Origin of the sequence: Streptomyces sp. NPDC006872 (assembly GCF_040635845.1) — a bacterium.
GTDB lineage: Bacteria > Actinomycetota > Actinomycetes > Streptomycetales > Streptomycetaceae > Streptomyces.
In genome coordinates this window covers 1-57,671 of record NZ_JBEYIL010000021.1, presented here as the reverse complement: position 1 = coordinate 57,671, position 57,671 = coordinate 1, and the positions used below count along the sequence as shown (strand labels likewise).

General features: G+C 69.8%; 42 protein-coding genes and 4 pseudogenes. 25 read left to right on the top strand and 21 right to left on the bottom strand.

Going from position 1 to position 57,671, the window contains the following annotated elements; genetic code table 11:
• Positions 1 to 394 precede the first annotated feature (394 nt).
• Positions 395 to 1,171 carry a hypothetical protein gene (locus ABZ725_RS42845; protein ID WP_358807786.1) on the top strand — a complete coding sequence of 259 codons (777 nt, stop codon included), beginning with the start codon at positions 395 to 397 and terminating at the stop codon, positions 1,169 to 1,171.
• Positions 1,172 to 2,482: 1,311 nt separating this feature from the next.
• On the opposite strand, the gene ABZ725_RS42840 is transcribed toward ABZ725_RS42845, so the two are convergent.
• The 3 genes from ABZ725_RS42840 to ABZ725_RS42830 all read right to left on the bottom strand — a co-directional run bounded on the left by ABZ725_RS42840 (position 2,483) and on the right by ABZ725_RS42830 (position 5,380).
• Complete coding sequence (locus ABZ725_RS42840) at positions 2,483 to 3,712, bottom strand: GNAT family N-acetyltransferase (RefSeq protein WP_358807785.1); 1,230 nt, start codon at positions 3,710 to 3,712, stop codon at positions 2,483 to 2,485.
• Positions 3,713 to 4,256: 544 nt separating this feature from the next.
• On the bottom strand, positions 4,257 to 4,853 hold the full coding sequence (locus tag ABZ725_RS42835; RefSeq protein WP_358807784.1) for a hypothetical protein: 597 nt from the start codon (positions 4,851 to 4,853) through the stop codon (positions 4,257 to 4,259).
• A gap of 374 nt (positions 4,854 to 5,227) precedes the next feature.
• A complete protein-coding gene (locus ABZ725_RS42830; protein ID WP_358807783.1) occupies positions 5,228 to 5,380 on the bottom strand; it encodes a hypothetical protein in 153 nt (50 codons plus the stop codon).
• A gap of 561 nt (positions 5,381 to 5,941) precedes the next feature.
• Here ABZ725_RS42830 and ABZ725_RS42825 point away from each other — a divergent pair.
• From ABZ725_RS42825 to ABZ725_RS42800, 6 genes are all read left to right on the top strand, one after another.
• Positions 5,942 to 7,204: a sensor histidine kinase gene (locus ABZ725_RS42825; RefSeq protein ID WP_358807782.1), complete on the top strand. Its 1,263-nt coding sequence runs from the start codon at positions 5,942 to 5,944 to the stop codon at positions 7,202 to 7,204.
• Positions 7,201 to 7,875, top strand: a complete 675-nt coding sequence (locus ABZ725_RS42820) for a response regulator transcription factor (protein ID WP_358807781.1) — start codon at positions 7,201 to 7,203, stop codon at positions 7,873 to 7,875. Before ABZ725_RS42825 ends, ABZ725_RS42820 begins: the two co-directional genes overlap by 4 nt.
• A gap of 236 nt (positions 7,876 to 8,111) precedes the next feature.
• Positions 8,112 to 9,323 (top strand): alpha/beta hydrolase, encoded by a 1,212-nt coding sequence (locus ABZ725_RS42815; RefSeq protein WP_358807780.1) that lies wholly within the window; start codon positions 8,112 to 8,114, stop codon positions 9,321 to 9,323.
• A 602-nt stretch (positions 9,324 to 9,925) separates the two neighbouring features.
• On the top strand, positions 9,926 to 10,543 hold the full coding sequence (locus tag ABZ725_RS42810) for a hypothetical protein (RefSeq protein WP_358807779.1): 618 nt from the start codon (positions 9,926 to 9,928) through the stop codon (positions 10,541 to 10,543).
• A gap of 256 nt (positions 10,544 to 10,799) precedes the next feature.
• Positions 10,800 to 11,513, top strand: a complete 714-nt coding sequence (locus ABZ725_RS42805; RefSeq protein WP_358807778.1) for an AAA family ATPase — start codon at positions 10,800 to 10,802, stop codon at positions 11,511 to 11,513.
• A gap of 246 nt (positions 11,514 to 11,759) precedes the next feature.
• A complete protein-coding gene (locus ABZ725_RS42800; protein ID WP_358807777.1) occupies positions 11,760 to 11,885 on the top strand; it encodes a hypothetical protein in 126 nt (41 codons plus the stop codon).
• Positions 11,886 to 12,091: 206 nt separating this feature from the next.
• On the opposite strand, the gene ABZ725_RS42795 is transcribed toward ABZ725_RS42800, so the two are convergent.
• The 6 genes from ABZ725_RS42795 to ABZ725_RS42770 form a co-directional block, all read right to left on the bottom strand.
• Positions 12,092 to 13,363 carry a methyltransferase domain-containing protein gene (locus ABZ725_RS42795; protein WP_358807776.1) on the bottom strand — a complete coding sequence of 424 codons (1,272 nt, stop codon included), beginning with the start codon at positions 13,361 to 13,363 and terminating at the stop codon, positions 12,092 to 12,094.
• 217 nt (positions 13,364 to 13,580) lie between these two features.
• Positions 13,581 to 14,234 (bottom strand): hypothetical protein, encoded by a 654-nt coding sequence (locus ABZ725_RS42790; protein ID WP_358807775.1) that lies wholly within the window; start codon positions 14,232 to 14,234, stop codon positions 13,581 to 13,583.
• Positions 14,231 to 14,857: a hypothetical protein gene (locus ABZ725_RS42785; RefSeq protein WP_358807774.1), complete on the bottom strand. Its 627-nt coding sequence runs from the start codon at positions 14,855 to 14,857 to the stop codon at positions 14,231 to 14,233. Before ABZ725_RS42785 ends, ABZ725_RS42790 begins: the two co-directional genes overlap by 4 nt.
• A 103-nt stretch (positions 14,858 to 14,960) precedes the next feature.
• The gene (locus ABZ725_RS42780) at positions 14,961 to 15,581 is read right to left on the bottom strand and encodes a hypothetical protein (RefSeq protein WP_358807773.1); all 621 of its coding nucleotides are present in this window, start codon (positions 15,579 to 15,581) and stop codon (positions 14,961 to 14,963) included.
• A 240-nt stretch (positions 15,582 to 15,821) separates the two neighbouring features.
• On the bottom strand, positions 15,822 to 16,961 hold the full coding sequence (locus ABZ725_RS42775; RefSeq protein ID WP_358807772.1) for a lytic polysaccharide monooxygenase auxiliary activity family 9 protein: 1,140 nt from the start codon (positions 16,959 to 16,961) through the stop codon (positions 15,822 to 15,824).
• A gap of 945 nt (positions 16,962 to 17,906) precedes the next feature.
• Complete coding sequence (locus tag ABZ725_RS42770) at positions 17,907 to 18,311, bottom strand: peptidase inhibitor family I36 protein (protein ID WP_358807771.1); 405 nt, start codon at positions 18,309 to 18,311, stop codon at positions 17,907 to 17,909.
• Between the two features lie 260 nt (positions 18,312 to 18,571).
• Here ABZ725_RS42770 and ABZ725_RS42765 point away from each other — a divergent pair, with 260 nt between their 5' ends.
• A complete protein-coding gene (locus ABZ725_RS42765) occupies positions 18,572 to 22,399 on the top strand; it encodes a helix-turn-helix domain-containing protein (protein ID WP_358807770.1) in 3,828 nt (1,275 codons plus the stop codon).
• Positions 22,400 to 22,456: 57 nt separating this feature from the next.
• Here the strand turns inward: ABZ725_RS42765 and ABZ725_RS42760 are convergent, their stop codons facing one another.
• Positions 22,457 to 23,362, bottom strand: a complete 906-nt coding sequence (locus ABZ725_RS42760) for a trypsin-like serine protease (RefSeq protein WP_358807769.1) — start codon at positions 23,360 to 23,362, stop codon at positions 22,457 to 22,459.
• A 350-nt stretch (positions 23,363 to 23,712) separates the two neighbouring features.
• On the opposite strand from ABZ725_RS42760, the gene ABZ725_RS42755 reads away from it, so the two are divergent.
• The 4 genes from ABZ725_RS42755 (at position 23,713) to ABZ725_RS42740 (ending at position 27,627) form a co-directional block, all read left to right on the top strand.
• The gene (locus ABZ725_RS42755) at positions 23,713 to 24,339 is read left to right on the top strand and encodes a class I SAM-dependent methyltransferase (RefSeq protein ID WP_358807898.1); all 627 of its coding nucleotides are present in this window, start codon (positions 23,713 to 23,715) and stop codon (positions 24,337 to 24,339) included.
• A 694-nt stretch (positions 24,340 to 25,033) separates the two neighbouring features.
• Complete coding sequence (locus tag ABZ725_RS42750) at positions 25,034 to 25,189, top strand: hypothetical protein (RefSeq protein WP_358807768.1); 156 nt, start codon at positions 25,034 to 25,036, stop codon at positions 25,187 to 25,189.
• A 647-nt stretch (positions 25,190 to 25,836) separates the two neighbouring features.
• Positions 25,837 to 26,247 (top strand): hypothetical protein, encoded by a 411-nt coding sequence (locus ABZ725_RS42745; RefSeq protein WP_358807767.1) that lies wholly within the window; start codon positions 25,837 to 25,839, stop codon positions 26,245 to 26,247.
• A gap of 450 nt (positions 26,248 to 26,697) precedes the next feature.
• The gene (locus ABZ725_RS42740; protein ID WP_358807766.1) at positions 26,698 to 27,627 is read left to right on the top strand and encodes a M23 family metallopeptidase; all 930 of its coding nucleotides are present in this window, start codon (positions 26,698 to 26,700) and stop codon (positions 27,625 to 27,627) included.
• A gap of 6 nt (positions 27,628 to 27,633) precedes the next feature.
• Here the strand turns inward: ABZ725_RS42740 and ABZ725_RS42735 are convergent, their stop codons facing one another.
• Entirely contained in the window at positions 27,634 to 29,172 is a 1,539-nt protein-coding gene (locus ABZ725_RS42735) for a serine/threonine-protein kinase (protein WP_358807765.1), read from the bottom strand.
• On the bottom strand, positions 29,169 to 29,969 hold the full coding sequence (locus tag ABZ725_RS42730) for an FHA domain-containing protein (protein WP_358807764.1): 801 nt from the start codon (positions 29,967 to 29,969) through the stop codon (positions 29,169 to 29,171). Before ABZ725_RS42730 ends, ABZ725_RS42735 begins: the two co-directional genes overlap by 4 nt.
• An 812-nt stretch (positions 29,970 to 30,781) precedes the next feature.
• On the opposite strand from ABZ725_RS42730, the gene ABZ725_RS42725 reads away from it, so the two are divergent.
• Complete coding sequence (locus tag ABZ725_RS42725; protein ID WP_358807763.1) at positions 30,782 to 31,165, top strand: hypothetical protein; 384 nt, start codon at positions 30,782 to 30,784, stop codon at positions 31,163 to 31,165.
• A 122-nt stretch (positions 31,166 to 31,287) separates the two neighbouring features.
• Here the strand turns inward: ABZ725_RS42725 and ABZ725_RS42720 are convergent, their stop codons facing one another.
• The gene (locus tag ABZ725_RS42720; protein ID WP_358807762.1) at positions 31,288 to 31,881 is read right to left on the bottom strand and encodes a hypothetical protein; all 594 of its coding nucleotides are present in this window, start codon (positions 31,879 to 31,881) and stop codon (positions 31,288 to 31,290) included.
• Between the two features lie 45 nt (positions 31,882 to 31,926).
• A complete protein-coding gene (locus ABZ725_RS42715) occupies positions 31,927 to 32,562 on the bottom strand; it encodes a TetR family transcriptional regulator C-terminal domain-containing protein (RefSeq protein WP_358807761.1) in 636 nt (211 codons plus the stop codon).
• Between the two features lie 116 nt (positions 32,563 to 32,678).
• Between ABZ725_RS42715 and ABZ725_RS42710 the strand changes: the two genes are divergently transcribed.
• Both ABZ725_RS42710 and ABZ725_RS42705 read left to right on the top strand, forming a co-directional pair.
• Complete coding sequence (locus tag ABZ725_RS42710; protein WP_358807897.1) at positions 32,679 to 34,169, top strand: amidase; 1,491 nt, start codon at positions 32,679 to 32,681, stop codon at positions 34,167 to 34,169.
• On the top strand, positions 34,166 to 34,426 hold the full coding sequence (locus ABZ725_RS42705) for a hypothetical protein (RefSeq protein WP_358807760.1): 261 nt from the start codon (positions 34,166 to 34,168) through the stop codon (positions 34,424 to 34,426). The genes ABZ725_RS42710 and ABZ725_RS42705 overlap by 4 nt, the downstream gene beginning before the upstream one ends.
• A gap of 160 nt (positions 34,427 to 34,586) precedes the next feature.
• Here the strand turns inward: ABZ725_RS42705 and ABZ725_RS42700 are convergent, their stop codons facing one another.
• The gene (locus ABZ725_RS42700; RefSeq protein ID WP_358807896.1) at positions 34,587 to 34,742 is read right to left on the bottom strand and encodes a zinc-binding dehydrogenase; all 156 of its coding nucleotides are present in this window, start codon (positions 34,740 to 34,742) and stop codon (positions 34,587 to 34,589) included.
• Positions 34,743 to 34,844: 102 nt separating this feature from the next.
• Between ABZ725_RS42700 and ABZ725_RS42695 the strand changes: the two are divergent.
• A pseudogene (locus ABZ725_RS42695) lies at positions 34,845 to 35,102 on the top strand (IS5/IS1182 family transposase); the annotation flags it as partial.
• Between the two features lie 24 nt (positions 35,103 to 35,126).
• Here the strand turns inward: ABZ725_RS42695 and ABZ725_RS42690 are convergent.
• Positions 35,127 to 35,417: pseudogene (locus ABZ725_RS42690) on the bottom strand (NmrA family transcriptional regulator); the annotation flags it as partial.
• A 1,041-nt stretch (positions 35,418 to 36,458) separates the two neighbouring features.
• Here ABZ725_RS42690 and ABZ725_RS42685 point away from each other — a divergent pair.
• The 3 genes from ABZ725_RS42685 to ABZ725_RS42675 all read left to right on the top strand — a co-directional run bounded on the left by ABZ725_RS42685 (position 36,459) and on the right by ABZ725_RS42675 (position 44,902).
• The gene (locus ABZ725_RS42685; protein WP_358807759.1) at positions 36,459 to 37,388 is read left to right on the top strand and encodes a L,D-transpeptidase family protein; all 930 of its coding nucleotides are present in this window, start codon (positions 36,459 to 36,461) and stop codon (positions 37,386 to 37,388) included.
• Positions 37,389 to 37,578: 190 nt separating this feature from the next.
• Entirely contained in the window at positions 37,579 to 44,103 is a 6,525-nt protein-coding gene (locus ABZ725_RS42680) for an RHS repeat-associated core domain-containing protein (RefSeq protein ID WP_358807758.1), read from the top strand.
• 133 nt (positions 44,104 to 44,236) lie between these two features.
• Entirely contained in the window at positions 44,237 to 44,902 is a 666-nt protein-coding gene (locus tag ABZ725_RS42675; RefSeq protein WP_358807757.1) for a hypothetical protein, read from the top strand.
• A gap of 116 nt (positions 44,903 to 45,018) precedes the next feature.
• Here the strand turns inward: ABZ725_RS42675 and ABZ725_RS42670 are convergent, their stop codons facing one another.
• From ABZ725_RS42670 to ABZ725_RS42660, 3 genes are all read right to left on the bottom strand, one after another.
• Complete coding sequence (locus ABZ725_RS42670; RefSeq protein WP_358807895.1) at positions 45,019 to 45,681, bottom strand: LamG domain-containing protein; 663 nt, start codon at positions 45,679 to 45,681, stop codon at positions 45,019 to 45,021.
• Positions 45,682 to 46,493: 812 nt separating this feature from the next.
• Positions 46,494 to 47,924: a hypothetical protein gene (locus tag ABZ725_RS42665; RefSeq protein ID WP_358807756.1), complete on the bottom strand. Its 1,431-nt coding sequence runs from the start codon at positions 47,922 to 47,924 to the stop codon at positions 46,494 to 46,496.
• 553 nt (positions 47,925 to 48,477) lie between these two features.
• On the bottom strand, positions 48,478 to 49,536 hold the full coding sequence (locus ABZ725_RS42660; RefSeq protein ID WP_358807755.1) for a GDSL-type esterase/lipase family protein: 1,059 nt from the start codon (positions 49,534 to 49,536) through the stop codon (positions 48,478 to 48,480).
• Positions 49,537 to 49,861: 325 nt separating this feature from the next.
• Between ABZ725_RS42660 and ABZ725_RS42655 the strand changes: the two genes are divergently transcribed.
• Entirely contained in the window at positions 49,862 to 50,731 is an 870-nt protein-coding gene (locus tag ABZ725_RS42655; protein ID WP_358807754.1) for an MBL fold metallo-hydrolase, read from the top strand.
• A 20-nt stretch (positions 50,732 to 50,751) separates the two neighbouring features.
• Here the strand turns inward: ABZ725_RS42655 and ABZ725_RS42650 are convergent, their stop codons facing one another.
• Positions 50,752 to 50,988 carry a hypothetical protein gene (locus tag ABZ725_RS42650; RefSeq protein ID WP_358807753.1) on the bottom strand — a complete coding sequence of 79 codons (237 nt, stop codon included), beginning with the start codon at positions 50,986 to 50,988 and terminating at the stop codon, positions 50,752 to 50,754.
• 97 nt (positions 50,989 to 51,085) lie between these two features.
• Between ABZ725_RS42650 and ABZ725_RS42645 the strand changes: the two genes are divergently transcribed.
• The 5 genes and pseudogenes from ABZ725_RS42645 to ABZ725_RS42625 all read left to right on the top strand — a co-directional run bounded on the left by ABZ725_RS42645 (position 51,086) and on the right by ABZ725_RS42625 (position 55,901).
• Positions 51,086 to 51,352: a hypothetical protein gene (locus tag ABZ725_RS42645; RefSeq protein ID WP_358807752.1), complete on the top strand. Its 267-nt coding sequence runs from the start codon at positions 51,086 to 51,088 to the stop codon at positions 51,350 to 51,352.
• A 173-nt stretch (positions 51,353 to 51,525) separates the two neighbouring features.
• Positions 51,526 to 51,717 (top strand): annotated as a pseudogene (locus ABZ725_RS42640) (transposase); the annotation flags it as partial.
• 336 nt (positions 51,718 to 52,053) lie between these two features.
• Positions 52,054 to 53,373 (top strand): hypothetical protein, encoded by a 1,320-nt coding sequence (locus ABZ725_RS42635; RefSeq protein ID WP_358807751.1) that lies wholly within the window; start codon positions 52,054 to 52,056, stop codon positions 53,371 to 53,373.
• A gap of 1,050 nt (positions 53,374 to 54,423) precedes the next feature.
• Positions 54,424 to 54,744 (top strand): hypothetical protein, encoded by a 321-nt coding sequence (locus ABZ725_RS42630; protein WP_358807750.1) that lies wholly within the window; start codon positions 54,424 to 54,426, stop codon positions 54,742 to 54,744.
• A gap of 236 nt (positions 54,745 to 54,980) precedes the next feature.
• Positions 54,981 to 55,901: pseudogene (locus ABZ725_RS42625) on the top strand (transposase).
• 21 nt (positions 55,902 to 55,922) lie between these two features.
• Here the strand turns inward: ABZ725_RS42625 and ABZ725_RS42620 are convergent.
• Positions 55,923 to 57,062 carry a serine hydrolase domain-containing protein gene (locus tag ABZ725_RS42620; protein ID WP_358807749.1) on the bottom strand — a complete coding sequence of 380 codons (1,140 nt, stop codon included), beginning with the start codon at positions 57,060 to 57,062 and terminating at the stop codon, positions 55,923 to 55,925.
• Positions 57,063 to 57,671 lie beyond the last annotated feature (609 nt).

Here is a 57,671-nt window from a genome sequence, read left to right as displayed (position 1 = left end):
GTCTGATAGCCGTACCCGTACCCGTACCCGTACACGTCCCGCTGCGCGAGCTCGGGCCGGCCGATGTGCGGGCCGCCCGGCACGGTCTGTACCTGACCCTGCACACAGGCTGGGGCGCGCACTGCTACGGCAACACCCCAGCCGTCGCTCTCTCCCCAGACCGGTTCAAGATCCCGTATCACCCCCGCACCGAAGACCCCTCGCGACGCGCAACGCTGGCTCAAGCGGGCAATCTGCCGTCAGCTCTTCAAGCTTTTCGCTGCGCGCAGGCCGGGCCATGCCCGGGAGGCCGGTGTGCTGTCTCTGGACGACGTCGACACGGAGCTTCCGTTCACCTGCTTTGGGGCTGTCTGCCGGTATTTTCGCGTTCGTCCGAAGGGAGGCGGGGAGGCCGGTGAAGACGACAGACGCGATCGTCTGGTTCACGCCCGCCCTGCGTACGCTCACAGCTGTCTTGGGCGCCGGCTCATTTGGTCTAGGGGCCTTTGCGGTCTTCGCGACGCAGAACGGCACCGGCGCGGCGGCGCTGATCGTGTTCGGGGGCGTCCTGCTTCTCCTCGCGCTGCTCGGCAGTGGCGTCGAGAGCCTTGAGTTCGGAGGGGCGACGCTCAGGATGCGGGCGGCCGCAGCGGAGAGGTTCGCATTGGCGGAGGAGTCCGAGCGCCAGGGCGACGTCGTCACGGCTCGCGAGCTGCGTGCACAGGCGAGGACCCTGCTGGACGCTGCGGGACCCATCGCCGCCGACTACAGCGCAGTGCGCGGCTCGATGGGCTCCGGCGCCCCACGTACCCGGGCCTTGGAAGGGGTGGTCGCCCGTGCGCGCCGCCTGGCACACGAACGTTCCTTCGAGCCGGCCGAGGTCTCGCGCTGGCTGCGGCACGGAACGGACGAAGAGCGCATCACCGCCTTGGCGATGATGCAGGCCAGCCCTGAACTGCGTGACTTCGAAGCTGTCCTTGCCGTCATCGCGCACCCGCGCAGCCCATTCGAGCAGTACCACGCGATGCGGCTCGCGTCGCACATGGTCGAGGCGCTCGACGCGGAGCAGGCCAGGAGGCTGGCTGAAGCAGTGAGGGCCCAGAGGGGCATTCGCTTCCGGAGAGACTCGGATCGCAGTCGGCTTCGCGAAGAGATCCTCCGGAAGCTGCGCGGACGCTCGCGGGAGCAGTGACACCGTGGTTCCCCGCGTCTGCTCGGCGTCCGGTCAGACGGGGGACTGTCCCCGCTCGAGCGGGGAGCAGACCCGCCTCAGCCCCGGATCCGCCTCGACCCGGGCCGTCTCCGGGCGGCGGCGGGCGGATCCTGCCGCCTGGGCGGGCGAGGGGCGCAGCGGTCGTCCCGTCGATACCCGTCGTCGGGCACTGTGTCCCGGTCGAATGTCCCCGGTCCAGGAGCCGCTCGGGCTTCTGGGCAGCACCACACCCGCGGGTACGGGGAACAGAGGCCGGCGGCGCTTTGTCCGTGCTGGTGCGGGGAACAGCCGCATGGGGGGAACAGCCGCACGGGCAGTCGGCGACCCACCGGTTGTGAGGTTGTCCCCGTGACGTTCGCGGTCGCTGTGACGGTCAGGCTGCCTGCCGAGGCGCGCGCCGTGTTGGGCCCGTAGGCGGTCGGGCTCTGGTCGACCCGCATCCGCATCGGCGTCCCGGTCAGGTGCTTGCCTGCCGCTGTCGGGCCGGCGGTGTAGGGGCCGGCGAGTGTCATGGTGTCGGCGGCCCGCTGGGCGAGGGCGGCCGGGCCGACGGCGGCCGCTGCGGGCGGCGGGGCTGCGAGCCATGGGTTGCGGACGACGGCGTTGAGGCTGTCGGGGCAGTGGCACGTTTGCTCCGGGCTGGTGTCCTTCCCGGTCCGGGGAGTCTGCCGGGGGTTGCGGTGAGAGCAGCTTGTGCGTGCATGTCCACGGACTGCCGCTGGTGCCGTTGCCGGCCTGGCCGGGGAGCGGGCGGTGGGTTTCGGCGTGGATGTGGACGGGCGGGGCTGTCCAGTCTCGGATCACTCGATGGCGGGAGGGCGCTCGGGCGCATTCGGCCCCAGCCCCTCGCCGTGGCGATCCGGGTGACAGACGGTGGAGGGAAATGACGCCGAACGAGTTCGACGTCGACCCACTTCGTCGACCCACTTCGTCGACCCACTTCGTCGGGTTGGAACGACCTTGATCGGAACAGACACCGTGCCCGGCGCCGGGCGTAACGCCCTCCGGAGCGCCTGCATCGACCGGGCGCTCCTGGCGAACGAAGCCACCGGGATCAGCAACAGCCACGTGCGAAGCAGGAAGGCTCTTCCGCACGAACCCGAGGGTGTGATGCCCCGGTTCTGGGGGGGGGGAGACCCGTGGGCTCGCGGTCGGTCCCGGTGTTCTGTCCCTGATCCACGGTGCAAGGCAGGCGACCCTCGGCGTACTTCCGTTGCTTCGTCTCCGGCCTGTTGGTCAGGCCGAACGGGTAGCCGGCGAACGAGGGTTGTGCTGGGTCTGCGGGCGCGGTCAGAACCAGTGCAGGCAGTGCGGGGGACGGTCGGCGCGGAAGAGTGCGTCGGCGAGGGCGGCTGCGCCTGGGCGGTGGGCTTGGATGTGTCCGGCACGCACGAGCGTGCTCGGGGCGGTGCCGCCGAGGTAGACGGAGCCCAGGTCGCGCACGTCCAGGGACAGGTCGGGGCTCCGGCCCGTGGGGACGCAGTCGGCCTTGCCGTCCCGGACGGTGAACAGATAGCGGGCGTGTTCGCCGAGGAACGGGTCGTCGACGTCGAGGACGAGCTCGCCGTCCGTGAACCAGCCGCGCGCGGTCAGCGCACGCGGGACGTCCAGCAGCCGCACCCAGAGCCAGTCCATGTCGCCGCTCACCTCGCCGGCGCGGAAGTCCGCCAACTGCCAGCGCAGCGGGTGTCCGGGCGGGACGTGCTTGAACACGACCTCAGAGACCAGGTCGTGCCCGAGTACGAACCGGGCCAGGGCCGTGAAGACGGCGTCGTCGGTGGCGATGGTCTCGTCGACCGTCAGGGCGCCTGACTCGATCGAGTAGCTGGCGTACCCGTCCGGGACGCCGTCGGAGTCCCGGTGGACGGCGATGTAGCGCGGCGCCGGCGAGATCGGGGGCTGCCCCGCGCGCAAGGCCCACCAGCGGTGCGGGCGGGACAGCGCGCCGGGCTGGGCGCGGCGATACCGGTCGTAGACCTCTTCCAGGATCTCGCCGCACTCGGCCCGACGCAGCACCTCTACCGAGCCGGTGTCCGAGCCGGCCGCCGGTGCGTCGGCCGCTGCGCGCGCCCGGGGGACGGCGAGGGCGGCCCGGTGGCGCGGCACCGTCAGCCGCGCCGTGTAGGTCGCCGGTCCGTAGCCGAACCTGCCGTAGATCGTCGCCTCGGAGGACAGCAGCACGGAGAGGAACTCCCCGCGGGCCCGCAGCTCGGCGAGCTGATGCCGCATCATCGCGCTGAGCACGCCCTGGCGCCGGTGCGAGGGCAGGACGCCGACCGCGGTCACCCCGGAGGCCGGGACGAAGGTCTCACCGGGCAGGGTGAGTTCGAAGGAGTGCGCGGCGGCAGTGCCGACAGGTCGCCCGTCCGCCGTCAGGGCGAGCAGGCAGCGGTCCGTTTCGAGCGCCGACCACCAGAGCCCGCCGCCGTCGATCGGGGTTTCCGGGAACTGCCCGAACGCGGCATGGACTGTGTCGACGAAGACGTCGAGATCCTTGTCGGTCGTGGGACGGATCTCCATAGCTGCTGCCTCCTCGGGATACCGGCGCCACGACTCGTGGTGTCCGGCCACAATGCAGCGTTGACCCGTGGCCAGGGCAAGCGAATTACGGCCGGGGCCGCGTCCGCATCGGCGGCCGCCGCCCCGTGTGGACGCCGACAGGCGAGAGGGGCCTCGCCCGCCATGCCGAAGGCCGGTCGGTCCGCGAGACCGCCGCCGCAGCCAAGGCGTCGGTCGTCGCCGGCCTGATCCTGCTGTGGCCTGCCTCGCCTTCAGCGCCGGCGGAGCCCACCTCGGATCAGATCAAAGCCTCCGCTCAAGCCCGCCTGGACGATTCTCTGAAGGCGGGGCACACCGCCAGGGAGAGCATCCGGGCCGTGGGCAAGACGCCTGACTCGTGATCGACTGGACGAAAGCCCCAACTGATGGGGCAGGGCGCGGGAGCCGCCTGCGGGCATCGCTAAAACCAGACAGTCCGCCTGTGAATGACGCGCGATGGCGGGACGGAACATCCCCGCGGGCGCGGGGAGCAGTCTGTTTGACCTGGCGCTCTACACGTCGTTTCTTATGGCTGCGGTGAGGACTGGGCGGCTTCAGGGAAGCCCAGTTCATCCAGCAGCGCGTCGAACAGCTCCTCCACGAAGGTCTCCCGTGCACGCAGCAGTTCCTCGATCCGAGACTGCTGCGATGCAGTCTGGACACCAGCCGCTGAAGCCCACACGAGAGCGCCTTCGGCGTCGGCCTGCACCTCCGTATCGAGCTCTGCGCGCTTATGCCTGATGGCCTCTTCGAACTCCGGGGTGGTTACCCACAAGCTCACGTCGTCCACGTCCTCGGGTTCCTCGACGAGGAGGGCTGCAGCGTTGTCCAGGTTGAGCCATGCCTGCCAGCGTCGGCCGTTGGTGTCCAGGCCGCTCACGAGGGCGACGCTGCTGTCGGAGACGTCGGCGACACAAGCTGGTGCTCCCGTCCTTTCGACCAAGGTGAACAGGTACTCGTCCTCCCAGATGCCTTGTTCCAATTGCAGGGTCTGCCAGCCGCCCGGTCGGGGCTGCCACTCATGCACGTCGTTCCTCAGCCCTGGATCGGTGCTGCCGAACAGAGGTGCTTCCAGCAGTGGGCGCTCGCTGCGTGCAAAAACCAGATGACCGGAAAAGCCCATCGAACCTCCTCGTCGAATACCGGCGCACCTTACGAGCTGCCACTGACACCACCGGTGTTGGCCGACTTTTGCTCCCGGCCGACTGGCTCACCGGATCAGTCGGCGGTAGCCGATGAGGGCTGCGGCTATGCCGACGAAGGCGAGGAAGTGTCGGTCCAGTGCGCGACGCTGGGACGTTGTGTCATCGAACTTGGTCGCCGCAGGTCAAGGCACCGCAACCGACCAACTTCGATGGCACCGGACACCCGGCGGCCAGGCCGTCCGTGACCCTGCGCGGCGGCGGCCGCCGTCCTGCGCCGGGCCCGAGCCGAGCGCACCCGTACCGCCAGGGTCGTCCCGCAGTCGGAGCGGACCGCGTGACTCGCGGAGCCAGATCAGGATGTCTGCGTTTCCGCGGTCGCGCCGTCCAGGGAGTCGAGGAGCTCACCAAAGGTGATCTTCTCTTCGTCGTACTCGAAGTTCATGGCGGCGGCGAGCACCGCCCACCTCTCGGTGCTGTGGCCGCAGTGGTCCAGCAGGATCTTCAATGCAACCCCGGGTTCGTGGCGGGAGAGGATCTCGTCGGCTGGGATCTGGCGCAGGTGTTCCAGGGTGTGGTGGCGAACCTGACGACAGCGCGGTAGACCTCGGAGCGGGAGAGGGTCTCATCGACTGCGGGGAGTGGAGCCAGGACTGCAGGACGGCCGCCGGGTCGGGGTGCTGGCTGAGTTCGTCGTCGCTGAGCGTGGCTGACGGCGCCAGGTACTCAAGACATCGTTGTGTCACCCTCCTCCCCCTGGAGAGCTACATCGGAAACGGCTCTCCAGCAGGATGCTGACCAGGATGTTCCTCCGTAGTTTCGATTCCGCATGAACATCTGGAGGCAAGTCTCATGGGCGGTCGGAAACCGATCTGCGCGGCCACACCGGGGTGTGCTGCCCGCTTGGCTACCGCGATTGCGTGTTTTCCGCCGGCAGCCGCCGCGGGGCCGTACCTGCCTGCTCCGGCACCGCTGTCTGCCATGGAGGGAGTGCTGAGGCACAGTGCCCATACGGCGCCCGCAGTTCGGGGACCTCAACAGAGTCGTCGCGATGTCCGATAATGATCATGTGTCCCAGAAGACCTCCCCTACGGCGGGCCGCCCGATGCCCACCGCTGCGGCCAACGTGGCTGGTGGCCTTCGCCGGGTGCGTGCGGACCTTTTCACCGTCCGAGCCCGTCCTATGCCGCCGCTGGCCTGGCCCCGCTGGCTGCGCTGGCTGCCCCACACTCTGGTGTGCCTGGCAGCTGCCTTGGCAGCCACCGCGACGGACACGACCACTCCTGTACCGGCATTCGCGCACGCGGCCATGCTGGTGGTCGCACTGCGGTGGCCGGCGCCCGCCTGGTGGCTGTCGATGGCGGTGCTCACGGTCACCACGCTGGAGTATCCGCCCGCCCTCAACAGTCAGCTCTATGCGTGGATGGTGCACGCCGGCGTGCTCTTCCTCCTCACACTGCGGGTGCGGTTGCTCTCCTCGATCACAGCGGCGCTACTCAGCGCCCTGCTGGCGGTGATCCTGAAGCTGTCCGGCCATGCCGTGGAGTCATGGAACGTGATCATCGTCTCCGCCATACTGTTCCTGCTTGCCGTCCTGGTCGGCAGCGTGGCCCGAGGTCGCCGCCAGGACCATGCACGCCTCACCGAGCAGATCGCCGCCACCGCCCAGGAGCGGGCGCTGCGCACGGTCCTGGAAGAGCGCACCCGGATCGCCCGCGAGCTGCACGACGTCGTCGCCCACCACATGTCGCTGATCTCCATCAAGGCCGACGCCGCGCCCTACCGGGTGCAGGACCCGCCATCGGAGCTGGTCACCGAGCTGGCCTCGATCCGTGCCACCGCGCTGGAGGGGCTGGCGGAACTGAGTCACCTGCTCGGCCTGCTCCGTTCGGACGGCGACGACAGCACCACCCCCCAACCCTCCCTCGCGCAACTCGACGCTCTCCTCGCGAGCGTGCGCGCCGCCGGTCTGGACGCCACTGTCCGGATCGAAGGCACTGTCCGCCCGTTGTCGCCGGGGGTAGGGCTGTCGGCCTACCGCATCGTTCAGGAAGCCCTCAGCAACGTTCTGCGCCATGCCCCCGGCGCTGAGACAAACATCGAACTCACCTACGCGCGCGACGCGCTGCACCTGCGGGTCCTCAACGCTCAGGCCGAACCCCCGGCCGGCCCTTCGCCGGGTTCCGGGCACGGTCTCACCGGCATGCGGGAGCGCGCAGCGATGTTCGGCGGCGATCTCGTCACCGGCCCCACCCCCGGCGGCGGCTACGAGGTCACCGCCACCCTGCCCGACCCCATCTCGCCCGCCACCGGCAAGGAGCCCCGCAAGTGACCATCCGCGTCATCGTCGCCGACGACCAGGCCATGGTTCGGGAAGCCTTCACCATCCTCCTTGGCGCCCAGCCCGACATCGAAGTCATCGCCACCGCCGAGAACGGCACTCAAGCCGTCGAGCAGGCCGGGGAACTGACACCCGACGTGATCGTGATGGACATCCGGATGCCGGACATGGACGGCATCGAGGCCACCCGTCGGATCACCTCCCACGCCGGTACCCCCGCGAAGATCCTGATCCTGACCACCTTCAACCTCGACGAATACGTGTACGAGGCGCTACGCGCCGGGGCTTCCGGGTTCCTCCTCAAGAGCGCCTCCGGGGTCCAGCTCGCGGAAGCCGTACGCGTGCTGGCCCAAGGCGAAGCCCTTCTCGCCCCGGAGATCACCAAACGGCTCATCGCGGAGTTCTCCCGTGTGAGCCCCGCCGCCAAGAGGCCGACCGGGGTGCGCATCGACGCCCTCACCGACCGCGAGACCGAAGTCCTCACGCACGTGGCCCAGGGCCTGTCCAACGCCGAAATCGCCCGGAAACTGGTTGTAGCCGAAGAGACGGTCAAGACACACTTTGGTCGCGTCCTGCGCAAACTGCAGCTCCGCGACCGCACCCAGGCCGCCATTTTCGCCTACGAAACCGGCCTGATCACCCCCGGCAGCGCAGCCCGCTGAAGACGGCGCCCCGCTACCGACGTAGTCGCGGGACCCTCGGCTCCGACACCCCGCCGCCGCGACCGAGGCCCAACCTGCACGGCGGCCCTCCACCTGCACCGTGTAGCACCGGAGAGCTACGCAGCACGTTGGCTCCGGCGGGGGACGCGGAGTCGCGACCCGGGAAGCCAGTCTCGTGGTGTACCGAGCGGAGGCACGATCCGCCTCCCATACCTCAGTCTCCGAGGAGCACCACCATGTTCACCAGCCGACGCCCGGCAACGTCACCAGCAGCCGCCCTTCCCGGCAAGGTGCGGAGAAACCTGCGCGTCGTGGTCGCCGTGATCGCCTCCGTCATGGCCTTCCTGACCGCCACGATCATGCTGGGAGCCTACTTTCCGGCCATCCCGAAAGCCGGAGTGATCGGTGCGGTCCTCGGCGGCCAGTACCCCTTCCACATGGCCATCCTCGCCCTGGCCGACACCCTCCTGGGAATCACGGCCTGGCGCAGCGGGCTGCTGCGCTGGGGCCGCGTCCTCACCACGGTCACCACACTGTCCATGGTGGCCGCGCTGACCATCGGCGGCATCCAGTTCAGCGCCGCGCAGCAGGCGGGCGCGACGGCCTCCTTCGGCGAGGTGTTCAGCCAGATCGCCTACCCCGATACCCACCCGGATACGACCCAGGTGTACGCCACCCGCGACAGCCAGACCCTCAAAGCGGACCTGTACCTGCCCAGACACAGCCGGAACACCACGGCGCCGGCGATCCTCCTCGCCCACGGCGGCGGCTTCCACACTTTCGACAAGAGCGACCTGCGCGGTACCGGACGCTGGCTGGCCGACCACGGTGTGGCCACCATCGCCGTCGACTACAGCCTGGCCGCCCCCGGCCGGCCCACCTGGAACACCGCCCCCCAGGACCTGCTGTCCGCTCTGCGCTGGATACAGGACCACGCCGACAAGTACGGAATCGACACCTCCCGCATCTCCATGGGCGGCATGTCGGCCGGCGGCACCCTCGCCATGAACACCGCCTACCGCCTCCAGAACGGCACCATCCGCGCCGCCGAAGGTCCCACCCCCACACCTCCGGCCTCCGTCGTCGGCTTCTACCCCGGCACAGACGTCACTCAGATGTGGAAGGCGGACGTCTCCGGCAGCCGCGAGGCCGCGGAACTCTTCACTGGCGGCACCCCCGTCCAATACCCCCAGCGCTACCGCGAGGTCTCCCCGACCACCGAAATCCGCAAGGGACTGCAACGCACGCTGCTCGTCGTCGGCGACCGCGACCGCAGCGCCCGCCCCGAAACCATCAAGAGCTTCGCCGCATCGCTCCGAGCCGACGACGTGGACACCACGTTCAAGGAACTGCCCTTCGCCGAGCACGCCTTCGACGACGCCTACGGCAGCCTCACCTCACAGACCAGCCGCCAGATCCTCCTCGACTTCCTCACCAAGGGCACCTGACACGACGCCTCTTCGGTGGAGCGTTGCGGCCATGGCGTCCTCGTGTGCGGGGCGAGCGGCGTCCTTCACGTGCCGGCGTCCGACACCGCGGACTTCCTCGGGCCCCCTCCGGTCGGCGAGTTGTACGGGATCCGGCGGGCGCAGGCCGAGACGCTTCGTGCCCTGGGGGTGCAGACGATCGGGGAGCCGGCGGTGCTGCAGGGTGCCACGGTGGTGCGGATCCTGGGACGGCCGGGCCGCACGCTGCAGGGACGCGTGCAGAGAGTGGACCATCGGATGGTCGTGCCGGGCTGCGCGGCGGTGACCGTCAGTGCCCGGTCCGAATTCGCGTGGATGTTCTCGACGGCTTCGAGGTCCGGTCCGCGGCTCCGCGGCTGGCCCCGGAGCTCAGGGCCCGGCTGCGGTCGTGTGAGCAGGCGGTGTTTTTCCGCGGCAGGTGCGCGAGGTGTCCCAGCACCAGGTGCCGCATTCGGCGACGAGGTTCGACCCGGGCGAACCTGCCCGCGATGCGGTCCATCAGGCCCTCGAAAGCTTCCTGCCAGTGGGGCAGCGTCTACGCTGTGCCCTGCGGCCACCGAGTGATCGTTTGTCTTCACACGCCGATGACCAACGGCGGCCGCATCTATGAGTGCCAGCAGGATGGGACGCTCGTCGAAGGAGAGGCAGTGCTGGGATTGCTGGGCTTCTACGACGAACTGGACGACCGCTCCAACCCGAACGGATCGATACGCGATGCCGTCCGGCCCGTCGGCGAGTCGGATGAGGCGGCACTGGTGGCCTACTTGGACGTTGGCCACGTCCTCATCGACGTCATGGAAGCTGGACACGACGCCATCACCGGGAGCGCCCACCGGCACTCTCCGGGGTGCTCGTCACTGGTGACCGACGGCACCTGGCTCTGGCGCCAGGACTTCCCGCACTACGTGGAAACCCACCATGTTTCGCTGCCGGACGCGTTCATCGAACATGTCCGCAGCCTGAACTATCAGGTGCCCACCATCACCGTCGCGGAGTTCGCTCCGCACTACGACGAGACCATGCCCCTGGTCGGCTGGGCCTCGGCTGTGCCGTGGCGATCGACTGCGACCACGCTCGTACCTGAACCACGAGCAGTGACCAGCAAGGCTCAGTTCGAGGCGGCGGCGCCGGCCCAGGACCGGAACCGGCCACTCGGCAGCTGGGGCAGACCGCGCAAGCCTCGCAAGCCGCGGAGAACGTAGGCGCCACCAGCACAAGAGCGATCTACAGCTGGAGTATTGGTTGGCAAGCCGGACCATCGTCGTGGCCGCTCGACACAGTTGACGGATTCTGCCGACTCGAGCGTGCAGAGTTCGGCTTGGAGGCGTTGCGGGCACCGCCTCGCAACGCATGGGAACGGCTGCGTGACTGATCGGAGCCCGGGCGGAAACGAACGCGAGGTCTGACGCCGGCTACACGGTGCACGTACGCTGTCCGAGTCCAGGCGACACTGGTTGCGTGATTGTCGAACGCGCGTATGTCCATCTCTCCTCGTACGACGAGGAAGCCTGGCCTTGGTCGGTGCCCTGCGTCCGACAGCTGCTCGACGAAGGGCTGCGGTTCACCGCACCGGTGACCTTTCTGGTCGGTGAGAACGGCTCGGGGAAGTCGACCCTGGTCGAGGCGTTGGCGGAGGGGTTCGGCCTGGACTCCTACGGCGGCTCCCACGACTGGCGCTACGCCTCCCCGCGCGGCAGGTCGACCCTCGGCGAGCGTATGAAATTCGACGCCGCCTCGGGGCGCGGGCGCCGTATGGCCACCAGCTGGTCAGCCCGCAAGGGCTTCTTCCTGCGTGCCGAGACCGCGCGAGACGCCCTGGGCAGGGAGGGGTTCTCGCCGGACTGTGTCAGCCATGGTGAGGGCTTTCTCGCGGCGTTCCGCGGGAAGTTCCTTCACGCCGGGCTCTATGTTCTCGACGAGCCGGAGGCCGCGCTCTCCTTCTCTTCGTGCCTCGAGCTGATCGGGCACATCGACCGGTTGGCCAAGGAGGGCGGCCAGGTCATCTGTGCCACGCACTCCCCGTTGCTGACCGCGCTGCCGGGCGCGGACATCATCGAGGTCGGCGAGCACGGTATGCGGAGGGTCGCCTGGCGGGAGCTCGGCGTCGTGGATCACTGGCGCCGCTATCTCGCCGACCCGCACACCTATCTGCGGCACATCGTCGAACCATAGGCGGGTCCCCCTCAGCCCTTGTCACATGGGCGATGCAGAAGACCAGGTTCTCGGCGTTTGCCGACAGACGTGCTGATGTGCCAACTGTGCTGCGTCGTCACATCCGTTCGCCAACGAGCCTTGCTGCTTCCGCGCCGGAGTCCTTCCGCAAGTTGATTGTTTAGCGTCCTTTCCGGGCGTGAGTGACCGCTGCCGGCGGCACCCTCGCGTCCCACGCACACCTGCGTACGAAGGGCGTTGGACGGCATGGCGCAGACGAAGTTCGACCGGCAGGTTGAGGAGACCGCCGAAGCTGTCATGTTCGGCATTGGCCGGTTCCTGGGCGGCCGGGACATGGACGGGGTGAAGCGGACCGACGCCACGTGCGGATAGAACGTCAGGCCACGGAATCGCTGCAGCCCTCGTCAGCTGGCTCTGCAAGTGATCGACCGGACAACGCGCCGCCGGTCGGCGGCGGAGCCAGGGAGCACAACGACCTGCGCGGGGCAACGGAGCACAACGATCCGCGCGGGGCAGCGGATGCGGCGGTTCGGCCGCTCGGTAGGGTTGCATCCGCCAGCCGGTGGCTTGGGACAGTCCTACGTGCGATCCAAGCGGCCGAGCACCTCAGCGACGCCGGCAACGGCCGGTCCGCCGGGTGAAGGTGCCGGCGGGGCTGAAGTCGGTGAGGGCCTGTCGGAGGTCGCGTTCGAAGGCGTCCTTGTGGTCGCCGAGTTGGGCGGGGCTGGAGTAGCTGTAGGAGAACTGCAGGCCGATGACCGCGTCCAGGGTGCGGGTGACGGCGTGCGGTCCCAGCGAGCGGTCTCGACGTTGGAGAACGGGGAGCGGGCCAGCACGTCCTGGTGGCGTTCCTTGGGGTGGGAGTGGGTGCCGGAGCCGGCCCGGCGCTCGGGCCCGAGGTAGTGGGTGCGGACGTCGGCGATGACCTGGAGCCAGGTGGCGGGCTCGATGTCTCCGGGGGCGCCGCCGGAGGCGAGGACCACGGCCCCGTTCGCTTCGACGAGTTGGTCGAGGTCGCGAAGGGTCTGGTCGCCGTCCATCCAGTGGAAGGCGGCGCCCATCACGGTGAGCCGCACCGGTTCCAGGCCCATGGTGGGCAGGATGGCGGAGTCGCCCTGGCACCAGTCGATGTTGGTGATTCCGCGGTCTGCCGCCGGCTTGCGGCCCTCTTCGAGCATGCCGGGCTCGGGGGCGATGGCGGTGACGCGGCCGACGAGCCTGGCGAGGGGGAGGGCGAGGATGCCGGTGCCCAGGCCCAGGACGCGTTGAGTGCCGTCCAGGGCGAAGCGCGCGGCCAGCATGTCGTAGAGGGCCGGGTCGTAGCCGGGCCGGAAGCGGGCGTAGTGGGGGGTGGAGGGGCGGCTGGGCTCCCGGTAGCCGACGACGTGGAACCGGCTGGTCTCGCCGCGGGCGGCCAGCAGCGCGCGGACGGTGCCAGGGTGGGCGGGGACGGCGATCAGGACGGGGGTATCGGTGCCGAACAGGCGGGTGAAAGTCCGCTCATCAAGAGCGTAGGGCCAGTGCGGGGCCGGACCGAGGGCCGAGAGGTCGTTGACATGCAGACAGCGGATCTTGATCTCGGGATGCGACCGGCGAAGCAGCGTGACTGCGGCGGTCAACCCGCGGGCCGGGATGTCCGCGGCCGAGGAGAGGATGAGGTGCGGTTGGCCGCGGTGGCTCAGGTGGGGCCAGACGGCGGCGCCGTCGGTGAGCTCGTCGCGGAACGGGTCCGGAGGGAACGAGGGACCGGGGTGTTTGTCGGTGATCAGGAAGTTGACGCGGTCGTGGCCGGCCAGCATCACCGCGAGGACGGCGGCCCGCATCGCGTCCGCCGGGGTGTAGACGTGCACGAAGCCGTCCTCCGGTCCATTCGGAAGAGCCGAGGAACGGTGTGCCGTGCCGGTCAGGCGGACGCGGGCCCGTAGCTGACGGGGGTGGCAGGGCAGTCCCCGGCAAGGCCGAGAAGGGCCTGGCGCTCGGCCTCGTCGGCGGCGAGGTCCCAGCGCGGGTTCGCCGTGGTTGACGGGATCTGGCTTCCCGAGCGTTCGCCGTGCCGCATCCAACTGGCTAGCGCGCGGGCCAGTGTGGGTTCGGCGTGCCGTCATCGCTCATGTGCGCCCGTTGCCAGATCTCGTTCCAGCCGTACGGGATCTCCGGCACGAGCCGGTGTCGCTGCCCGCACGGACATGGCATCGGGGCCCACGCGCACCCACGGCACAGCTCGACCCAGCCGTGCCCGGTCGAGTTCGGCTCCAGCGGTCCCCTGTCCCCGCAGGCCGGGCAGCCGGGGAGATCGACGCCGTCCAGAATCGCGTTCTGTCGCCGGACGTACTCGGACAGTCGCAGCGACGGGTGGCGAAACGGGTCTTCGTACCAGGCGCGGTCCGGACCCTCCCACCTGCTGCGCAGCCACCACGGTCGCGGGTTCGCCACAGCCCGCCGTCCGGCCCGCTTCTCCGCCCGGCGCTGCGCGGAGTACTCCTGCGCCCGCGCGAGCCACAGCACCCGCGCCTCATGCAGTTCCTCCACCGCCCGCAGTAGCGCGTCCGGATCCGCCTCCAGGTGCCGGGGGATCGCGGCGCTGAGCGTGAGGTGGTGGTACGTCGCCCGGAAGCCGTAGGGCGCGAAGAGGGTGATGCAGGTCCGCAGCGCGCTGTGCCGGCGGCGGAGGGGGAGGCGGGCGTCGTGCACGCGCGCTCGGTGGGTCAGGAAGCTGGTCATTGTGCGGGCCCCAGGCCCAGTGCCCGGGCCAGGGCGGCGGTGACGGCGGCGGCGTGTGCCGGCAGGTGTTGTCCGGCCCAGGTTCCGGCGAGGCTGAGGAAGTCCCGCAAGTCCTGCTCGGCACCGGTGACGAGCGTGCGTACCTGGTCTACCGGCAGCTCGATCACCGGGCTGCCGTCCTTCGCGTGGGCGTCGAGAGTCAGCCGGACGGTGTCGCCGACGCGTTCGGCCACCGAGGACGGGTCGTGGCCGAAGCAGGAGCAGCCGGTGCCGTCGAGCACCTCCAGCCAGTCCCGCCAGGTCTCCAGGCCGCTGCAGCAGCCCGGCTCCACGAAGACGGTGTCGGTGGCGTTGTCGGTCACCCGGAACCCGCCGGCGGCGAACAGGTCGGGCATGGTGAGCAGCCCGTGCAGGAACGTGCCGAGCGGGTCGGTCGGACACGGCCCGTGCTCCTCCTCCGGCTCGAAGTCGTTGCAGTCGGCGATCCGCATCACCGCCGTGCCGACCTCCGCCGGAGTCAGCTCCCCGTCCAGAACGAGATAGCCGTACGACTCCTGCTCGCCAACCGGCCAGAGCGCGAAGTCGTCGGCAGCGAAGATCTCCAGAACGGGTTGCATCACCATCACACGGGGATAATGCCGGACCCACTGCCACACCGCCACGGGCTTTAGCTGCGGCATCGCGGCCGGCAGCAGGACGGCGCTACGCAGGCGGCGGGCGGTCACGTCAACGGGATCGCGTGGCAGGGGCCGGCGTGCTCGTTGGCCTTCTCCCGGATGTTCGACAGGCAGTCCTCTTCCGGGAACCGTGAGGTGTCCTTGCAGCCGAGGCAGGCCCAGTGTCAAGCAGGCTGAGGGTGGGCGTGGTGCGACCACGCAGTTGCTTCGTCGTAGGTGGTTTGTTGGAAGGCGAGGGCGTCCAGGTCGGGTTCGGCCTCGAGCAGTCCGCGAGCCGGGTGCAGCCGGGCAGTGCCCGGACGGTCTGGCGGTGTTCGCGCAGCGCGCTGGTGAGGGCGCCGGTGACCTGGCCGACGGTCGAGCCGATGGTCCCGGGCAGCATGAGCGCCTGGGCGACGTCGGCGAGCGCGGACTGCATCTGTTGCGGCAGCGCCTGGCCGAAGCGGGAGCCGAGTCCCGCGCGGCGCAGGTACTCCTCCAGCGGTTCGCCGGGGTGGGTGGCCTCCCAGTAGCGGCGCAGCGCCAGATCGAAGGCGGGCAGCGGACGCCCGGCCCTGGTGAGGGCCGCACGGATGGTCAGCACGATCTGTTCGAAGTGGGTGCCGGCGGAGCGGGCGAGGTCGATGCGTACGGGCAGGAACCGTCGGCCGGCCAGCCCGCGGCGCCCCACTGGGAGGGGCGGCGTCCGGCGTCGGCGAGCGCTGCCTCCAGCGTCCGGGACACGGGCGTCTTGCCGATGCCGCCCACGCCGGGGGTGTCACTGTGTGCGGCCCGCCCCGGCGTGGCGCCGGGGCGGGGTCCGGGAGTGAGAGTGTGAGCGTGATCGAGTCCGGTTTCAGGCCAGCTGGTTCCCGCTCGTCACGGTATGCCCGCGGTGCCGAAGCCGGGCAGAGCGCGGCTCCCCGTCAGATCATTCGAAAACGACGTCCGAGACGGACACGAAGAACTCACCGGTCATCTGCTGCTCCTGGTCGACGTGGTCGCAGCACCTTTCTGGGTTGCCGGTGGTGCAGACGCCGCCGTGCCCGCCCCAGATGTTCACGATCGCGTGGCGGCCCCTCTTGCGTTCGGCCAGCGCCGCCGTGGTCCATGCCTGTTCGGGGTCGCGGCCGTGGACGACCACCATGAACGGAGTCGGCTCCAGGTCGGCCCAGGACAGCGGGGCTGAGGCGTTCCAGCCGTCCCTGGTGACGAAGAACTGGTACGTCCACGTCGGTCCGACGTGGTTGGCGGTGTGCTCGTAGGAGAAGGTGAGGTCCTGGGCGCCGGCGTCGAGGGCGGTGGTGGGCCAGTCACCCGCAAGGTCCAGGCCGGCGAAGCGGGGGTTGCCCGCGGAGGCCACCTTGCCGTCGTTGCTGCCGGTGCTGAACTTCCGGTACTCGAGGTAGTGGCCGTGCCGGTTCCACGGGTAGTCCGCGCACATCCGCTCCTTGCCGGGGACGACTTCCGACCACCAGACGTCCGGAGCGCAGGCCGCACGGACCTGGTCGCAGAAGGCGCTCGTGCAGGCGTGGCCCCCGCCGCCTTCCGCGGACTTCAGGGCGAGCAGGGAGCGGCCCGGCGGGTCGGCCATGTTGCCGTGCATGGGCTGCGCGACGTCCCCGCTGCGGTCGTCGGACACCGCGACGGGGATCGGCTGGTACGGGTCGTCGGACCGGCCGGGCACGGTGCACTCCTCGGAGAGCGGGCTCCAGCTGCCGTCGCCGCGCCGGGCCCGGATGCTGACCCGGTAGGTGTCGTCCGGATCGGTTCCCAGAGTGACCCAGTGGTTGGCGGCGAGCTTCCAGCCGCCCCACCAGGTCGGCCAGTCCAGATAGAGGGTCTGGGCGGGCTGTCCGTTGAGCCACACCTCGTACTCGTGCGGGTACGGAGCCCGGCCGTCGTCCCAGTCCGGCGGGGTGGTGTCACCGCCGGAGTTGCCTCCGGTGGTCCATCGCAGGGAGATGCCGTGGAGGATCTCGGAGCCGTCGGTCCGGTAGGTCGTGGTGGCCGTGAGGTCCTTCGGGTCGTAGTAGTCGCCGTTGACGGGAGTGCTGGAGTTGGGGGTCACCCGCAATCACCTCGGTCTTTCAGGGCAGCGAAAAGCTGGCAGGGGACGGAAGGGTGCTCTCCAGTCCCTCACCCCCGGCTGCCTGAAGCCACCCGGACTAGCCCCAACGGGTGACGTTTCAGTCGGGCAGAAGAAGGCCCGTCGCACAGGCCACGGGCCTGCCCAGGCAGGTGCCACCCCGGGGCTGCGCCGCAGAGCGACGAGGGTCCCGAAGGACAATGGCCCCTTCCCGACGTGATCGGCGTTCAAGGAGGTTGCCGTCCCGTTCCGTGTGCACCGGGGCTGCCACCTTGCCGGGTAGGCGGCGCCCTCCGGAGCTCGTGCCCAACCCGCGCGAGCGTCGTCGGCTCGTGCTGGAGCACCGCGGCGCCGAGGCCGACATGCGGGATGGGACGGCCACCCGCAAACACGCTGGCACCGCTCGCACCCCGCCGGTCCCCAGGCACACCGTCCCTGCTCCCGCGTCAGCCCGACGGGCGGGAGCGTTTCACAGGCGGTCGCTCGTGCAACACCCCGCCGTGCGGCGGTCGGCGTCGCCGGCGGGCGACTGGACACCTACGGCCCGGGGGCACGCCCGGTGAGCATGTGTTCAGCAAGAGCGTGCTCGGGCACGCCGAGGTGGAGGCTACGCGTGATGGGCGTGGGTGCAGCCGCGCTCTGCCGAACCTCGGTCAGGCGTCGAACTCGTCGATGGCCGTGTGCAATCGATATTCGAGGTCGCTGACCCATCGCTGGGCCCACCGTCTCAGGCCCGAGATCTCTTCCGGAGACAGGTCGTACGCCTCGAACTCCTCAACGTCGATGTCCTGGCGGAGTGGTCCGGGATTACTTGCCGGGGTTGAAGCCGGCGGGTGTCCCTCCGGGAACCGTTCGGAGGAGAAGCTCGGTTACCGGAGGGACGAGCGCGCCGGGTGGACAGGAGTTACCTCTCAGCGCGCGGTCGGTTCAGCAGTCCCAGGAGACCTGGTCCAGCCGGTTGTCGCTGTTGCGCCCGCTGGGGAAACGGCTCAGGTCGGGCACCCAGGTGTTGGGGTTGAGGGTGAACATACGGGGGACCTGGTTGCCCTCGTCGAACAGGGTCGGGCGGTTGCCGGTCCGGTTGTAGATCGAGGATGCCTTGTCGATGGCCGACAGCCAGCGGTACTCGCCGCAGAACAGCGGCACCTCCCACCGTGTACCGGTGTAGTTATTGCCGTCCCAGAGGCAGAGCATTCCGACCTTGCAGTCTGCCCGGCCGGTGGGAGCCGCTTCCGCTGCCGGTACCTGAGCGGCGAGCGGTGCCACGAGGCCCGCCACGAGCGCGGCGGTGGCCAGCAGCCGGCGGGGGGTGAGGGTCTTGGAGCGCGTCACGTTGTCCTCCCATGTTGAGTGACCACGGCCCGGTGCCGTGATCGTGCGTCGGGCGGTGGTGCCCGTCGTGATCGATGTTTCGGCGGCACGGTCCAGGGGCGGAAGGGGTTGCCGGTTTCCTGCTCGTCCGGGTACCTGGAAACCGTGTCTGAGCTGGTTCGATTCCGCTCCCGGAGGTCACGCCCCGGCGAGGCGTCACCGCTGGTTCAGTGGGTCGTTGATCGCGACGGGAGTTCCGAGAGCGCTGGCGGGAGGCGGGCATGGGGCAGTCGGGCGAGGACGGCGGCATCACTTTCGGATCGGAGTTGCGGCGTAGGCGCACCGCCGAGGGTCTGTCGCTCGGGGCGCTGGCCGAGAGATTGAGGACAAGCAAGGGGTATCTGAGTCGTCTGGAAAATGATCTTCAGCGCCCCAGTGAGCCGTTCGCCCGCGCTGTGGACGAGGCGCTGAAAGCGGGCGGCGCGCTACTCGCCCGGGTAGCCGGACCGGGTACGGGGGTGTGCCCGTACCCGGGATTGACATCCTTCAAGGAGCGGGATGCGGGCTGGTTTTTCGGCCGGGAACGGGCCATTGCCGATCTGGTGGGGTTGCTGGCCGATCCGAGCGCAGCCGGGCACCTGGCGGTGCTGGTCGGCCCATCCGGGATCGGCAAGTCCTCCCTCCTGCGTGCCGGACTTGCGGCCGCGGTCGCCCGCGGAGCCCTGCCGACGCGGCAGCCCGGCACCCCGGAGACGCTGTACCTGACCCCGACCGCGCATCCGGTGGACGAACTGCGTGGCCACAACTCCAGACAGTCGCTGGAGTCTCGCGCGTTGGTGATCGTGGACCAGTTCGAGGAGTTGTTCACGCTGTGCGCGGTCGAGACCGAGCGCGCGGCCTACATCCGAGAGTTGTGCGCCTACGCCGCCGACGGGCTGCCCGTGGCCATCGGCCTGCGCGCCGACTTCTACGGACACTGCCTTGCTCACCCGCCCCTGGTCGCCGCACTGCGCCGACGTTCCCTGCCCCTCGGTCCCATGACAACCTCGGAACTGCGGCAGGCGATCACCGAACCGGCCACTGCCGTGGGGCTGAGCCTGGAACCAGGCCTGGTTGAAGTCCTCCTGCGCGACCTCGCCGTCACGGATGACTCCGGGCCAGGTCATGCGGGCACGCTGCCGCTGCTGTCTCACACTCTGCGTGCCACATGGCAGCACCGCACTGGCGACAAGCTCACGGTCGCGGGGTACAAGCTCACGGGCGGCGTCCAGCGGGCAGTCGCCGCGACGGCCGAACGCGTCTACGAAGCGCTGGACCCGCAGCGGCGGAGCGCGGCCCGTGCGGTCCTGCTGAGCCTGGTCAGGGTCGGCGAGGGAGAGGACGACACCCGCAAACGGGTCAAACGCGATGAACTTGATGAACTGGGTGAATCGGTCGGTGCGGTAAAGCGCGAGGGTTGCGCGGGATCAGATCCGTCTGAAGCGCTCGAGTCGACCACCCACAGGGCGCGACAGGACATTGCCACAGTGGTCGAGGAGTTCACCCAGGCCCGACTGCTGACCGCCGACGCCGACCACGTGGAGATCAGTCACGAGGCCCTGCTCCGAGCCTGGCCCCGTCTGCGCCAGTGGGTCGATGACGACCGTGACGAACTGCGTGTCATGCAGCAGTTGGCGGACACAGCCCGCGACTGGGAGCAGGCCGGGCGAGATCCGCACCTGCTGTATCAGGGGGTGCGTCTGGCCGCCGCCCAGGAACTCGCCACGCGTCGTGCGCTCGGCTCAACAGAAGGCGGGTTTCTGCGTTCCTCGGAAGAGCGGCAGGACGCTCAGGCCCGCGCGGAACGCGTCACGATCCGGAAACTTCGTGCCCTGACCGGCGCTCTGACCGTGCTGGCTCTCCTGGTCGCGGGACTTGCCGGATTCGCCCTCGAACAAAAGGGCGAGGCCATGCACAACGCGACTCAGGCCCGCCGACAGGCAGATGAAGTCGGCTCGACCCAGCTTGCCCTGGCTGCAGCGGAGGCACGTGCCCAGGGCCGGCCCGAGACGGCCGACCTGCTGGCCGCCGAGGCATACCGGCTGGGCCACGGAGTGCGCGCCCGCAGCGCACTGCTGAGCACCCAGGCCGAGTTCCTGGCCCATCGCCGGACACCGCCGCGCGGATCAGCTCCCCGAAGGGGGCAAGCTGTGTCCGCAGACGGCCGAACACTCGCAACGTACGACACCGCCGGGCGTGTGGAGCTGTGGCGCCTGCCCGGCCGGCAGCCGATCCGCACGCTGGACACCGGCCTGGACACCATTGACCGGCTGGCGATCGCCGCCGACGGACGCGCCGTCGCCGCTGCGTCCGAAGGGGAGAGCCAGATCTGGCTGTGGGAGCAGGACGGAGCCGGGGACAGAGGGACAGGCCGGGGCATCGGACGCCGCCTGCCCACGCCATCGCCCTACCCGGTTGCGTCCCTGGCCTTTCGCCCCCATGGCCGTACCCTCGCTGTCGCCGACGGCGGTGCCGAGGTCTTTCTGATCGAACTGGACCACCCGGACAACATCACACTGAGAGCGTCCGATGGGCCGGGCACGAGGGTGTGGGCCGTGGCATACAGCCCCGACGGCGCACTCCTCGCCACCGCGGGCCTGGGCCACGCGCCTCGCGACCGCGAGGTTCGTCTGTGGGACACCGACTCCTACAAACAGCTCGGCGCGTGCCGGATCCAGGGCTGGGAACTGGACTTCGTCAATGTGCTCGCACTGGCCTTCGCGCCGGACGGCCGCAGCCTGGGAGCAGTCGGCGACGATCAGCTTGCCGCCGTGTGGAACGACCTGCGGACGAGCCCCGAGGGGACCAGTTGCCAACCGGCAAGGCCCCTCGCCACTCCCGTGGTGGGCAGCGCCATGTCGTCCGTGGCGTTCAGCGGCGACGGCACCCTCCTCGCCACTACTGGCGAGGATCTCCACGTACGTCTGTGGAGCGTGCGCCACGCGAAATTCCTGATCTCCCTCGCCGGACACCGTGACCTGGTGCGGGGCATCGCCTTCACGGACCGCGACCGTACGCTGCTCAGTACCTCTGCTGACGGCACCACCGCTGTCTGGGATCTCACCCGGGGCTTCCTGCCTGGCGCGGACGGTAGCCCGCAGCACTCAGTCAGCTGGCTGCCCGACGGCCGCACGCTCGTGGCCAGCGCGGACGAAACACCAAGGATGTTCGACACCGAACGAAGAATCAGGACCGGAGTGTTCAAAGGGCACCGCCTCGGTGTGTTCCGCACGGCGGTCAGCGGCGACGGCCGGACGTTGGCGACCAGCAGTAACGACAGCACCGTTCGGCTGTGGAACACCGCCACCAACAAGGAAAGCAAAAGGTTCACCACCGTGCGTGACGTCTGCGGACTCGCCCTCAGCCGCAGCGGACGCGTTCTCGCGGCCGGAATCGGCCTCGGCCATCTCTCCCTTTGGATCAGGGGACCGGAACGCGGCAGTGCCTGGCGCACGGTCTTGAAGGACTTCCCGATCGGTACTCGTAACCCTTGCGCCCTGGCCATCAGCCCGGACGAGCGCGTCCTCGCTCTGGGTGCCGACGACGGGACGGTCCGGCTGCTCGACCTCACTCACCCCGCCCCAGGCGCCGACCAGTTCACCGACTTGGGGGCGCACGGCGATTCTGTACGCGGCATCGCCTTCCACCCCGACGGACATACCGTCGCCACCGCCGGGGCCGACAAGCAGGTCAAGCTGTGGGACGTCGCGCGCCGAAAGCCCGCCCGGGCCCCGCTCGTCGACTTTCCCGAACAAGTCAGCGGGGTAGCCTTCAACCGCCGGGGCACCCTGCTGGCCACCATCGGCCTTGACGGCGTCATCCGCCTCTGGAGCACCCGCACCTGGCAGCTGCACGCAGCGCTCACGGGCCACCAGCAGAACGGCGACGCCGTCGCCTTCCACCCTCGCGACAACATCCTGGCCAGCGTCTCCAACGACGGCACAATCCGCCTCTGGGACCTGAACGAGCAGCGTGTGCGCCGCACAGTATGCGCCCGGGACCTCAAGTCCGGTCGCACCGACTGGAAGCGCTACGCGCCGCACATCCAGCCGCCGACGGAGTGCGGCTGACGGAGAGACCAGGTACACACCCCAGCTCGCTGCTCCGGCCGGCCGGAGCCCCGGCGCTCAGCCGCGCTGGGCGGCGTCGTAGAGGGCCCGCGCGGTCTTGTCGAGCGTCGGCCCGTACATCGGGGTGCCGCCGTCGCCCTTGCCGTGGCTGTTGACCGAGACCACGGTGCCCTTGCCGGTGGCGGAGTTGAAGCCGGCGAGCCAGGGACCGCCGCTCGCGCCGCCGCCGAGGTCGCACGGGACGCGCTGCTCGCCCTCGGGGGCGCGCTGAGAGGTACCGGCGCAGTACAGCAGTTCCTCGCCCCGCTGGGGAGAGGTCGCCGGATAGCCGAAGGCGGTGACCCGTTCACCGGCCGGACGGCCGAAGGCGATGTTCTGCGCCCCCACTGCGTCGGTGAGCCGCTTCCCGTACGCCGGGGTGGCGACGACCATCGCCGCAATGTCATTGACGGTGTCCTCGGCCCAGGAGCGCGGTGTCATGGTCGCCTTTACGGCATAGCGGCCGTACGGGGCCTTGCCCTTGGCGTAGCCGGGGACGAAGACAATGTCGCTGTAGGTGTTGACGGGCGAGGAGCCGAGGCGCGCGCAGTGCGCGGCGGTCATGATCACTGAACGGTTTTCGCTGGTGACGGCGCTGGCCGTGCACCAGGTGTCCTGCCCCCTTGAATCGACGAAGAAGAGCCGGCCGATGCTGGAGATGGCTTTGCCGGTCCAGGGCTTGCTGAGCGGTCCGGTCGGCCCCAGGTCGACGGCGCGGCTGACCTGCTTCATGCGCGCGGGCGTCCAGTACGAGAGGGCGGCGGCCCGTTCCGCCGCCGTGTAGGTGACCGTACTGACCTGCCCAGTTCCGGCGGCGGCCGCCGCGGGGAGGGCCGGGGTCGCCAGGGGGCCGGCCAGGGCCAGCAGGGCGGTGGCGAGACCGGGGACGGTTCGGCGCGTGCCTCGGGACGGGCTGGGAGACAAGGGGTGTCCTCGCAGATGATCGGGATCGGGCTGTCACCGGGAAGGATGCGATTCCGGCGAGCGGCGTGCATCCGCCGCCTGATCTTTCGTGGCAACGGCCATCCCGTCCAGGTGATGTTCTTGCAGAATTGCCCTGGCCGAGGCGTCTGTTCACCTGCCATCTGGTGACCCAGGTGCAGGGCCTGGCTGGCCTGGGGCACCTGAACCTGGGCTGCACCCCGTGGGGGCGGGCGTGAGCGAGCAGGTGTTGCCGCGTAGATCTGGCTAGGGTCGTGCTGCTCACCGCGGTGTGCGCGGTGAGGAAGGCGATGGCACCGCCCTCGTCCTGTCTACCGGAAGGCACGCAGACCATGAACAGCCAAGGCGACCGCTGGGCGGAACTGACAGGTGGACAAGCCGGAGAGGAGTACGCCCGGCGGTTTGCGCGGCTCGCTGAATCAGGCCACGACATCCACGGCGAGGCCGCCTTCTGCGACGCGCTGCTGAATCCTGCCGCCCGAATCCTCGATGCCGGGTGCGGCACCGGACGGATTGCGATCCGACTCGCCGAGCTGGGTCACCTCTGCACGGGCGTGGACGTCGACCGCTCCATGCTCGCCGTCGCCCGCCGCGACGCCCCCACGCAAGAATGGCTCCACGGTGACCTGGCACACCTGGACAGCCTCAGTCTGGAACCCGGCTTCGACCTGGCGCTCGCCGCCGGGAACGTCATCCCCTTGCTGGCCCCCGGTACCGAACCAGCTGTTGTGCGGCAACTTGCCGCCGTACTGCGCCCCGGCGGACTGCTGATCACCGGCATGGGACTGGACGCGGAACACCTGCCCCTGCCGGAACCGACAGTGACGCTGACGGAGTTCGACCACTGGTGCACGAAGGCCGGACTGACGCTGCGGCAGCGCTTCGCTACCTGGGCGGGCGACCCTTACCGTCCAGGCGGCGGCTACTCCGTCAGCGTGCATACCCGCCCCACCGCCTGAACCCGATACCGTCCTTCGCCGGCCTCGCCCCTGGGCGCATCACGTTGGCTGAAGCGACGGTACGCAGCGGGACGCTCGGCGCGAGCTACCCCCGCGGGTGCGGGACGACGGTTGAGCGGCGATGGCGGCCCGGCCGGCGACCGGACGACCCTCGCAGCCCCACAGCAGGCCATCGCCACCGACTGGCCCACGGCCCTGGCCACCCTCCACCTCACCTGAAGGGGCGGCTGTCGGACTGCCGCGTCGAACAGCCTGGGCTTCCCCGGTAGGCCCGCGGCAGTCGTCAGTACGCGAAAGCCCCGGCTGGACGGGGGAGACCAGCCGGGGCCGTAAGGCGGTGACAGGCGGAGGGCGGTCGCCTCTCGGCGGAAGGCTCCATGGGGCTTCAGCCGGACGATCGTCCCCATGGGCTATAGGTGAGGCCCGGGGACACTGTCCCCTCCGCCAGCCACGTATAGGTGAACGGTCAACTGTCTCGGGTTGTTCCCGCGCAGTCCCGACGGCCGGTGTGAGCTGACGAACATCCCCTGCTGGAGGCCTCAGCCGAGAAAGTCGGCGACCAGAGCGAACTCGGCATGGAGGCACGGCAGCGAGCGGCGCGGACGGCTCCGTACCGCGCGATCCCGATGTGCGGGTCATTCGGCTCGCTGTGCCCTCGCCGCGTCCGTCGGATCCGGCGGGGGAGGCGAAGCGGGTGTACCACCATCGGTGGCCGGTGCGGATGCACAAGGTCAGGCAGTGGTATCCCAGCCTCCAGGAGCACCGGGTGATCTGGCGCGGCCCGTACATCAAGGGGCCCGCCGGCGCCCCGCTGATGATGGGGGAGAAGGCCTTCCTTGTGGACCCGTAGCTCCTTGGGCAAATCGGCGGCTCCCTGCGCGAGCTTGGGCGCGTCCTGACACCGGACGGCCGACTGGTCCTGGCCCGGGCCTCCCAGGCAGAGCACAGACCTTGCGTGGAGCCCCAGCAGGGGTTGTGGGGGACTGCTCCGACCGGCCGCACGGGACGTGGTGGTAACCCGGGGGACTGCCGGGACGCTCGTCGCCCGCCTGTCTCTGTTCTCGCAAGCGCGTCAGCTCAAGGACGCTCCGGCGGCCCGGACAGCAGCACGCGAAGTGTTCAACTGGCGAATACGGGCAGGTCGTTGGTCTCCTGCTGGCGAGGGTCACGGGGGTGACGAGGCCACCTTGCGGCATGGCCTGCCCGGCTGGCGTACTTCATGATTTTCGACTTGCTCTGCGCTCTCCCGCTGCGGGGGTACGGCGGACTGCTCGCCGCCGCACCGGGGAGAGGCTGACGGCTTGTCACCGGAAGCGTGTCACTCCGGAATCTTCCGGATGCCGCCTCCTGTGTTGCCACGGATACCTTCCAGGCACCGGTCCAAGCCACGGTGGCGAGGACCCGGTGACGGCGATCTCATGGCGCGCGAACGCGGCCGGAACCTGTCCGGCGACAGACCTGCCTCGGAAGGCGCCCATAGACGACGAAGGAGAAATCATGATCGTGAAATCCGTCAAGGCAACCGCGGCGTCTGTCACGGTGGCCGCCGCGCTGGCCGGAATCCTGGCCGCTCCCTCGGCACAGGCCGCGACGTCGGCACCAGCGGCAGCGGCCGAGTGCGGCGTGCGCGCTCACGACAATCGACTGTGGTGCGGGAACAGCGGATCGGCGCCGACCCGGGCGGAGCCGTTCCACGAAAGTCCCATCACCGGCCTGCTGCAGTCGACGTTCAGCTACTTCACCTGCTGGTCGCCGGGCGGACTGCACGGCGGCGGCAACACGACCTGGTACCGCACGGTGCCCGACTGGAGCAGCGACGGGCGGGAGGGCTATGTGCCGGCCGACTGGGTGTTCACTCCCAGCTGGTTCGACGCCGACCCGAGCAGGTATGGCCTGCGGCGCTGCTGACACGGCCAAGGCCGGCCCCGCCGGAACGCACGCCCCGGCGGGGCCGGCCTTGGCCGCAGTGACTTGACGCGCCTTCGTATCGCCTCATCAGCAACGGAGTCGACCATGCCCAGCCAGGATCTCCGGCGCACTCGCCCTGCTGCTCGCCACGGCCTGTTCGGCCCTGGCTGCACCAGGCGCGCCGGTCCCGGCCACGGGCATACACGCCGAGCCGATCGACCCGGAGAACGGTCTCCGCGCCGACGCCGAGCAAAAGCCGTCAAGGACCGCGCACTGCGCACCCCCTCCGGCCCGGGGAACACCAGAGATGCCTACGGGAACTCAAGGGCGAGGTGACCGGGGGCGTCACCCAGCAGTGCTGACGCCCCCGTCCGGGCCGCCCGGCCCGCCCCGGAGCACCGTACGAAACGACCGCCCGGCACGGAGCCGGGCGGGCAAGGGAGGGATTCCATGCGCACACCCCGCAGCAGACGCGCCTTCGGGTCGCCGCTGCCCAAGCCGTACGTCCTCGTCGTCGCGGCCGTCCTCGCGGTGTTCGGGTTGTGGGCGGCTTCCGGGGCGGCCCCGGCGGCCGCCACGCCGACACAGGCGACCGCGGGCGCCCGGCCCGACTTCCGGCTGCCCTTCGCCTGCGGCGAGACCTGGCAGTTGCAGACGTACCAGGGACACGCTCCCGACGACAAGAAACTCGACATGTACCGCGTCGGGGGGCAGACCCTCGGCGCTTCGGTCGTCGCCTCGGCCGCCGGCACGGTCACCGAGCTCTTCGAACCCGGAGGCCTGGAGATCAATCACGGAGGCGGCTGGTTCTCGGTGTACCTGCATATGGACCGCATCGACGTGCGTCTGGGGCAGCAGGTTTCCTCGGGTGCGCCGCTCGGCAGGCTCGGACTGGTCGGGACCACCTCGGCGCACCTGCACTACGAGCAGCTGTACGACACCAACGGCGACAACAACGGCGAGACGGACGAGATGGTGCACCCGGTGCTCCAGGGCACCGAGTACCGGCTTTCCCCCTCCGGGCCGTTCCCCCAAGTCACCAGCACCAACGCCTGCGGCGGCAACCCCGCTCCGGAGCGGTTCTGGGTGGACACCTTCGCCGACGCCCCCGGCTACGCTGCGGTCGACTGCGTCGGCGACACCAGCCCCCGTTGTGCGGTGCAGGGCAAGCTGCTCAAGGGCACCAACTATGTCCTGTGCAAGAAGCCGGGCGACGAGGTGCGCGTGGGGAACTCCTACAACCACTGGTGGCTGCTCACCGACCTCGACCAGGTGGTGCCGGGCGGCTCGGGCCGCGCGTACGTCTCCGCGTACTACCTCCAGCGCTGGGGCAATGACGAGGCGAAGGACAACGAGGGGCGTGACATCCGGCTGTGCTGACCGACGTCAGCCCGGAGAGGGCCGGGCCGGGCACTCCACCAGTGCTGGACGATCCTTCGTCCGCACCGCCGGCAGCCAGGCCGTGGTCCGGCCCTTCTCCGCCGTGAGGCGCACCCTGTACCACCGCACCGAGCGTGTGCCCGCCTCGTCGGCGACCGGCGTCCCTTGGGAGAGCTGGCAGTCGGCGGTCAGGACGTCACCGTCCCACACCCTGGTCAGCACGACGTTGTCGATGTCGTACGGCAGCAGGGGGTCGATCGCGAGTCCGAGGCTGCACAGGTTGTCCCGCTCGCCCGGCCGGTGACACGACCGCTCGGCGTTGTACACCTTGAGGGGCGCGTTCGGCACGATGCTCGCCGTCGCACCGCCTCGCCCGGACCCGGAGCCGCTGCCCGGTGACCGCTGGTCGTCGTCGTACTGGAGCCATCCGACGGAGCCCACGCCGCCCGCCGCCACGATCAGCGCGGCGGCTGCCAGGATCGTGTGCCTGTTCCGGGCTCCTGGAGGCGCTGTGGGCTGCTCCTGCTCGGCCCGGATACGGCCCAGCAGGCTCTCGACGGTGTGCGCGGCACGGTCGGCGTGTGCCGGACTGAGGCAGTCGGCCGCCAGATCGCGCCAGAAGGGCGGCACGCGCAGGTCCATACGCAGCGGTGCGCGTCCGTCGGCGTACTCCTGGGCGGCGGCTCCGCGGGCCGCAGGCGTCGCCCCGGGGAACGGCGAGGCGCCTCCGGTGAAGACCTGGTGGATCATCACGCCCAGTGCCCAGATGTCGGTGCTCTGCCGCACCTGTACGCCCCGTTCGCCCAGCGACGCCTGCCAGCGTTCCGGCGGCAGGTAGTCAGGGGTGCCCAGGGGCGGGATGTAGGCGTGGGTGCCGGTCAGCTCCACCGAGAGACCGAAATCCGCCAGCCGTGCCGATCCGTCCGCCATGATCAGGACGTTGTCGGGCTTGAGGTCCCCGTGCACCCAGCCCAGTCCGTGCAGGTGCGCCAGCCCTTCGCAGACCTCGGTGAGCAGCCGCGCTCCCTCTCGCGCCGACAGCGGCACTTCGCCGGACGGGGTGGAGGATCGGGCAGCGGGCGACGAGGGGCCGCCCCGACCGGAGGGAGACGAAGCCTCCAGCCGTTCGCGCAGACTTCGCTCGGCCCGCTCCATGACGAGCACCACGGCCCCGTCGAAGGCCGAACCGGCGGACTCGCCGAGCGTGATGGAGTCGAACAGCCGGATCAGCCGGGGATGCCTGGTGCGCCGACTGAGCTCGGTTTCGCGCCGGGCGGTCTCCACCAGCCCGCGCGCCTGTCGCGGCGCGAGCCCGGCCGTGGGCAGGAACTTGAGGGCGACCTCCGACGGGGCCGTCTCCCCGTGCGCGGCCGACCCGCCCTCGTTCCCGTCGCCGCCGTGCCCGCCGTCACCGCCGCCGTCCGGACCGCCGGCGCGCCTGGCCGCGTACACCGTCCCCCATCCACCGGCCCCGATCAGGCCGGTGACCTCCCACTCACCGACCCGGTAGCCGCGTGGAACCACCTCCACGGAGCCGCTGCTCACCCTCCCGCCACCACCGTCCGCTGGAGCGACGATCTCCTCGACGGCAGGAGCACCAAGTGCTCCTCGCGCACAAGCCCAAAACGCAGGGCGAGTCCCGCCACCGCCTCCCGCTTGCCGTTGCGTCGCACGCCCTGAGCCGGTCCGGTCGTCGCCGACGCGGTGATCCGCAGCTTTTCGTCCGCCAGATAGTCGATGTGGGAGCTGACCGCCCGGTTGGTCAGCCGCTCGCAGCCCGGCTGGTTCCGCAGCCGCTCCACGATCTGGGGCGTGGTCGCCACCGCCACTGTGGACTCGTCGCGCAGCCGCGGCTCGCACAGCGCGACCAGGACGAGGAAGTACGTGGAGGTCTCGTCCAGGGAGAAGCCGGCGAGCGTCCCGGTGCCCGTCAAGCCCTCCATGCCGCTCGCGCCGAGGTACACGTGGTCGGGGGCGAACACCTGGAAACTCACGGCGGATCCCCGGGTAGGCAGGAGGACACGTGCGAACTCGAAGGGCACGGGGGCTCCGGCCCTGCGGGGCGGGACCCTGAAATATTCCCCCGCCCCTTCAGGGTTCTCCACCAGATAGGTCTGGTTCGTGCTGAGGTTGCTCAACTGCCAGTGGTCCTCCGTCACCCGGATCTCTCCGGCGAGCCGGGATACCGCTGGATTCGCCATCCGCAGATCGACGGGGACGGACGCGGAGCCGCGCCCGAAGCGGGCGACGTCCCCCGGACCGAGCCGAAGGCTCACCGGCTCCGACACGGGCGTGATCTCCACCCTCCCGTCCGACGGCAGGTGAACCAGTACGCCGCTCATGGTCTTCTTCTCCTCCTCGAAGTCCTGGCGCCCACCGTCCCCGTCCGGACGGTGCTCACGGGCTGTGGGGTTCGGCCCGGCCGGCACGGAGCTCGGGGCGAGCTCAGAGTCGCTTGATCGAAGTTCCGGGACGGCCGAAGGCGCTCAGCCCGCTCCGCCCCTAAGAGGCGATGGCGGCTGTACCGGTTCCCGGCCGTGGGTACTCTCGGCGGAGTCGGGTTCGAAGGGTGAACCCGTCGCTGCCGAGGGGCCGTTGGGGAGTGCGTGCCGTCGGCGCGTCCCGCAAGCAGGCGGGGGCGTGCCGCATCGGCCCGGGCGGCGGCAAGTCAGGCCGGGCGTCGGGCACGTACGGGGAGCGGGCGCAGGCCCGGAACTCGTGGTGCGCGGTGGTCACGTCGCTGTGCAGGTGCGGAGGGAAGAAGGCCCTGATCTTGCGGGCCACATGGCGCTGAAGGCGCGGCTCGTGCATGCTGTGGAAACGGTCGTATGCGCTGGCGCCGTCCTCCCGCCAGCACTCAGGACACCACCATGCGCGGTCCTCGTACACCCGCTCGGGCCGCCGGGCGTCGTTGTCGCGCCCGAGAAGGCGACTCGGGCCTCCTGGCTGTCCGGGCACCAGCCGAGGCAGTGAGTCGAGTTGTTCTTGAGCACGGGCCCTCCGAGCACCTGCGGCCGGTCCGGCTGACCAGCTTCCCCCTGCACGTGCCGGTGAAGGGCCCGGTCACCGTGGCCATGGGTGTCCCCGTGTTCCCCGGCGCCGACCGCACACCGTCACCGCCGCCGGCAAGAGCTGGCCCGCCATCCATGTCGACATGGGTAACCCCCATGCCGTGGTGCTCGTCGACGCCGGAGACCTGTCCCCACCGCCCGCCGCCGAACCGGCCGGCGCCTATCTCTCCCCTACGGCGTCACCACCGAGTTCGTCCACCGTCCTCGGCCTCGGCCACCTCGCGCTGCGCGTCCACGAGCGGGGCGTGGGCGAGACCGCGCCTGCGGCATTGGTGCCTGCGCCCGCCGTTGCTGCCCACCGACGCCGTGCCGGCCGGACCGAGACCGCCGACTACCGCGTCGACCTCCCCGGCGGGTATCTGCACGTATCCGTCGCTGTCGACGGTGCCATGGCTCTGACCGGCTCCGCCGTCATCACCACCGTGGGCACGATCCGCCTTTCCCACGCCGGGGACACCACCAGCTGACGCACCAAGGCGCCAGACGAGCCGACGCGACGCGCCTGCCCGGGCCGGCGCAGGGCCTCACCGGTGGTGGGGGCTGCAGCTTTGCCGTGGCTCCGCACGGGTGTCCACTGCGGGTAGTGCCGCTATGGGTGGTCGTAGCGGTCGTAAAGGATCTCGACGGTGTCGGTCCACGCGCTGTCGGCCTGCTCGGGCAGGTGGTGGCCGGCATGGCTGGCCAGCTGCCGGTAGAGCGGGTGCATGGTTCCTGCCTCGGTGGTGATCAGGGCGGTGAGCAGGGCAGGGCGCTGGGGTTTGGGACTGCGGGGGCGAGCGGTGGGCTTGACCCGCCGAAGCACCTGCACCTGATCAGACTCCGGCAGCTCCCGCAGATCCTTGGCCTGAGCGCACAGATCGGCGAAGGCCACGGCCTTGCCCAGCCGGGCTGCCTGCTCGGGCGTGGCTGCGGGGGACACTCCCCGCAGCTGGACGGCGCGTGCGGCGGCCTCCCGCCACGGCGTGCTGGGCGGTGGCAGCAGCGGGGCGGCGGACCGGGCGTTGTGGTCCAGCTCGGGCAGTGCGAAGGCGGGCGCCATCACGGTTGCGGCCGAGTGCCGGGCGGCGAACTGGGCGGCCTCCGCAGGGCTCTGCACCCTCGCGTGCTCGCGCTCGATGGCGGCCGCGCGCGTGAGTTGGTCCTCGGGGGTGGTCCGGTCGGCGGCGGTGGTCTGGGCGTGCACGGTGTGGCCGTCACGGCACGGGCAAGGCAATCAGCTCCACGAGTGTCAGACGGCCTTTCCGGGACGGCTGGTGTGGAGGCGTTCCCAGAGGTGGACCACATGCGCGTGCAGGGTGTCCTCGGCCTCCTCAACGGTCAAGTGCCCTATGAGCACATGGCTGGTCAGGCCGTCCGCGAGGGCGAGCAGGGCCCGGGCCTCGCGCTGCGGATCGAGCGTCGCGGCGTCATCGTCGGCCGGGCCGCTCTCGCCGGCCTCCGTGATGAGGCGGCCGAGGAGGCCATGGAGAGCCGCGTAACTGATTCTGAGTTTGGCGGCGAGTGGCTCGCTGACGGCGGCCTGGGCGACGAACGCGAGCCACACCCGTGCCTCGGCGCGGTGCTGTCTGCGGAGCAGGGCGATCTCGGTGGCCGCGTGACCCAGGGCGGTAGCGGCTGACTGGGCCGGGCTGCTGGAGAGGCGGGCCCGTACACGTTCGGTGATGCGTTCGCCGACGTGGTCGACGGCGAACAGGAGCATCTCCTCCTTGTTGCGGAAGCAACGCTGAACGGCACCCAGAGAGACCTCCGCGCGGGTGGCGACGTCGCGCATGGTCACTCCCTCAGGTCCGTGTTCGTCAGCGAGGAGGCAGACGGCCTCGGCGATCCGTCGGCGTCGGCTCTCGTAGTCCACCTGCTTGGGCATGTTCGGGCGCCTCCTTTTTCCGATACGAGCGTATCGCTTCTGGGTTATGGTTCCGACGCGAGCGCTTCGACACATGAACGGGGAGGACAAGAATCGTGCGGGACGCCCTATGGAAGATGCCGGCCGCAGCACAGGCAGAGGCAGTCCGGAATGGAGACGTATCGGCTGTCGAACTGGTCGACAGCCACCTGGACCGCATCGCCGAGGTCAACCCGCAGGTCAACGCGGTCACTCAGCTCATGGCCGAGCGTGCCCGTGAAGCCGCGGCGCAGACGGATTTGCGCCGGGCCGCAGGCGAAGAGCTGGGGCCTCTGGCAGGGGTGCCGTTCACGGTGAAGGAGACCACCGCCGTCGAAGGTGTGCCGACCACGATGGGACTCGCGCGCTTCCGCGATCTGGTGGCGACGGCCGACGCACCCCCGGTGGCCCGGCTGCGTGCCGCCGGAGCCATACCGATCGGGCACAGCAACATACCCACCCTGATCCTGGCGGGGATGCACACCCGCAGCGAACTGTTCGGCGACACCGTCAACCCGTGGGACCGGCGCCGGACTCCGGGAGGCTCCAGCGGCGGCGACGCAGCGGCCGTCGCCACCGGCATGGCCGCGCTCGGGCTCGGCAACGACTCCGGCGGATCAGTACGGATCCCGGCCTCGTTCTGCGGCGTGGCGGGACTGAAGCCCACCGCCGGGCGATTCCCGGCCGACCACCGAATTCTAGGCCCGGACGACCCAGGACCGGCCTCACAGATGCTGGTCACCGACGGGCCCCTGGCCCGCAGGATCGCCGACCTGCGGCTGGCATACGAGGCGCTGGCCGGGACCGACCCGCGGGACCCGCGGGCCGTACCGGTGCCCGTCCGTGGTGAGCCGCTGCCGGGACCGGTGAAGGTCGCGGTCGTCGCCGATCCCGGCGGCCACGGCGTCCACCCCACGGTCCGCCGTGCCGTCGAGGCCGCGGCCGACGCGTTGCGGGACGCCGGGTACGACGTGCGGGAGATGGCGGACGTTCCGCGGCTTGACGAGGCACTTGAGGCGTACCACCGGATCGTCGTGACCGAATTCGCCCCGACCTGGCCGGTGGTGCGGACACTGCTCGGCGAGGGCGGAGATCGCTACATCGAGATGACGATGGAGAAGACCCCGCCTGCGACCGCAGCGGAGTTCATGCAGCTGATGGGGGTCTGGCTGGGCATCCGCCGCTCCTGGGCGGAGTTCCTGGACGAGTACCCGCTGCTGCTCGGGCCGGTGTTCACCGAGCCGGCCGTCGAGCCGGGGCTGGAGTCACGCGACCAGGCAGGACGGGAACGAGTCGGCTTGGGCATGCGCCTGTGCACGGTGACCAGCTTCGCGGGCGTACCCGGGGTCGCCGTACCGACCGGAGTGACCGACGGCCTGCCGTCCGGCGTGCAGATCGTCGGGCGCGCGTTCCGGGAGGACCTGTGCCTGGATGCTGCCCAGGAGGTCGAGGACCGCCTCGGAGTGCTCACACCGATCGACCCTCGTGGAAGTCCCAGCGGCCACGCGGTAGGCAGTCCTACGACAGTGGGCAGCGAGACGGGCCTCCTTTCCGGCCGAGTGTCGGCAAACGATGGCACCTTCAAGTGATCAACGCACCGCCCACGGATGATCATGTGACCGTGGAGGCGCAGGTGCGTGACTACGGGTCCTCGTCGGCTCAGCAGGACGAGGTTTGGAGACGCCGGCGCGAAGGGCAGTCGTTCAATTTGATTGGGCGGGCGCTCGGGGCACCGATGCACCACGTCCGCCAGTTCCTGTACCAAAGCGGCGGCATCCGCCTCACCCCGCAGCAGCGCTCCGAGCGGCATCTGACCGGCAGCGAGCGCGGCAGAGGTCTACGCTGACCTCTTGAACAGCGGTGATGCGCTGACCGCATGAGTCCTCCATCGTCTGCCGACGCTTCCCGTGTGCGACGAGCCTGATGCGAATGCCGGGCAGCAGAGAGAAACCGACTCGTTCGGCCCAACCCGGACGGCCGGGTTGGGCGGGTTGCTTGTCCTGGTCTCAGGGGACCAGAACGACCTTGCCGAGGTTGCGGCGGGACTCGATGATCTCGTGGGCGCGTGCTGCTTCGGCGAGTGGGATTTCAGCGAACACGTGGGGGCGCGGCGTGCGGTTGCGGTGGAGTTCCCATAGCTCGTCGAGCCAGCGCGCGTACACCTCGGGCTTGCCCCGGGCGATGGCCGCGATCTGGAAGCCGATGACCGAGGCGCTCCGGATGAGCAGCTCGTATGCGTCGATTGTGCCGCCACCCGCGCCCTGCTCGACGAACGCGGCCTGCACGGCCGCATCGCACACAAGGGCGAGCAGGCGCCGATCCAGGCAAGTCAGAGGTGGCACGTCGAACGGACCCACGCCTGGCGGAACGCCTTCCACCGCATCGCTCGCTGCTACGAGCGCCGGGCCACCGTCATCGACGCCTTCTTCGACCTGGCCGACACCATCATCGCCATCCGTGGCCTGATCCGTCAGGCATGGACGACCCACCGCTGGAACGAACGCCCGAACCGCCGCCCATGAGCACACGCTTACCTGCACGACCTCCTACTTGAAGGCTGCGACGTTGCGCGCGACCCACTCGGTGAAGGTGCGGGGCGGGCGGCCGAGGACCTGCTCGACGTCGGGGCTCACCCGCTGCTCAGCGGCTTTCGGCGTGCCCAGGATGCCAAGGGTGGCTTCCACGGTCGGCTCGGGCATGAACTGCAGCATCTGTGCCCGAGCCTCCGCGCGGCTTTGTTCGACGAACCGCACCGGCTCACCCAGTGCGTCGGCGATCGCCATCGCCTGCTGCCGAGGTGAGACCGGCGCCGGTCCGGTCAGCTCATACGCCCTGCCGACCTCGCCGAGATCGTCCGCTTCTACGGACTGCGGCCGTGGATCGAGCAGAGCTACAAACAGGTCAAGGACGAACTGGGCTGGGCCGACTTCCAGGTCCGCTCCGACCGCGCCATCCGCCGCCGCCAGACCCTGGTCAACTGTGCTTTCTCCTTCTGCTGGGACCAGAGGTTCGCCCCACCCGGCCCCCTGGACGCCACCGCGCCGGCCCCGTGCCCCAACGAGGGGCCAGAGAGGGGGCCCGGCCATACCCCACCAGCCCCAACTGCCTTGCTGGTCCAGAGCCTTACGGGCCATCCGGTCATGGATCACCCTCGCCATCACCTTCAACCCCCGGTGGTGGCGGGCCTGGACGGATACGGACCCACCCTCCGAGCTCCAGGCACCTTCGAGAGCCTGGCGGCATCCCTGCCCGGATCGCCCTTGCGGGCGGAGGCGGGCCGGGTGGGGCGGAAACGGGCGAAGTGGGGGCAGGTGGGGCGGAGGCCATCGGGAGCGGTGTCGAGAGCGCGGCTGCGGCCAGAGTGGCCACGGCTCTTCGACGGGATGCGCTCACAGAGATCCTTCCCGGCACGAACAAGGTAGAGAGGAAGCTAGCGATCTTCAGACCGTCTTGCGAACAGAAAGGCTGGTTCTCAAGGCCGTGATGGCCGAGTTCGCCGGGTCGGCCATTCTGCAGCTGGGCGGAGACCCCAACGACTACCGCAACTTGTGGGTGGAGCCCGCCGACCCCGGCCACCGCACGGGCACCGGGGTCAGTAGTCCCGCTGGTCGGCGAACGCACGGTCGTCGACTGTTTCCACTCCGGCGAGCTGCTGCCGGGCGCCATTGCCAAACCATTGGCAATGGCACACCGATTCGTGTGCTCACCTGTAGTCATAATCTTATTCGCGTGGGCGAATCTGGCTTTGGCGACTGTGTTTGCTGTAGCCCGAGACGTCTTCGGCCGCGCACTGACCGGCAATCAACTTGCGGCGCATCGCCATGCCTTGGTCGGCAGCCACCACTTCCACCCCTACCACTCTGGAGACTTCCCCTCGTATGTCGGCCTCCTCCGGGCGCCACGCCCGCCCCCGCACCCCGGTGTTGCGCACCACCACCACCGCGGCGTCGCTGGCCGCCGCCGGGATCGGCGCCGGCCTGCTGGGTGCCACCGCCGCCCAGGCCGCCACCCCCGCCGGCACCACCCCGGTCAGCAGCTACACCGTCGTCAGCGGCGACACTCTGTCCGGCATCGCCGCCAAAGAGCATGTGCCCGGCGGCTGGGCCGCGTTGGCCAAGGACAACCACATCGCGTCCCCTTACGTGATCCACCCTGGCGAGAAGCTCAACCTGCCCGCGGGCTCCTACGTCACCAAGCCCACCGCCCCGCCCTTCCCGGTCGCGGTCACCGTAGGCAAGGCCACCCAGGTCATCACCGTCAAAGCCACCGGTTCCCACGCCACCGTCACCAGCTGGCAGATGAGCGGCGGCAGTTGGCACCAGGTCGTCACCACCACCGCCGCCCGCATCGGCTCCAACGGCGTCACCAGCGGCACCACCCGCAAGCAGGGCACCGACACCACCCCCACCGGCACCTACACCATCACCCAGGGCTTCGGCGTCGGGGCCGACCCGGGCACCAGGATGCCGTACCACAAGGTGACCAGCGTCGACTGGTGGGTCGAGGACCCCACGTCCGCCTACTACAACCAGATGCGGACATCCACCCAGGGCGGCTTCCACCTCACCGAAACCGGTGACGACGGCAGCGAGCACCTGATCGAGTACCCCACCCAGTACAACAACGCCCTGGTCATCAACTACAACATGGACCCGGCGGTCAAAGGCCGCGGAGCCGGGATCTTCCTCCATGACCTCGGCCCGCAAGCCGGCCCCACCGGAGGCTGCGTGGCCCTGCCCGCCGCCGTCATGACCCAGATCATGAAATGGATAGACCCCACCGGCCACCCCGTCATCGCCATCGGCTAGCCGGGCTTTCGGTCTGGTGATCCCAGCGCCTTTGCATTGCATTCAGCGCGCCATTTTTTTGTCAGATTTTGATCGTCAGAACTAATCCATGACTCACGCGAGTCCATTTCCAGGGGGCAGGCCTGCTATGGCAAAGGGAGAAAACCAATCGGCCATCGGAACGGGGAGACGTATACCCCGGCCTTCCCTCGTGCGGGGCCTCCTCGCGACGGCGGTGACGATGGCCGTCGCGGTGACGACCCTGGCCGCCGCGCCCGCGGCGCACCGGCAGCAGCCCGTCCCACGGAACACCGAGCCGGTCCCGGTCCACGCGGTGACCTCGCACTACCTCAAGCCGAAGAAGCTGTCGTCCTGGAAGCCGGCCAAGGTGGTCTGGCCGACGGGCTCCGCCCGCGTCGACGTGCCCGGCGCCGGCGGGCGAGCCGGGTCCCTGCCGGTGTGGCTCGGTACGGCGGGCCACACCGCCGGCACACCGCACGCCGCCGCCACGTCGCCGGCCGCGTCGAGCCGGTCCGCGAGCCGTGCGACGGTCACGGTACTGCCCCGGTCGGCGGCGCAGGCCGCGGGTGTCGACGGCGTCCTGCTGAGCGTCGTACCCGACGCGCGGACTCAGGCGCGCACGGCGCGTCTGACCGTGGACTACCGGTCGTTCGCCGACGCCTACGGCGCGGACTGGGCCTCCCGGCTGCAGCTGGTCGCGCTGCCCGCCTGCGCGCTGACCACCCCGAAGGCGCCTGCCTGCCGGACCGCGACCGCCCTGAAGTCCAGCAACGACGCCGACACCGGCCGGGTCTCCGCCGATGTGGCACTGAGCTCGTCCACGGTCTCCGCGCCCACCGCGAAGACGCCCACCACGAAGGCTTCCCCCGCGAAGGCACCCACCGCGAAGGCCTCCGCCGCGCCGGCCGCGATGGTGTTCGCCGCGACGTCGTCGTCCGGTGGCGGCGGTGGCGGTGACTTCACCGCCACGTCTCTCAAGCCGTCAGGTTCATGGCAGGCGGGCGGCAGCACCGACGCCTTCGACTGGTCCTACCCGCTCAGCGCCCCTGCCGTCCCGGGCGGGCTCACCCCGGGCCTGAAGATCAACTACAACTCGCAGAGCGTCGACGGACTGACCTCCTCGACCAACAACCAGGCGTCCATCGTCGGCGACGGCTTCTCGCTGCCGGAGAACTACATCGAGCGTTCCTACCAGTCCTGCCACCAGAACCCGTCAGGGACGACGAAGACCTGGGACAACTGCTGGTCCAACGACAACCAGTTGACGCTGTCGCTCAACGGATCGACCACCTCGATCATCAAGGACGACACCACCGGGACCTACCGAGCCCAGGGCGACACCGACGAGCGGATCCAGTACCTGACCGGTGCCTCCAACGGCGCCCAGAACGGTGAGTACTTCCGCGTCACCACCCCCGACGGCGCCCAGTACACCTTCGGCCTCAACCACCTGCCCGGATACGCCAGCGGCAACACGGCCACGAACTCGGTGCTGACCGAGCCGGTCTACGCGACGGCCTCCGGCCAGCCGTGCTACAACGCCACCTTCTCCTCCTCCTGGTGCCAGCAGGGCTACCGGTGGATGCTGGACTACGTCAAGGACACCCACGGCGACGTGATGTCGTCCTTCTACACCGACGACACCGACTACTACGCGCGGGACCTGGGCAGCACCGCCAACACGTCCTACATACGCGACGCACGGCTGACGAGGATCCAGTACGGCCAGCGCGACGGCTCGGTCTACTCCACCAGCCCCGACGCCCAGATCTCCTTCACCTACAACGGGCGCTGCAAGACCGCCCCGACCGGCTGCGCGGTCTCCGGCCTGTCCTCCTCGACGGCCACGAACTGGCCGGACGTCCCCTACGACCTGAACTGCGCCAACGGCGCCTCCTGCACCTCGCAGTCGCCGTCCTTCTGGTCCGAGTACGAGCTGACCGGCGTCCAGACACAGGAACTGGTCGGGACGACCGAGACCGACGTGGACTCCTGGGCGTTCACCTACGCCTTCCCGGCCACCGGCGACGCCACGACCCCCTCGCTGTGGCTGTCGTCCATCGTGCGCATTGGCCAGGACACGAGCGCCGGCGGATCGACGGGCTCGCTCAGCACGGCGCCGGTCACCTTCTCCGGCACACCGATGTCCAACCGCGTCGACCTGACGGACGGTTACGCGCCCATCACCCGCTACCGGTTGAACACGATCACCACCGAGACCGGCGAGGTCATCAGCGTCGGCTACTCGGCGCCGGCGTGCGGGAGTTCGACGCCGGGCGACGACAGCCAGAACACCTCGCTGTGCTTCCCGTCGTACTGGACGCCCAGCGGGTTGACCTCGCCGATCAAGGACTGGTTCAACAAGTACATCGTCACCACCGTCACCCAGCAGGACCCGACCGGCGGCGGGGTCGCCGACGACACGGTCACCACCTACACCCCCGTCGGCAGCCCGGCCTGGCACCACGACGACAACCCGCTGACCCCCTCGAACCAGCGCACCTGGAACGAGTGGCGCGGGTACCAGGGGATGAAGGTCTCCACGGGCACCGCCCCGGACCCGAAGACGGAGACGGACTACACCTACTTCCGCGGCATGGACGGCGACACCCTGCCGGGCGGCGCGACACGGTCGGCGAGCATCACGGACTCACGCGGCGACACCGCCGTCCCGGACTCCGACCAGTACGCGGGAATGACGTACGAGACGATCCTCTACAACGGGTGGAACTCGGGCAAGGCCGTCAACGACACCGTCACCGCCCCGTGGTCGTCCCCGGCCACCGCCACGCACACGCCCGGCGGCGGGCTGCCCGCCCAGCAGGCGTATCTCACGGGCACCGCGCGCACCCGGGTCTACACCCCGCTCGCCTCCGGCAGCACCCGTGAGACGGAGACCGACAGCACCCACGACTCCAACGGCCGGGTGACCAAGTCCGACGACAAGGGCGACGTCTCCACCGCCTCGGACGACATCTGCGCCACCACGACCTACGCCGACAACACCTCGGCCTGGATCCTCGACGCCCCCGACGAGGCCGACACCGTTTCGGCCGACTGCGCCGACACCCCTTCGCTGCCCGGTGACGCCGTGGCGGACAAGCGGATCTACTACGACGGCTCGGCCACCTTCGGGGCGGCGCCGACCGTCGGCGACCCGACGACGATCCAGCAGGTGACCTCCTACAGCGGCTCGACACCGACCTGGTCGACGATGTCCACGCTGACCGTCGACGAGTACGGCCGGACCCTGTCCAGCACCGACCCCGACCAGCGCACCACCCACATCGCCTACACGCCGACGACCGGTGCCTCACCCACCTCCGTCACCACCACCGACCCGCTCACCCACACCGTCACCGAGACCCTCGACCCGCTCCGCGGCCTGGAGCTGAGCAAGACCGACGCGGCCGGCTACGTCACCAAGGCGCAGTACGACGCCCTCGGACGGACCACCGCGGTCTTCCGTCCCGGCATCACCGCGGCCGCCGCCAAGTACACCTACGCGCTCTCGCAGTCCTCGCCCAGCGTGGTGAGCACCCAGACGCTCAACGACGACGGCAGCTACGCCGTCAGTGAGTCGCTCTACGACTCCTTCCTGCGCCTGCGGGAGACCCAGACCGGCACGGTCGACGGCGGACGGACCGTCACCGACACCGTCTACAACACCGACGGCTGGGTCGCCAAGACCACCAATCCCTACTACACCACCGGCGCTCCGGGCACCACGCTCGTCCAGGCCCAGGACGGCCAGATCCCCTCCGAGACCGGCTTCGCCTACGACGGAGCGGGCCGCAAGACCCTGGCCACCGCCTATGCGCTGGGCACCGAGACCTGGCACACCGGCACGGTCTTCGGCGGGAACTTCACCACCACCGTCCCGCCGGCCGGCGGAGTCGCCGAATCCCAGCTCACCGACGCCCGCGGCAATGTCACGGACCTCTACCAGTACCACTCCGGCGTCCCGGCCGACCCGGTCGACGACCCCGTCGGCGACTACTCCGACACCCACTACACCTACAACCCCGACGGCTCGAAGTCCGGCGAGACCGACCCGGCCGGCAACGCCTGGAGCTGGCACTACGACCTGCTCGGCGACCAGACCTCCGCGAGCGACCCGGACGCCGGCACGTCGAGCGCGACGTACGACAACGCCGGACAGATCCTCACCACCACAGACTCCCGCTCCAAGACGACCAGTTACTCCTACGACGGGGGCGGGCGAAAGACGGCCGCCTACGACACCACGGGCGGCGCCACCCCCTCCACGGGCAACCAGATCGCGTCCTGGACGTACGACACCCTCAAGAAGGGTCTGCTCACTTCCTCGGCCTCCTACCAGCTCGGCACGTCCAGCCCCACGGTGACCAACACGGTCCTCGCCTACACCAACCTGGGCGAGGCGGCCGCCACCCGCACCACCCTCGCCGACCTCCCGGCCGGCGAGGCCGCCCTCGCCCCCTCCGGCGGCTACACCACCTCGTACACCTACAAGACCACCGGCACGCCGGCCACCCAGCAGGACGCCGCGGCCGGCGGGCTGCCCGCCGAGACCATCGCCACCGGATACGACCAGTACGGCGACCCCACCAGCCTGGCCAGTACCGGCACCACCGCCTGGACCTACGTCAACGCCGTCGGCTACGACGAGTACGGCCACCCGCTGCAGTACTCCATGGGCCCCACCACCGGCTGGGTCGACCTCACCCTGCAGTACGACCCCCAGACCAACCAGCCCACCGACGCCAAGACCACCGACTCCAGCAGCTCCACCGTCGTCGACGACACCTCCTACAAGTGGTCCGACAACGACCTCTCCAAGGGCACCGGCCTGCTCGCCTCGGTGACCGACGCGCAGAACGGCGGCGCCACCTCCGACACCCAGTGCTACGCCTACGACTGGAACGTACGGCTGTCCGCCGCCTGGACCGCGACCGACCACTGCGCCACCGCCCCGGCGGCCGGCAGCAGCTCCACGGTCGGCGGGCCCAATCCCTACTGGGAGAGCTGGACCTACCGCGCCGACGGCGAACGGCTGACCGAGACCGACCACGACACCGGCGGCGACACCACCCACGACACCACCACCACGTACGCCTACCCGACCGCCGGCTCGGCCACCGACCAGCCGCACACCGTCACCTCCACCACCGCCACCGGACCCGGCGCGACGGCGGACACCGCCTCCTACACCTACGACAGCGCGGGTGACACCACCGCCGTGGGCGGCGGCGCCCTCGGCAACCAGACCCTGACCTGGAACGACCAGGACAAGCTGGCCACCGACACCACCTCCGCCGGGAGCACCGGCTACCTCTACGACGCCGACGGCAACCTCGTGCTGCGCACCGGCCCCGGTCAGGCCACCCTCTACCTCGACGACGAGGAGATCGTCGAGAACACCAGCAGCCACGCCCTCAGCGGCACCCGGTACTACACCCTCGGCACCACCACCATCGCGGCCCGCAGCAGCAGCGGTGACATCCAGTACCTGATCCCCGACCGCCAGGGCACCGACACCCTCTCCATCGACTACCAGACCCAGGCAGTCACACGCCGGCAGTACCTCCCCTTCGGCAAGGTCCGCGGCACCGCCCCCGGCTCCTGGCTCGGCGACAAGGGTTACATCGGAGGAATCTCCGACTCCGGCACCGGCCTCGAGAACCTCGGCGCCCGGGAGTACGACGCGCAGACCGGTCGTTTCGTCTCCCTCGACCCCCTCCTGGAGTCCTCCGACCCCACGCAGATCTCCGGCTACGACTACAGCGGGAACGACCCGGTCACCGGCAGCGACCCCACCGGAGCCAGCTGGTTCAGCTCCATCGGCAACGCCGTCTCCAACTTCACCCAGACCGCCGGCGACGTCATGCAGCGCACCAACTGGGCCCAGGCGGCCCTCGGCGCCGGTGAACTGCTGCTGGGCGCGGCGGCCGACACGGGCGGCACGGCCCTCATGGCGACGGGCGTCGGCGCTCCCCTGGGAGCGGCGCTCGACGTCGCGGGCACCGGACTGGCCATCTCCGGAAGCGCCACCGCCATCGCGGCGGTGGCGGGCCCGAACATCGCCTACGCGGTGCAGGACGGCGACGGCGGCGGGAGCGGCGATCCCACGCACGAGGCCGCGTCGGGCGGCACAGACGCCGGCGCCTCCAGCCTCCGCAACGAGCACAAGGGCCCCGACGGCAAACCGCTGCTGACCGAGGAGAACGCCTACAAGTCCCTCGAGGGCGGTCCGGACGACACGACGGCGGAGGTGAACCCGGAGACGAAGGGAAAGAACGAGCAGGGCCAGAAGAACCCGGACATCAAGTTGCTGGACCGCCAGGGGAACGTCGTCGGTTACCGCGAGGTCAAGACGATCGCGAACCCCAAGCAGGCACGGTTCATGGAGCAGCTGTCGAGTGCCACCAAGCAGCTCAAGGCCAAGGGAATGAAGATCAACGAGATCTTCTTCCAGGTGCCCAAGACATCGGATGCCTACAAATGGCTCGGTGACTGGCAGAAGCAGCCGGGCCGGGACATCTCCAAGTGGCGCGGGTACACCGTCCGCGTCGTGGACGACACCGGCGAGGAACTCGGCACCTATGACCTGGGGGATTCCGGCCTCCATGACCTGAGCAAGGGCGGCGGAGGCGGAGGCGGCTCCGGGCCCACGGACGCGGAGAGGGCCGGGTTGTTGAACAAGGAGAGGGCGATGGAGGCAGAGGGTTTCTGAGCGCCCCCCCACCGGCAGGGGGCGCCGCACCGCGCCACAATCGGCGCGGCGGCGATGCGGCTTCGCGCGGACGCGCGTGCAAGTGATCGATCCTGGTGGGGTGGAGACCACGCTGGGAAGGGTGGAGGAAGACATGTGGGAACCCGTTGACGTGGTGTGTTACCAGTGCAGGATCAAGCTTCAACTGCTCGATGCCCCGGTCCCTCGAGAGGCGTGGTGGCAGTTCCTGCATGAGCATGCCTACCACCCGGTGGAGCTGCTGTGGGAGCACTCCGAGGCCTACGAGAGGATCGACATCGACTACATCGATGTGGACAGCGACATCAAGGGCGACCCCTCATTCGCAGAGTACGCGGGGGAGTGGACGGGCCGCCCGCTCGCCCTGCACCCCCGGCCGATCGCCCGTGCGGTGGCCGAAATCGTGCGGCGCGCCCAGGACGCCATGGACGCGCGCGAGTGGCGGGCCGCACCGGGCGACGCGACTGTGGCCGAGGGGATCTTGCAGTCCATGGACTTCGCTCCGCCGCCCGGGGCGGTGGTCGACGAGGCCGCCGTCCGCGCCCGGTCGGCCGCCGTGGAGGCGGCGCGGGAGAGGCTTCACCAGGCCGCGGCCGGACCGGTCGGTGAGCACTTCGGGGCTCTGCTGAAGGAGCTTCTGCCCGCCCTGCCCTCCTCCGCGGACCTGCCCGTGGACGAACTGGTGGCCGAAAGCGGCCCCCTGGCCTCCCCCCGGCTCTGGGACGCCGAGCGGGCACTGCGGCTGATCCAGCACCTGCTCAACGGCATCTCCTTCCGGTAGCCGGACCGCAGACACAGACACACCGACGCACAGACACACGGACAGACGGACAGACGGACGGGGCGGCTCCGGTGCGAGCCGTCCCGTCCGTCTCTCTGTCCGTGTGACTGCGGGGATCAGGGAATCTGCTGGTACAGCGCCGTGATCTGGTTGGCGCTCAGGGTGTAGTTCCAGGCCTGGACGTCACTGACCATGCCGGGCAGGTGGTCGGTCTGGTTGCCGTCGTAGAGCGCGCGTCCGACGGTGAAGGAGCCGGTGCTGCTCCAGGGCGTGACTCCCGTCGTGGTGGCGGCGAGCGCGCCGCCCACGTAGAGGCGTCCTGTGCGGGTGGCGGCGTTGTACGTGCCGACGAGGTGGGTCCAGGTGTTGGCGGTGGCTCCGGCCGAGTAGGCCACATGGGACGTCGGGTCGGCCACATCGCTGTCGGTGAAGGCCATCGACCAGGCGGGCTTGTTCTGGGACGAGTAGTCGTACTTCAGGAAGAAGGCGCTGTCCTCGGTTCCGTCCTGGGCGGCGACCGTGACGTTGTGGGTCGGCAGCGATGCCAGGTTCACCCAGGCCGAGACCGAGTAGCTGCCCGTGGTGTCGAGCACCTGAGCGCTGCTCGTGGCGTCACCGCTCGTGCCGTCCAGGGTCAGGACGCTGCCCCGGGTGGCGTCGGTCGTCCAGGTCGTCGTGCCGTTCAGGGTGAGCGGACTGTTGCCGACGTCGGGATCGGCCAGATTGGCGTTGAGGGTGTTCAGGGAGTCGGTCGCCGCGGTGTCGGTCGCCACCGGCATGCCGGTGCCGTCGTCGAGGTTCCAGGTGTCCTGGGGCGACAGCAGCGCGGTGGACAGTGCGCCGAAGGCGGGGTCGGCGAGGTTGACGTGGTCGCCGGAGTCGGCGCCGGAGGCGAGTCGCTCCTCGCCGTTGCCGTCGAGGGTGGGGTCGGCGACGGCGGCGTCGAAGTCGGCGAAGTACACGGCCGGGGTGGCCCAGGGGTTGCCCAGGTTCATTCCGCCGAGGAAGGCGTTGACGTCGGTGCGGTAGCCGTCGACCGTGCTGGTGCACGGGTCGTCGGGCGTCGCGCCGTCGCCTGTGAAGCCGTCGCAGGGGGTGAGGGAGGTGAGGACGACATCGATGCCCCATGCCTGCAGTTGCTGGACGAGGGCGGTGTAGCCGTTGCCCTCCAGGTCGTCGCTGGCGCTGCCGGCGAGCAGGTCTTCCACTCCCTCGTCGACGACGACGGTGCTGATACCGGGCTGGTCGAGGATGTCGCGGTCGATGCGGGACAGGGCGGCCGGTCCCCCGATGGTGGAGCCGTTGTACGTCTCGGGGTTGTCGGTCATCAGCTGGTTGGACTCGATGCCTTCGGCGAGCACGCCGTAGGGCGTCGCGGTCGTGGGCGCGGCTGCGGTCAGCGCGTCGGAGACGCGGTAGCCGTTGGAGTTGGGCAGCGTGGTGCCCGGCTGGAACGGGTCGACCAGGTTTTCCCCCAGCACGGCTTCGGTGGGCACGTTCGCCGCGGTCACGTCGAGGCCCGTGACCAGGTCCGTGAAGTTGCCGTACGCGGCGGCGTCGGTGGTGAACGGCGTGCCGGTGGTGTCGGTGGTCAGGTCGCCCGAGCCGACGGAGCTGACGTATTCGTAGGAGCCGGTCGCATAGGAGTGCTGGACCAGCTGTTGTAGTGGGGGCGGTTGCTCCAGTCGGTGCCCGAGCCGATGCCCTTCGACCAGTGCAGGTTCACGGTCGCGGTGGTCGAGCACGAAGCGGAGTAGATGTCCGTGGCGTCCACCTCGGCGCTGCTGATGGTCGCACCCCAGATGGTCTTGGAGAGCGACCATTGGTAGACCGAGTGCTCGTCACCGGTGTTGCAGTAGCCCTCGGGCCAACCGTTGTAACCGACGCCGAGGTTGCCGTTGTCGGCGAGGGCCGTCGTCTTGTTGTAGAACGACGTGCCCGGGCAGCCCTGCTTCACCTCGTCGAACGCGGGACTCGTGTAGTCGACGGGGTGCCAGTTGACGGACGGGTCCACGTAGACGGGCCACACGGTCGAACGGGCGGCGAGCATACGGGCGTCCGGCAGCAGCGTCAGGGCTCCGGAGGCGACCTTGGCGCGGACGGGCGCGACACGGGCCGCGAGACCGGGGTGGCCGGCGTCCGAGGCGTCGGCCGCGACCTTGGCGCCGGCGGGCAGACGGGTGGCGGGCAGGGTGCGGTTGGAGTCCCACTGCAAGGGGGCGGGCGCGTCGGCGATCACGCGGCCCTGACGGTCGGTCACCACCAGGGTGCCTCCCGCGTCCTGGGTCAGCCGGCCGGCCCGCACCTTCGCGCCCAGGCGCAACGAGGAGAGCGCCGGGTTCTTCGCGGCCCGCGCGGAGTGCACGACCAGGGTGTCGCTCAGACCTCCGGCGGGGGTCGCCGAGACCAGCAGGTCCACGCCGGCCATGACGGAGCGGTAGGTCGCTCTCTCGCCGGAGACCACCGGGGCGGGCAACCTCGTCGGCCAGGACAAGGACAGGGACACCTCGCCCGAACTCGTCACCGCGAGCGGGCCGTTGCCGCCACCGGAGAAGGCGACGCTTCCGTAGGCGGTGGCCCTGGGCGCCCAGGTGCCGTCGGCCTCCCGCCGCAGCCGCAGGTCCACGGGGGCCCATCCGCCGGCCTTCTCGACCCGCACGGGGACCGGGTTGGAGGAGAGCCCGAACGTTCCGGAAGGCAGGGCTTCGACGACCTCGGTCGGCGTGGTCAGCGCGTCGACGGCAACGGCCTTGCCGGTGCGGGCCGCCCGGACCGCCGCCGCCCGCATCGCGGTCTGCTCGGCCGGGGTCGTACCGTAACCGCTGGGCAGCGGGACCAGGTTCTTCGCCGTGGGGGCGGTCTTGCCGAGGGGCTCGGTGGAGCCCGTGGAACTCCTCGCATGCGGACTTGGCGTGGTGGCCTGGGCCGGGGTGAGGCCGAAGACGCCGAGACCCAGGGCCAGAAGCCCGGTCACCGCGACTCGGCACCAGCCCGAGCGCCGGCCGGCGCGGGGTATGTGCATGGATTGAGAATCTCCAAGTCGACACCGGAAGACCGGCTGAGCCAAAGGATGGGGAGCGGTCGGGGACCCGTCCGTACGCCCTCCCCGCTGTGAAGATTCTGTCCGGACTCGGCGACTTCGCCGGGCATGTCCATCCCAAATCTGAGCAAGGGGATCGCTAATCCGGGCAAGGGGTTCCCTAAACATCCTGTGCGTACCGACCTGGGGGTTTACCGGCAGACGGGCGTCTCGCACGGGTGGTCGCCGGGCGTCGCCGGGTTCTCAGTGGATTCTCGGCGGCTCTCGGCGAGTCCGGGCAGGGCCCAGCGCCGGCCCGTTGTCAGCCCTCACGGGGGAGGCGGGGTTGCGTGGTTGACGGAGCGACGCGTTTCCCCGGGCGGAAGCGTCGCTCGGGCAGACCGGCATGCTCACGCATCACAGCAATGGCCCGAACATTCCGGCCGGCCAAAACGAGGCTGTCCACCTCCGCGTGCACGTTTACCGAGAGCCGGTCCCGTGCGCTTGACAGCCGAGCGCCCACCCGGCGCCTCGAGTGATCCGTCTGCCGGACGGTTCAAGACGCCGAACAGGTGGCCGTCGCCGAAGGCGTGCCCGCCGCAGCCGACGTACTCGCGAGGAAGCCGAAGGTGGTGCTCGCCCCCGCCGTCACCGTGCCGTTCCATCCGGCGTTGCGTACCGTGGTCCCGGTCAGCGCGCCGTTCCAGACCTGGGTGAGCTGGCTGCCCGTCGGGAGTACGAGGGTCACCGCCCAGGAAGAGATCGCCGCCGTGGACGAGGTGTTGGTGACCGTCACCTCACCCTGGTAGCCGCCCTGCCACACCGACACCGCCCGGAAGGCCGCCGAGCAGCCACCGTTTCCGGGGTCCCCGGGGTCGCCGGGGTCGCCGGGGTCGCCCGGGGTGAGCAGGGCCGACAGCGCCGGGTACCAGCGGGCCGCCATCTTGGCGTCGCCGGAGGCGTTGGGGTGGACACCGTCATAGGTGTCGGTGGCCGTGTCGAAGCCCGTCCACTGATCGACGACGGTCACCGGCGACTGCTCGGTGGTGATGCCCTGGGCCCAGGCCGGAATACGCTGGTTGAAGGCCACTGTACGAGCGGCGCATTCGGCGCAGCTGCTCGGATTGATCGGGATGAGCTGGGCGACCAGCACCTTCATCGCCGGGTTGCTGGCCCGCATCTGGCCGACCAGCTTCGTGTACGCGGCGAGGATGGTGTCCGGCGCGATGCTGCTCCAGACGTCGTTGGTGCCGAAGTGCATGATAACGATGTCTGGCAGCGTCGCCGCCAGCCAGCCGGGGAGCAGGTTCTGGTCGGCGGTGGCGGTGGCCTGGAAGCCGCCGTGGCCTTCGTTGTCGGCGTCGTGGGTGAGGGCGCAGCTCTGGGCGTTCAGTGTGCCGACGAAGTCGATGTCGGTGTAACCGGCGTTCTGCAGCTGGTTCCAGAGGAGGGAGCGCCAGCAGCCCGGGGAACCGGTGATGGAGTCGCCGAGCGGCATGATCCGTACCGGGGTCGCGGCGGCGGCGGACGGGGCGCCGGCCAGGCCGAAACCGGCGGCGAAGGCGAGCAGGGCGGCCAGGACAGTGGCGAGGAGGGGGTGGTGTCTGCTGCGCACGGGGTGTCCTTCCCGAAGTGGGGCAGGAGTGGGAGTGCGGTGCACGCGCGGTATGGGAGCGCTCCCATTTCCGCGTATGGTTCATCAAGCCACCGTTGTCGCTGCCACGTCAATAACCCGGGCAGGCTCGCTGAAGCCCGTGAGGAATCAACACGTTGGATTGGTCTCCGTCATGTGGTGATTCCGCCGCATGAGGCCTGCAGGCTGTGAGAACGAGGATCGGGGGCAAATCGGACACTGCCCGGTGGGGGGCCGTGATCTCTCAGAACTACTCATCTCTGAGAAGGCAGTTGGGTGTGGATCCAGGCATGGCAGGATCCAGGCCATGTCCCGCAGCGTTCCCCGCCTCTGGATCGGCTCGACCGAGATCATCGCCCTCGCCGACGGCGAGGGCCCGTTCTTCTCCCCGCGCGCCGAGGCCTTCCCCGAGGCCACGGCCGCTCAGTGGGCCGAGGCCGACCGCTACGACCCGGGCGCGGTCGACGCCGAGGGCCGCTGGCGGCTCCAGTTCCGCGCGTACGCGATCCGCGGCGACAAGGGCCTCACCGTCGTGGACGCCGGGATCGGTCCGGCGGACAGCCCGGCCGGCTCGTGGGCGCCCGTGCCCGGTGCGCTCCCCGAGTCGCTCGCCGCCGCGGGCATCGACCCGGCCGAGGTCGACACCGTGGTGCTCACGCATCTGCATACCGACCACATCGGGTGGGCGGTCGTGACCGAGGCTGCCGTTCCATCAGCGGGCGGCGCGGTGGGCGGCGTCCCTTCGCCCGGCAGTACGACCAGCGGCCGCCGCCCCTATTTCCCGAACGCCGAATACCTGCTCCAGCGGGCCGAGTTCGACGCCCTCGACGCGCTCAACCCGCAGCTTCGCGAGACCCTCACCGACCCGCTTGATGCGGCCGGTCGGCTCCGGCTCCTCGACGGGGACACGCCGCTGCGCGCCGGGCGCGCGGTCGCCACGCCCGGTCACACGCCCGGGCACCAGAGTGTGCTGGTCGCCGACGGGCGCGAGCTGGCGCTCGTCACCGGCGACCTCCTGGTGCACGCGCTCCAGCTGCTCCACCCCGAGCTCGCCTACTCGCACGAGACCGACCCTGAGGCGGCCAGGCACTCAAGGGAGCACATGCTCGGCCGCGAAACCGCCACCACGCTGCACCTGGCGACGCCGCATTTGACGGAGCCGTTCATCTCGGCGTGATCGCGGCCGTTCGGCGCGGGTCAGGCCGCGAGGGCAAGCAGACGCTCCAATTTCTCGACGGTCTCGTCATCGACGGGACTGAAGACCGTGAGGCGGCAGCGGCCTCCGGACTGGAGCCACACCCGGTCCGCGTGCAGGCGCAGCACGCCGACCTCCCGATTGCGGAAGATCTTGACGTCCTTGACCTTGTCGGCGACGTTGCGCCGACCCCAGATCTCGCCGAACGCCTGGAGGAGGCCGGGCAGGACGCGAAGCATAGCTTCGAGGTTCAGCCCAACGGTCGGTTGAAGCTGAACGTCGACCGGCTCGGCGAGAGCGAGTCCCTGAAGCGGCTGCGCAAGACAACCTCGAAGAATGCTCCCGAAGATCGACCTGCTGCCGCACCAGCTGTTCGAGGTCGACTCCTGTGCCGGATTCCTGCACGCCTTCGTGCAGCTGCGCGCCCTCGGTGCACTGCACTGCACGGCGCAGCGTGCCCACCACCGAGGAGTTCACTGCTTAGAAGCAGGAACTCCTCGCGCGCGTCTGACCGGATCGGGCGGCTACTCCGACGGCAGTCACAGCGCCCCTGAGGCCGTCCCTCCGGAGGAACTACACCCAAGGCGGTTCGGCGGGCAATGAGTAGTGCACGCTGGTGAGCTGTTCCGAGAGCACCCACAACTGGTGGGCCGTAGCAGAGTCCTGGATGGCACGTTCCCGACTGCGGGGGGCGGGCTCGCCACGGAGCTGGAACGGCCCATGGGGCACGACGTAGTTCCCCCGCAGGCAGGTTGGGGACGGTTGAGGTGTACAGGGAACGGCGCCCGGTCGATGTACTGCCGGGCCGGGACGCCGAGCCACTGTCCGCCTGGCTCCACGGCCACCCCGAGATCGAGGTGGTCTGCCGTGACCGGGTCGGCGCCTACGCCGAAGGCGCCCGCAGCGGGGCTCCGCAGGCCCGGCAAGTGGCGGACGCCTGGCACCGGCTGCGCAACCTCGCCGAAGCAGAACAGCCAAAACGACCAGATCGCGCGATGTGGTCGCAGCCGGCCGGACCGAGCAGACAGTGGCGCTGCCGTAGGGCGCGAGGCCGGACCGGGGCGGTTCAGGCGACTTGACACCCCCCCCACGCCTATCTACACGGCATTGCTTCTGGCTCCGCTTTTCGCGGCATGGCCGGGTGTTGCCCAACAGGTCCGGAAAAAGCCAGGCGCGGCAGGCTGCCCTGCCATGTGATGATCCTTCCGGCGCGCCGGGGCTGCCGACGCGTTACCACATCCTTGGGGGTAGCAATGAGACTGATCCCTGCTGGAAGCCCGTTACGCCTCAGATCCGGCGCCGCCGTGGCGGTGACGGCCGGCCTGCTGGCTGCGGGCATCGCCGCGCCCGCGTTCGCTGACGACGACCCGCCGCAGACCGACCAGTTGTCGATCAACGAGCCGTACGAGCAAACGCTGCCGCTCGGCATCGACGGCGGCCAGCCGCAGTCCCGCACCCTCGGCGTCGGCATCTACCACGACAACGAGAACTTCACGGTGACCGACGGCAGGCTCACCGTCGACGTCTCCGACCTCACCGGGGTCGCCGAGGTGACCTGGCCCGACAACTGCACGCCGAGCGGCACGAGTGCGGTGTGCGACGTTCCCGTGGTGCCCGCGGTCGTGGGCGACTACGAGGATCAGGTGTTCCTGACGGTGCGCGCGGCCGACGGTGCCCACGTGGGCGCACAGGGCAGGATCACCTACGAGGCGACGGCCACCGGCGGCCCCGACGGCACGCTCACCGCGCCGCACGAGAGCTCCGACACCACGCTGACCGTCGGCACCGGGCCCGACCTCGCCATCGACCCCGTCGCCGCCATCGACGACGGTCTGCCCGGCGACGAGCGGACGATCCCGTTCAAGATCACCAACAACGGCAACGAGAGCGCGAACGGGTTCACCGTCACGCTGTCCGCCTCATATGGCCTGACGGATCTGACCCGGTATGACGCCTGCACCTACACCACGACGGACGGCAACGACTACGCACCGTCGAGCACGGCGAGCTGCCGGTTCGATCAGGTGCTGGCGCCGGGCGACTCCTTCGAGCTGCCCGAGCCGCTGACGGTGCGGCTCGCCCCGCACGCGCTGAACGAGCGGTTCGACATCGACGTCGAGCCGGGCGGCGGCGCCAAGGACATCGACTCCCAGAACGACTACGTGGCCCTCCGGGTCGGCGCGGACAACACCGCGGACTTCTCCGTGTCCGGTGACGCCATCTCCGGCGCGGCGGGCGAAACGGCCACCGCCGAGCTCACGTTCAAGAACAACGGCCCGGCCTGGCTCGGCAACCTCGGCTCCGGCGACCCGGTCGCCGAGGTCCGGCTGGTCGTGCCCAAGGGCGCCAAGGTCACCGGTGTGCCGTCCGGCTGCTCCCCGCACACCCTCGACGGCGGCTACTACCCGAAGCAGACGGGTGCCCCGCGTTACGACTGCGACCTGCGGTACTGGGTGCTGGAGGACACTCAGCGCACGTTCGCGTTCTCCGTGAGCGTCGATACCGTGGTGCCCGGCGCGACCGGTGCCGTGAGCATCCACCCCACGTTCGGCGAATTCGGTCAGTACCCCTTCGACTTCGACCCCGACCTCACGAACAACACGGCGGTCCTGACCGTCAACTGACCGGTTCTGGGTATTCGGAGCAGCCGTTCGGGCGGCTGCTCCGAACGGACGCTGCCGGCCGATCTCAGCTGGGCTTGCACCATCGCCGCGTGAACGGGAAGGGCTGCAACGACCACGGGCAAGACCTCCCCTCCCGCCAAGGACGTACCGGGAGGGGCCGGGCGTCAATCACTCCGGCCCCTTCCGGTCACCACTCCCGTCGCAGGTAGTCCGGAAGTACGGCCACAGTCAGGGCGCTCCAGACGATCCCGTCGGAAACTGCGCCCCAGGGGACGGCGTTCGTCAGGTCGGACGCCAGCAGCATCAGGCAGAGGTGCAGCAGGAGGACGAACAGTGCCTCTGACCAGCACAGGCGGGGGATCTGTCGGTGTTCTTGTCGCGCAGGTGCAGGCCGTGGTCGTGAAGGACGGCGGAGCCGCAGTCCGCGAGGGTGGTGATCCCTCGCTTGGTCAGCCATGTCGCGAAGTGAGACCACCACCTCACCGTGTCGACGATGCCGTTCGGGCACAGACGGGAACGAAGGCGATTGCCTCGGGCTTTGAGGTGAGTGGGCCGCAACTGCCCGTTGATCATGTTCCAGGCGATCAGGCCCTCCGTGGCTGCTGCATCCGGAGTCTGAGCACGTACGCGCGGTGCACGATCCGGGTACGCGAAGCGAATCCCCGTCTGCGTCACAGATGACCGGATCTGAAACAGCTTCTATGCGTCGTCGGGCGTCTTCCTGTCGGGGCCGCCTACCGGGAAGGCGGGCCAGGACGGGGTGCCCGTCGTTCGCCTCGCGCGATGCGCGGATTCCGCTGCTCGCGCTCAGGGGCGCGGGCTCGGTCCTCAGCGAGTGTCAGATCCATCATGCCTGTTCGGAGGTGGTTTTCGGTAGGACGGAGCGCACGTCCGTTCGGACTTGTCGCAGGCGGTGGTCCGCCCGCAGACTCGTCGTCATCCACTCTCCGACGTCCGTGTCGGCATCCGTTCCCGGCTGCCGACGCGTTCGCTGTGCTGTCTCGTCGCGTGACGGGGCGGGCCGGGGGGTGAGGGAACGAAGGGGGATCGATGGATCAGGACATGGTTCTGCGGGCGAGGGTCAAGCTGCTCGGCGCCAACCGGCGGGTGGTGCGCGGCGTCGAAGGGCTGTGGATCTACCGCCTGCTGACGCAGGTCGAGCCGGAGGTGTACGGGTCGAAGCTGGCGTACGTCCTGGTGGAGGCCAGTGCCTCGCCGCTGGTGCGGGAGCTGCCCGGGCAACGGCTGGCCCTCTTGGACGAGGCGGTGGAGGTGGCGAGGGCCCTCAGCGCCGCGAATCCCCACCGGGCCAAGGTGCTGGCGAGGGCTCTCGCAGCCCGGCGGGAACTTGACAGCCGGCAGGCGACGTAGCGGGAAACGCTGTATCCGGTGCGCATCAGGTGCGGTGCGCGGCATCGTGCGGACCTGGTGCGCACCACCGGGCAGCGCGGTGGTCGGGGTGACGATGCGGTCGGCGACGTCCAGGAGCGCCGTGCGCAGCTGCGCGTACTCTCCGAACGCGTCTTGCCTATGTCCACCCCGAACAATTGATGGCCTCGGTGCACGGCCCAGATCCCGCCCGCCAGCGGGAGAAGTTCGAGGTCCTGATGGGCCGGACAGCCTCCCGGTTCGCACGGGTCGAACCGCGGCGGCAAGCACGGGAGTTCGTCCTCGGCCTGTTGGCGGGCCCGCCACGGAAGAACTGCTGGACGCTGGCCGAGCACGTCGGCCATGCCGCCCCCGACCGGCTGCAGCACCTGCTCGCACGGGCGAAGTGGGACGCGGACGCCGTCCGTGCCGATCTGCGCGGCTTCGTCGTCGACCACCTCGGCACAGGAGACGTCGTCCTGGTGGTCGATGAGACCGGTGACCTGAAGAAGGGCACGCACACGGTCGGGGTCCAGCGCCCGTACACCGGCACCGCCGGACGCGTCGAGAACAGCCAGGTCGCTGTCTACCTCGCCTAGCGGGCCTGGCAGAAACTCTCCGCCGGAGCCGGAGCGGGAGCCGGAGCCGGAGCCGGAGCCGGAGCCAAGGGCCACCGCCACTACGACTGGGCCTTGGCCGTGATCGCGGACGGGCGGCCCGGACATCGGCACCTACTCGTCCGCCGCAACCGCCGCACCGGCGAACTCGCCTACTACCGCTGCTACTAGACCGCGAAGACCCCGCTGACTACCTTCGTTATGGTTGCCGGGCGGCGGTGGACCATCGAGGAGACGTTCCAATCTTCCAAGACCCTGGCCGGTCTCGACGAACACCAGGTCAGACGCTGGACCTCTTGGCACCGCTGGGTCACCCTCGCCATGCTCGCCCACGCCTTCCTCACCGCCGTCACCGCCGCCGAGCAGACCCAGTACAAGCTAATCCCACTGACCCGCAACGAGATCCAGCACCTGTTCACGACCCTCGTCACACAGCCCCGGCACACCACCGGGCACCGACTCCGCTGTTCACACTGGCGCCGACGCCACCAAGCGAGGGCCAAGACCTGCCACTACGAGCGACAGACCTCCCAACCGACATGAAGATCAAGATCGGCTGGAGTACTAGGAACGGGTCCGGCACAGTTCCTGGTCCACGAGTGTGATCATGGCCTGCTCGGTGTCCTGACCGCCGTCACTGCTGACGTACACCACGGCGGTCCGGGTCCCGTCTCGGGTGGCGCCACCCCAGGTGATATAGCCCAGCAGTTCGCCCCGGTGACCGAAGTAGCTGCCACCACAGGACAACGGGATCTCGGCCAGACCGAGGCCATACCTCACGTCCAGCCCGGGCGCGTCCACGGTGGTCGTCATCTCGTCGAGTTGCGCCGGAGCCAGCAGACGGCCGCCGAGCAGCGCGGCGTAGAACCGGTTCAGGTCGTGCGCGGTGCTGATGACCGATCCGGAGCCGACGGCCATACTCGAATTGAGCACCGTGACGTCGGTGCCGGTGCTGAACGCGTAGCCCTGAGCGTGCGGGCCCAGGATGAACGGGAAGGTTCCGGGCGTACTGGCGTCCCTCAGACCCAGCGGGCGGATGATCCGGTCGTTCACCTCCTGCGCCCAACTCCGGCCGGTGACCTTCTGGGTGATCATCGCGGCGAGAATGTAGTTGGTGTTGGAATACGACCATTTTTCGTCGTCCGGGACGAATTTGGGAGAGAGCTGCATCGCCAGCCCCACCAACTCCTCGGGGGTGTAGGTGCGGAACCGCTCGGCTCGATAGCCGTCCGCGCTTTTCAATGCGGGTATCTCGGGCCCGATGTCAGGGATGCCACTCGTGTGCTGCAGCAGCTGCCGCACGGTGATCTGGCTGCCGTCGTGGCCGTTGCCCTGGACCACTCCCGGAAGCCACTGCTCGACGGTGTCCTCCAGGGACATTCGCCCCTCGCCGACGAGTTGCAGCACGACCGTGGCGGTGAAGGTCTTGGTGGCGCTGCCGATCCGAAATCTGCCGTTCGGCGGCATCTGCCTCCTGGTGCCCCTCTCGGCCGTCCCCGCGCGCGCGATGTCACGTGTGTCCGGTGACGTCACCTCAGCGGACACACCAACGGCCCCGGTGTCGTGGACCGCATCCACCTGCTGCTGGAGCGGATCGGCCTGCGGCGGCTTCGCCGCCGCCGTCCCGGTCGACGTGGCGAAGAGAACCGCGCTCAGGCTGCTCAGGACAAGCAGGTCCCACCGACGCCTTCCTGGCATATACATGATGATCCCCGTCCTGTTCGGGTTGCCTGCGTGTTCAGCGCTCAGGCTGTGGCCCCTGGTGTTCCGCTCCCGGAGCCGGTGGTCGACGACCATCCCACCAGCGATGAGGGGATCGGCCCATCCGGCTCTCCCCCCGACGCTCCGGTGCGCTGTCCTCAGGGCGGTGCTGGGGGTTACCCCCCCGTGGGGACACTGAGGCTTCTTCCGCCAGCGGCCGGTGTGCTGCTGAGGAACGTAAGGCTGCCGACGACCAGGCCGATGACGGTCGCCGTCAAGAGAATGATGGCGGTGTGCTGCGTGATGAACGGGCCGGGCTGCGGCGGCTCGGGCGGGTTCGGTGAAGGTAGGGGCGGGGCCGGAACTCACGTGCTGCTCCAAGGGTGTTGATGTGTCGGACGCCCGCTCTTACGGTTACGTCCCGCTCAGTAGCCCACGGCTCCTTCCGTGTCCGAGCCCGCCGCGTCGACCGAGAGGTCTCCCACGCCGGTCACATGCCGGAGCAGCACACGAGACAGTGATTCCTAATGCGGTCTGTCAAGCCGCGTGCCCGGTGGGTGGCACGAGTTCGTAGGTCCGTCCGTCACGTAGGAGGGCCCAGAGGACGTTGAC

Coding starts and splice junctions, on each gene's coding strand:
- ABZ725_RS42840 (WP_358807785.1), bottom strand. CDS start 3,712: ATGGAGATCCGTCCCACGACCGACAAGGATCTCGACGTCTTCGTCGAC.
- ABZ725_RS42835 (WP_358807784.1), bottom strand. CDS start 4,853: ATGGGCTTTTCCGGTCATCTGGTTTTTGCACGCAGCGAGCGCCCACTG.
- ABZ725_RS42815 (WP_358807780.1), top strand. CDS start 8,112: ATGTTCACCAGCCGACGCCCGGCAACGTCACCAGCAGCCGCCCTTCCC.
- ABZ725_RS42810 (WP_358807779.1), top strand. CDS start 9,926: ATGACCAACGGCGGCCGCATCTATGAGTGCCAGCAGGATGGGACGCTC.
- ABZ725_RS42800 (WP_358807777.1), top strand. CDS start 11,760: ATGGCGCAGACGAAGTTCGACCGGCAGGTTGAGGAGACCGCCGAAGCT.
- ABZ725_RS42790 (WP_358807775.1), bottom strand. CDS start 14,234: ATGACCAGCTTCCTGACCCACCGAGCGCGCGTGCACGACGCCCGCCTC.
- ABZ725_RS42785 (WP_358807774.1), bottom strand. CDS start 14,857: ATGGTGATGCAACCCGTTCTGGAGATCTTCGCTGCCGACGACTTCGCG.
- ABZ725_RS42765 (WP_358807770.1), top strand. CDS start 18,572: ATGGGGCAGTCGGGCGAGGACGGCGGCATCACTTTCGGATCGGAGTTG.
- ABZ725_RS42755 (WP_358807898.1), top strand. CDS start 23,713: ATGAACAGCCAAGGCGACCGCTGGGCGGAACTGACAGGTGGACAAGCC.
- ABZ725_RS42745 (WP_358807767.1), top strand. CDS start 25,837: ATGATCGTGAAATCCGTCAAGGCAACCGCGGCGTCTGTCACGGTGGCC.
- ABZ725_RS42740 (WP_358807766.1), top strand. CDS start 26,698: ATGCGCACACCCCGCAGCAGACGCGCCTTCGGGTCGCCGCTGCCCAAG.
- ABZ725_RS42730 (WP_358807764.1), bottom strand. CDS start 29,969: ATGAGCGGCGTACTGGTTCACCTGCCGTCGGACGGGAGGGTGGAGATC.
- ABZ725_RS42725 (WP_358807763.1), top strand. CDS start 30,782: ATGGGTAACCCCCATGCCGTGGTGCTCGTCGACGCCGGAGACCTGTCC.
- ABZ725_RS42715 (WP_358807761.1), bottom strand. CDS start 32,562: ATGCCCAAGCAGGTGGACTACGAGAGCCGACGCCGACGGATCGCCGAG.
- ABZ725_RS42710 (WP_358807897.1), top strand. CDS start 32,679: ATGCCGGCCGCAGCACAGGCAGAGGCAGTCCGGAATGGAGACGTATCG.
- ABZ725_RS42685 (WP_358807759.1), top strand. CDS start 36,459: ATGTCGGCCTCCTCCGGGCGCCACGCCCGCCCCCGCACCCCGGTGTTG.
- ABZ725_RS42675 (WP_358807757.1), top strand. CDS start 44,237: ATGTGGGAACCCGTTGACGTGGTGTGTTACCAGTGCAGGATCAAGCTT.
- ABZ725_RS42670 (WP_358807895.1), bottom strand. CDS start 45,681: ATGCCGGTGGCGACCGACACCGCGGCGACCGACTCCCTGAACACCCTC.
- ABZ725_RS42665 (WP_358807756.1), bottom strand. CDS start 47,924: ATGCACATACCCCGCGCCGGCCGGCGCTCGGGCTGGTGCCGAGTCGCG.
- ABZ725_RS42655 (WP_358807754.1), top strand. CDS start 49,862: ATGTCCCGCAGCGTTCCCCGCCTCTGGATCGGCTCGACCGAGATCATC.
- ABZ725_RS42650 (WP_358807753.1), bottom strand. CDS start 50,988: ATGCTTCGCGTCCTGCCCGGCCTCCTCCAGGCGTTCGGCGAGATCTGG.
- ABZ725_RS42645 (WP_358807752.1), top strand. CDS start 51,086: ATGCTCCCGAAGATCGACCTGCTGCCGCACCAGCTGTTCGAGGTCGAC.
- ABZ725_RS42630 (WP_358807750.1), top strand. CDS start 54,424: ATGGATCAGGACATGGTTCTGCGGGCGAGGGTCAAGCTGCTCGGCGCC.
- ABZ725_RS42620 (WP_358807749.1), bottom strand. CDS start 57,062: ATGTATATGCCAGGAAGGCGTCGGTGGGACCTGCTTGTCCTGAGCAGC.